62 protein-coding genes and 1 pseudogene (2 of these 63 cut by a window edge) are annotated in these 57,671 nt (G+C 33.4%); 49 read left to right on the top strand and 14 right to left on the bottom strand.

All coding sequences use genetic code 11. The features are described 5' to 3' along the window. The 11 genes from AC4BC5_RS14010 to ahpF form a co-directional block, all read left to right on the top strand. Positions 1-1,246: the 3' portion of an FAD-dependent oxidoreductase gene (locus AC4BC5_RS14010; protein ID WP_490497561.1), read on the top strand. It extends 104 nt beyond the left edge of the window; only the last 1,246 of its 1,350 coding nucleotides appear in the window; the start codon falls outside the window, past its left edge; it ends in the stop codon at positions 1,244-1,246. A gap of 133 nt (positions 1,247-1,379) precedes the next feature. Then, positions 1,380-2,327 (top strand): ABC transporter permease, encoded by a 948-nt coding sequence (locus AC4BC5_RS14015; protein ID WP_490495975.1) that lies wholly within the window; start codon positions 1,380-1,382, stop codon positions 2,325-2,327. After that, a complete protein-coding gene (locus AC4BC5_RS14020; protein ID WP_490495976.1) occupies positions 2,324-3,283 on the top strand; it encodes an iron chelate uptake ABC transporter family permease subunit in 960 nt (319 codons plus the stop codon). Before AC4BC5_RS14015 ends, AC4BC5_RS14020 begins: the two co-directional genes overlap by 4 nt. Further along, positions 3,280-4,038 (top strand): iron ABC transporter ATP-binding protein, encoded by a 759-nt coding sequence (locus AC4BC5_RS14025; RefSeq protein WP_490495977.1) that lies wholly within the window; start codon positions 3,280-3,282, stop codon positions 4,036-4,038. Before AC4BC5_RS14020 ends, AC4BC5_RS14025 begins: the two co-directional genes overlap by 4 nt. A gap of 16 nt (positions 4,039-4,054) precedes the next feature. Continuing rightward, a complete protein-coding gene (locus AC4BC5_RS14030) occupies positions 4,055-5,032 on the top strand; it encodes a siderophore ABC transporter substrate-binding protein (protein ID WP_490495978.1) in 978 nt (325 codons plus the stop codon). 393 nt (positions 5,033-5,425) lie between these two features. Continuing rightward, positions 5,426-6,382 carry a ribosome small subunit-dependent GTPase A gene (gene rsgA, locus AC4BC5_RS14035; protein WP_490495979.1) on the top strand — a complete coding sequence of 319 codons (957 nt, stop codon included), beginning with the start codon at positions 5,426-5,428 and terminating at the stop codon, positions 6,380-6,382. 135 nt (positions 6,383-6,517) lie between these two features. Further along, a complete protein-coding gene (locus AC4BC5_RS14040; protein WP_490497562.1) occupies positions 6,518-7,171 on the top strand; it encodes a DNA alkylation repair protein in 654 nt (217 codons plus the stop codon). 405 nt (positions 7,172-7,576) lie between these two features. Next, complete coding sequence (locus tag AC4BC5_RS14045) at positions 7,577-7,921, top strand: PadR family transcriptional regulator (RefSeq protein WP_490495980.1); 345 nt, start codon at positions 7,577-7,579, stop codon at positions 7,919-7,921. Then, on the top strand, positions 7,908-8,870 hold the full coding sequence (locus AC4BC5_RS14050; RefSeq protein WP_490495981.1) for a permease prefix domain 1-containing protein: 963 nt from the start codon (positions 7,908-7,910) through the stop codon (positions 8,868-8,870). Before AC4BC5_RS14045 ends, AC4BC5_RS14050 begins: the two co-directional genes overlap by 14 nt. Before the next feature lie 306 nt (positions 8,871-9,176). Next, on the top strand, positions 9,177-9,737 hold the full coding sequence (ahpC, locus tag AC4BC5_RS14055; RefSeq protein ID WP_490495982.1) for an alkyl hydroperoxide reductase subunit C: 561 nt from the start codon (positions 9,177-9,179) through the stop codon (positions 9,735-9,737). 10 nt (positions 9,738-9,747) lie between these two features. Beyond that, entirely contained in the window at positions 9,748-11,280 is a 1,533-nt protein-coding gene (ahpF, locus tag AC4BC5_RS14060; protein ID WP_490495983.1) for an alkyl hydroperoxide reductase subunit F, read from the top strand. Positions 11,281-11,300: 20 nt separating this feature from the next. Here the strand turns inward: ahpF and AC4BC5_RS14065 are convergent, their stop codons facing one another. Beyond that, complete coding sequence (locus tag AC4BC5_RS14065; protein WP_490495984.1) at positions 11,301-12,998, bottom strand: hypothetical protein; 1,698 nt, start codon at positions 12,996-12,998, stop codon at positions 11,301-11,303. Positions 12,999-13,192: 194 nt separating this feature from the next. Between AC4BC5_RS14065 and AC4BC5_RS14070 the strand changes: the two genes are divergently transcribed. Together AC4BC5_RS14070 and AC4BC5_RS14075 are read left to right on the top strand one after the other, a co-directional pair. Continuing rightward, positions 13,193-14,215, top strand: coding sequence for a YibE/F family protein (locus AC4BC5_RS14070; RefSeq protein ID WP_490495985.1), 1,023 nt, complete (start codon positions 13,193-13,195; stop codon positions 14,213-14,215). Then, positions 14,216-14,977, top strand: a complete 762-nt coding sequence (locus tag AC4BC5_RS14075) for a YibE/F family protein (protein WP_490495986.1) — start codon at positions 14,216-14,218, stop codon at positions 14,975-14,977. 14 nt (positions 14,978-14,991) lie between these two features. Here AC4BC5_RS14075 and AC4BC5_RS14080 read toward each other — a convergent pair whose 3' ends face one another. Beyond that, positions 14,992-16,638 (bottom strand): PucR family transcriptional regulator, encoded by a 1,647-nt coding sequence (locus AC4BC5_RS14080; protein WP_490495987.1) that lies wholly within the window; start codon positions 16,636-16,638, stop codon positions 14,992-14,994. Positions 16,639-16,844: 206 nt separating this feature from the next. On the opposite strand from AC4BC5_RS14080, the gene fdrA reads away from it, so the two are divergent. From fdrA to AC4BC5_RS14160, 16 genes are all read left to right on the top strand, one after another. Further along, positions 16,845-18,386 (top strand): acyl-CoA synthetase FdrA, encoded by a 1,542-nt coding sequence (gene fdrA / locus AC4BC5_RS14085; protein ID WP_490495988.1) that lies wholly within the window; start codon positions 16,845-16,847, stop codon positions 18,384-18,386. 1 nt (position 18,387) lies between these two features. After that, positions 18,388-19,806 carry a YlbE family protein gene (locus tag AC4BC5_RS14090; RefSeq protein ID WP_490495989.1) on the top strand — a complete coding sequence of 473 codons (1,419 nt, stop codon included), beginning with the start codon at positions 18,388-18,390 and terminating at the stop codon, positions 19,804-19,806. A gap of 15 nt (positions 19,807-19,821) precedes the next feature. Continuing rightward, on the top strand, positions 19,822-20,964 hold the full coding sequence (locus tag AC4BC5_RS14095) for an ankyrin repeat domain-containing protein (RefSeq protein ID WP_490495990.1): 1,143 nt from the start codon (positions 19,822-19,824) through the stop codon (positions 20,962-20,964). Beyond that, entirely contained in the window at positions 20,957-22,405 is a 1,449-nt protein-coding gene (locus tag AC4BC5_RS14100) for a cytosine permease (protein WP_490495991.1), read from the top strand. The genes AC4BC5_RS14095 and AC4BC5_RS14100 overlap by 8 nt, the downstream gene beginning before the upstream one ends. Positions 22,406-22,426: 21 nt before the next feature. Further along, positions 22,427-22,879 carry a nucleoside deaminase gene (locus tag AC4BC5_RS14105; RefSeq protein WP_490495992.1) on the top strand — a complete coding sequence of 151 codons (453 nt, stop codon included), beginning with the start codon at positions 22,427-22,429 and terminating at the stop codon, positions 22,877-22,879. A gap of 300 nt (positions 22,880-23,179) precedes the next feature. After that, positions 23,180-25,060, top strand: coding sequence for an endonuclease MutS2 (locus AC4BC5_RS14110; RefSeq protein ID WP_490495993.1), 1,881 nt, complete (start codon positions 23,180-23,182; stop codon positions 25,058-25,060). A gap of 287 nt (positions 25,061-25,347) precedes the next feature. Further along, on the top strand, positions 25,348-26,805 hold the full coding sequence (gene abc-f, locus AC4BC5_RS14115) for a ribosomal protection-like ABC-F family protein (RefSeq protein ID WP_490495994.1): 1,458 nt from the start codon (positions 25,348-25,350) through the stop codon (positions 26,803-26,805). An 82-nt stretch (positions 26,806-26,887) separates the two neighbouring features. After that, positions 26,888-27,556, top strand: coding sequence for a hypothetical protein (locus tag AC4BC5_RS14120; RefSeq protein WP_490495995.1), 669 nt, complete (start codon positions 26,888-26,890; stop codon positions 27,554-27,556). Then, positions 27,556-28,416: a sce7725 family protein gene (locus tag AC4BC5_RS14125; protein WP_490495996.1), complete on the top strand. Its 861-nt coding sequence runs from the start codon at positions 27,556-27,558 to the stop codon at positions 28,414-28,416. The genes AC4BC5_RS14120 and AC4BC5_RS14125 overlap by 1 nt, the downstream gene beginning before the upstream one ends. Positions 28,417-28,420: 4 nt before the next feature. Continuing rightward, a complete protein-coding gene (locus AC4BC5_RS14130) occupies positions 28,421-29,089 on the top strand; it encodes a response regulator transcription factor (RefSeq protein ID WP_490495997.1) in 669 nt (222 codons plus the stop codon). 86 nt (positions 29,090-29,175) lie between these two features. Then, positions 29,176-30,087: an ATP-binding cassette domain-containing protein gene (locus AC4BC5_RS14135; RefSeq protein WP_490495998.1), complete on the top strand. Its 912-nt coding sequence runs from the start codon at positions 29,176-29,178 to the stop codon at positions 30,085-30,087. Further along, the gene (locus AC4BC5_RS14140; RefSeq protein ID WP_490495999.1) at positions 30,084-30,833 is read left to right on the top strand and encodes a hypothetical protein; all 750 of its coding nucleotides are present in this window, start codon (positions 30,084-30,086) and stop codon (positions 30,831-30,833) included. Before AC4BC5_RS14135 ends, AC4BC5_RS14140 begins: the two co-directional genes overlap by 4 nt. Before the next feature lie 14 nt (positions 30,834-30,847). Continuing rightward, entirely contained in the window at positions 30,848-31,744 is an 897-nt protein-coding gene (locus AC4BC5_RS14145; RefSeq protein ID WP_490497563.1) for a sensor histidine kinase, read from the top strand. 74 nt (positions 31,745-31,818) lie between these two features. Continuing rightward, positions 31,819-32,184 carry an SDR family oxidoreductase gene (locus AC4BC5_RS14150; protein ID WP_490496000.1) on the top strand — a complete coding sequence of 122 codons (366 nt, stop codon included), beginning with the start codon at positions 31,819-31,821 and terminating at the stop codon, positions 32,182-32,184. Continuing rightward, entirely contained in the window at positions 32,181-32,435 is a 255-nt protein-coding gene (locus AC4BC5_RS14155) for a hypothetical protein (protein ID WP_490496001.1), read from the top strand. Before AC4BC5_RS14150 ends, AC4BC5_RS14155 begins: the two co-directional genes overlap by 4 nt. Positions 32,436-32,460: 25 nt before the next feature. After that, complete coding sequence (locus tag AC4BC5_RS14160) at positions 32,461-33,720, top strand: MFS transporter (protein ID WP_490496002.1); 1,260 nt, start codon at positions 32,461-32,463, stop codon at positions 33,718-33,720. Between the two features lie 306 nt (positions 33,721-34,026). Here the strand turns inward: AC4BC5_RS14160 and AC4BC5_RS14165 are convergent, their stop codons facing one another. The 3 genes from AC4BC5_RS14165 to AC4BC5_RS14175 are packed head-to-tail and all read right to left on the bottom strand — an operon-like array spanning position 34,027 to position 36,258. Beyond that, positions 34,027-34,170 (bottom strand): HAD hydrolase family protein, encoded by a 144-nt coding sequence (locus tag AC4BC5_RS14165; protein WP_490496003.1) that lies wholly within the window; start codon positions 34,168-34,170, stop codon positions 34,027-34,029. 7 nt (positions 34,171-34,177) lie between these two features. Further along, a complete protein-coding gene (locus AC4BC5_RS14170) occupies positions 34,178-35,338 on the bottom strand; it encodes an MFS transporter (RefSeq protein WP_490496004.1) in 1,161 nt (386 codons plus the stop codon). Between the two features lie 11 nt (positions 35,339-35,349). Continuing rightward, positions 35,350-36,258: a helix-turn-helix domain-containing protein gene (locus tag AC4BC5_RS14175; RefSeq protein WP_490496005.1), complete on the bottom strand. Its 909-nt coding sequence runs from the start codon at positions 36,256-36,258 to the stop codon at positions 35,350-35,352. A 497-nt stretch (positions 36,259-36,755) separates the two neighbouring features. Here AC4BC5_RS14175 and AC4BC5_RS14180 point away from each other — a divergent pair, with 497 nt between their 5' ends. The 3 genes and pseudogenes from AC4BC5_RS14180 (at position 36,756) to AC4BC5_RS14190 (ending at position 38,345) form a co-directional block, all read left to right on the top strand. Continuing rightward, positions 36,756-36,980 carry a DUF2829 domain-containing protein gene (locus tag AC4BC5_RS14180; RefSeq protein ID WP_490496006.1) on the top strand — a complete coding sequence of 75 codons (225 nt, stop codon included), beginning with the start codon at positions 36,756-36,758 and terminating at the stop codon, positions 36,978-36,980. Beyond that, entirely contained in the window at positions 36,977-37,717 is a 741-nt protein-coding gene (locus AC4BC5_RS14185) for a 3-oxoacyl-ACP reductase (protein WP_490496007.1), read from the top strand. The genes AC4BC5_RS14180 and AC4BC5_RS14185 overlap by 4 nt, the downstream gene beginning before the upstream one ends. A gap of 121 nt (positions 37,718-37,838) precedes the next feature. Continuing rightward, positions 37,839-38,345 (top strand): annotated as a pseudogene (locus AC4BC5_RS14190) (QueT transporter family protein). 206 nt (positions 38,346-38,551) lie between these two features. On the opposite strand, the gene AC4BC5_RS14195 reads toward AC4BC5_RS14190, so the two are convergent. Further along, positions 38,552-39,553: an ROK family protein gene (locus AC4BC5_RS14195; RefSeq protein WP_490496008.1), complete on the bottom strand. Its 1,002-nt coding sequence runs from the start codon at positions 39,551-39,553 to the stop codon at positions 38,552-38,554. A gap of 154 nt (positions 39,554-39,707) precedes the next feature. Here AC4BC5_RS14195 and AC4BC5_RS14200 point away from each other — a divergent pair, with 154 nt between their 5' ends. The 9 genes from AC4BC5_RS14200 to AC4BC5_RS14240 all read left to right on the top strand — a co-directional run bounded on the left by AC4BC5_RS14200 (position 39,708) and on the right by AC4BC5_RS14240 (position 45,710). Further along, on the top strand, positions 39,708-40,511 hold the full coding sequence (locus tag AC4BC5_RS14200) for an HAD-IIB family hydrolase (protein WP_490496009.1): 804 nt from the start codon (positions 39,708-39,710) through the stop codon (positions 40,509-40,511). 368 nt (positions 40,512-40,879) lie between these two features. Continuing rightward, positions 40,880-41,047, top strand: a complete 168-nt coding sequence (locus tag AC4BC5_RS14205; protein ID WP_490496010.1) for a DUF6366 family protein — start codon at positions 40,880-40,882, stop codon at positions 41,045-41,047. A 17-nt stretch (positions 41,048-41,064) separates the two neighbouring features. Further along, a complete protein-coding gene (locus AC4BC5_RS14210; protein ID WP_490496011.1) occupies positions 41,065-41,283 on the top strand; it encodes a hypothetical protein in 219 nt (72 codons plus the stop codon). Positions 41,284-41,448: 165 nt separating this feature from the next. Then, positions 41,449-41,778: a type III secretion system protein PrgN gene (locus tag AC4BC5_RS14215; protein ID WP_490496012.1), complete on the top strand. Its 330-nt coding sequence runs from the start codon at positions 41,449-41,451 to the stop codon at positions 41,776-41,778. Positions 41,779-42,118: 340 nt separating this feature from the next. After that, positions 42,119-43,000, top strand: a complete 882-nt coding sequence (locus AC4BC5_RS14220) for a cation diffusion facilitator family transporter (RefSeq protein WP_490496013.1) — start codon at positions 42,119-42,121, stop codon at positions 42,998-43,000. A gap of 198 nt (positions 43,001-43,198) precedes the next feature. Beyond that, the gene (locus AC4BC5_RS14225) at positions 43,199-43,567 is read left to right on the top strand and encodes an ACT domain-containing protein (RefSeq protein WP_490496014.1); all 369 of its coding nucleotides are present in this window, start codon (positions 43,199-43,201) and stop codon (positions 43,565-43,567) included. A 13-nt stretch (positions 43,568-43,580) separates the two neighbouring features. Next, positions 43,581-44,372: a GNAT family N-acetyltransferase gene (locus AC4BC5_RS14230; protein WP_490496015.1), complete on the top strand. Its 792-nt coding sequence runs from the start codon at positions 43,581-43,583 to the stop codon at positions 44,370-44,372. Between the two features lie 40 nt (positions 44,373-44,412). Further along, on the top strand, positions 44,413-45,030 hold the full coding sequence (locus tag AC4BC5_RS14235; protein WP_490496016.1) for a histidine phosphatase family protein: 618 nt from the start codon (positions 44,413-44,415) through the stop codon (positions 45,028-45,030). A gap of 194 nt (positions 45,031-45,224) precedes the next feature. Continuing rightward, complete coding sequence (locus AC4BC5_RS14240) at positions 45,225-45,710, top strand: GNAT family N-acetyltransferase (RefSeq protein WP_490496017.1); 486 nt, start codon at positions 45,225-45,227, stop codon at positions 45,708-45,710. Positions 45,711-45,887: 177 nt separating this feature from the next. On the opposite strand, the gene AC4BC5_RS14245 is transcribed toward AC4BC5_RS14240, so the two are convergent. Further along, entirely contained in the window at positions 45,888-46,754 is an 867-nt protein-coding gene (locus AC4BC5_RS14245; protein ID WP_490496018.1) for a LysR family transcriptional regulator, read from the bottom strand. 129 nt (positions 46,755-46,883) lie between these two features. On the opposite strand from AC4BC5_RS14245, the gene AC4BC5_RS14250 reads away from it, so the two are divergent. Continuing rightward, the gene (locus AC4BC5_RS14250) at positions 46,884-47,423 is read left to right on the top strand and encodes a YbaK/EbsC family protein (RefSeq protein WP_490496019.1); all 540 of its coding nucleotides are present in this window, start codon (positions 46,884-46,886) and stop codon (positions 47,421-47,423) included. Between the two features lie 2 nt (positions 47,424-47,425). Beyond that, the gene (gene proB / locus AC4BC5_RS14255) at positions 47,426-48,217 is read left to right on the top strand and encodes a glutamate 5-kinase (protein ID WP_490496020.1); all 792 of its coding nucleotides are present in this window, start codon (positions 47,426-47,428) and stop codon (positions 48,215-48,217) included. Positions 48,218-48,444: 227 nt separating this feature from the next. Here the strand turns inward: proB and AC4BC5_RS14260 are convergent, their stop codons facing one another. Beyond that, positions 48,445-49,116 carry a Crp/Fnr family transcriptional regulator gene (locus AC4BC5_RS14260; RefSeq protein WP_490496021.1) on the bottom strand — a complete coding sequence of 224 codons (672 nt, stop codon included), beginning with the start codon at positions 49,114-49,116 and terminating at the stop codon, positions 48,445-48,447. Positions 49,117-49,222: 106 nt separating this feature from the next. Here AC4BC5_RS14260 and AC4BC5_RS14265 point away from each other — a divergent pair, with 106 nt between their 5' ends. Then, the gene (locus tag AC4BC5_RS14265) at positions 49,223-50,401 is read left to right on the top strand and encodes an adenosylhomocysteinase (protein ID WP_490496022.1); all 1,179 of its coding nucleotides are present in this window, start codon (positions 49,223-49,225) and stop codon (positions 50,399-50,401) included. Between the two features lie 261 nt (positions 50,402-50,662). On the opposite strand, the gene AC4BC5_RS14270 is transcribed toward AC4BC5_RS14265, so the two are convergent. Further along, positions 50,663-51,082 (bottom strand): MarR family winged helix-turn-helix transcriptional regulator, encoded by a 420-nt coding sequence (locus AC4BC5_RS14270; protein WP_490496023.1) that lies wholly within the window; start codon positions 51,080-51,082, stop codon positions 50,663-50,665. 81 nt (positions 51,083-51,163) lie between these two features. Between AC4BC5_RS14270 and AC4BC5_RS14275 the strand changes: the two genes are divergently transcribed. The 5 genes from AC4BC5_RS14275 to AC4BC5_RS14295 all read left to right on the top strand — a co-directional run bounded on the left by AC4BC5_RS14275 (position 51,164) and on the right by AC4BC5_RS14295 (position 54,069). Next, on the top strand, positions 51,164-51,598 hold the full coding sequence (locus AC4BC5_RS14275; protein WP_490496024.1) for a GNAT family N-acetyltransferase: 435 nt from the start codon (positions 51,164-51,166) through the stop codon (positions 51,596-51,598). 566 nt (positions 51,599-52,164) lie between these two features. Continuing rightward, positions 52,165-52,515, top strand: a complete 351-nt coding sequence (locus AC4BC5_RS14280) for a hypothetical protein (protein WP_490496025.1) — start codon at positions 52,165-52,167, stop codon at positions 52,513-52,515. A 462-nt stretch (positions 52,516-52,977) separates the two neighbouring features. Then, positions 52,978-53,361: a type II toxin-antitoxin system RelE/ParE family toxin gene (locus AC4BC5_RS14285; protein ID WP_490496026.1), complete on the top strand. Its 384-nt coding sequence runs from the start codon at positions 52,978-52,980 to the stop codon at positions 53,359-53,361. A 6-nt stretch (positions 53,362-53,367) separates the two neighbouring features. After that, positions 53,368-53,685, top strand: a complete 318-nt coding sequence (locus tag AC4BC5_RS14290) for a helix-turn-helix domain-containing protein (RefSeq protein ID WP_490496027.1) — start codon at positions 53,368-53,370, stop codon at positions 53,683-53,685. A 111-nt stretch (positions 53,686-53,796) separates the two neighbouring features. Then, on the top strand, positions 53,797-54,069 hold the full coding sequence (locus AC4BC5_RS14295) for a hypothetical protein (protein WP_490496028.1): 273 nt from the start codon (positions 53,797-53,799) through the stop codon (positions 54,067-54,069). Positions 54,070-54,837: 768 nt separating this feature from the next. Here AC4BC5_RS14295 and AC4BC5_RS14300 read toward each other — a convergent pair. The 5 genes from AC4BC5_RS14300 to menC form a co-directional block, all read right to left on the bottom strand. After that, complete coding sequence (locus tag AC4BC5_RS14300; RefSeq protein WP_490496029.1) at positions 54,838-55,389, bottom strand: tyrosine-type recombinase/integrase; 552 nt, start codon at positions 55,387-55,389, stop codon at positions 54,838-54,840. Between the two features lie 293 nt (positions 55,390-55,682). Beyond that, positions 55,683-56,210, bottom strand: coding sequence for a GNAT family N-acetyltransferase (locus AC4BC5_RS14305; protein ID WP_490496030.1), 528 nt, complete (start codon positions 56,208-56,210; stop codon positions 55,683-55,685). Next, positions 56,207-56,737, bottom strand: coding sequence for a nucleoside/nucleotide kinase family protein (locus AC4BC5_RS14310; protein WP_490496031.1), 531 nt, complete (start codon positions 56,735-56,737; stop codon positions 56,207-56,209). The genes AC4BC5_RS14305 and AC4BC5_RS14310 overlap by 4 nt, the downstream gene beginning before the upstream one ends. Before the next feature lie 217 nt (positions 56,738-56,954). Continuing rightward, on the bottom strand, positions 56,955-57,497 hold the full coding sequence (locus tag AC4BC5_RS14315) for a DUF1697 domain-containing protein (RefSeq protein ID WP_490496032.1): 543 nt from the start codon (positions 57,495-57,497) through the stop codon (positions 56,955-56,957). A gap of 24 nt (positions 57,498-57,521) precedes the next feature. Continuing rightward, positions 57,522-57,671 carry the 3' end of an o-succinylbenzoate synthase gene (gene menC / locus AC4BC5_RS14320; protein ID WP_490496033.1) on the bottom strand. The gene runs 960 nt beyond the window's last position, so only the last 150 of its 1,110 coding nucleotides appear in the window; its start codon lies beyond the right edge, outside the window — the gene reads right to left on this strand; it ends in the stop codon at positions 57,522-57,524.

Here is a 57,671-nt window from a genome sequence, read left to right on the forward strand (position 1 = left end):
AGGGTACATTGGAAGTAGTTTAAATCTTTATTTGGAAGGCTTTATTGATAAGTTAGAAGATGCACGGACAGTTACACCAAGTCAATTATTGGCAGAACAAATTAATGTCTTAATTAATAGTCGAGTAGTTGCTATTGATGAAAAAAATAAGTCAGTTGATTTTACAACCGATAATGGCAATATTCATTTAACGGATAAAGTGACTTATGACTATTTAATTTTAGCGATGGGGTCTAGTCAATATCATACTGATTTTTCATCAGAAACTGAAGCAACCATGACAAATTTTAAAACATTAACGCAATCAAAAACGGCTTTAGATACTTTAATGGATGCAAAAAAAGTTGCAATTATTGGTGCGGGATTAATCGGTTTTGAATTAGCAGAGTCATTGAGTAAATACAATAAAGAAATCTACTTAATTGATCGTATGGATAGCGTGTTATTTCGCTATTTTGATGAAGAAATTACTCATGAATTATTGCAAAAATTACCTAAGAATGTTCATATCTTATTGAATAGTGATGTTCGAGAAATTGCCATGACCGAGGAACAAGCTGTGACAGGAGTAATTTTAGCAAATGGGCAAATGGTTGAGGTGGAAGCTGCAGTCTATGCTATTAATCCTCGTCCGAATGTCGAATTAGTGACGGACATCTTAGATATTAATATGGATGGAACAATTGATACCAATGAATTTTTAGAGACTTCCAATCCGTTTATTTATGCGGTTGGCGATTTAGTTTCTGTTCATTTTAATCATTCTGCTATGCCGATTTATATCCCATTAGTTACTAATGCTTATCGTACAGGAATGATTGCCGCATCAAATATTTTATTAGAAGAAAAAATTCCATTTCCAAAAGTCCAACGAACGATTGTTAGTCAATTGTTCGACACCTATTTGGCAAGTTGTGGTATCAATGAAGAAGAGGCACCATATTATGGTTTAGATGTTGAGTCAGTGACTAAAACATTCAATAAAGAGGCATTGTTTCAATTAGATGATTGTTTTGAACTAACCATTAAGCTCGTATACGATGTGGAAACAAAACAGTTAATGGGGGGACAGCTAATGACCAACTCTAAACGAACGTTAGAAATTATTAATACATTATCAACGTTAGTTACTATGGAAACAACACTAAATCAACTGATAACAATGGATTTTTATTTTAATCCAAAACTATCTACCCCCTTACATTTTCTAAATGTCTTGGCTTTAGAAGGCGTCATAAAACGTTAAAAAGAGTAAAAGAATTGTTATTTCAGCAATTCTTTTATTTTTATATGAAAAAAGCATTGTAATTTTCTGCATTTTTTAATAAACTAAACAAGAGAATGATAATCGTTCTCAACTGAACAGTAAGGAGTTTGACATGAAGAAAGTTTGGTTATTTCTGAGTTTAATCCTTCTTGCTATTGTTTCGCTTTTTGTGGGAGTACATCAAGTGTCATTATCTGGATTACTCAATGGGGATGAGACACAATGGATGTTATTACTGAAAACACGAATTCCCCGAACAATCAGTTTGATTTTAGCAGGAGGAATGTTAAGTGTCTGCGGGAAAATTATGCAGCATTTAATGCAAAACCGATTTGTTTCTGCTGGAACAATTGGAATGATGGATAGTGCGCGGTTAGGTATTTTATTAGTCATGTTACTATTTCCGAACGGATCGATTTTGTTACGTGCGGGTGTAGCGTTCATCTTTGCTTACATAGGTGTTTTGCTATTTTTGAATTTAAGTCGAATTTTACCTAAAGGTGACCCAATGATTTTACCTTTAACAGGAGTCATGTTTGGAAATATTATTGGTGCAATTGCTTCTTTTTTTGCGTATCAATTTCAGTTAGTTCAAAATTTATCTTCTTGGTTACAAGGAAATTTTGCGACAGTCATGGAAGGTAGCTATGAATTAATTTACATAACCATACCAGTGTTTATAATTTTATATTTACTCGCCTATCAAATGACGATTGCCGGATTAGGCGAAGAACTCGCAACTAATCTAGGTATGAATTATCAATTGTTACAGTTTATCGTTTTTGCTTTAGTCGCATTGGGCAGCAGCTCAGTATTAATTATGGTCGGAAATATTCCTTTCTTAGGCGTAGTTATTCCGAACTTAGTTGCTTTATTCTATGGAGATCATTTAAAAAATACGATGAGTGTGACTGTTGTATTTGGGAGTGTTTTTCTATTGATTTGCGATATTTTATCACGTGTATTGATTGCTCCATATGAAATTCCTGTAAGCGTTGTTGTAGGAGTAATCGGTGGCGGACTTTTCTTATTCTTACTAATTAGGAGGAGAAAAGGATGAAAAAAAACCGTTTTGTGCTTAAAATTGGGGTATTATTTGCTTTGTGTGTACTGGTAGTCATCTTATTCTTAACATATAACACGTATGGGAATTGGGATTTTGCGTTGAAGTTAAGAGGAAAAAAAATCTTAGCGTTCATCTTTGTTGCTTTAGCAACATCAGTCAGCACGATTGCCTTTCAAACGATTACTAAAAATCAATTTTTAACTCCAGGGATTTTAGGGCTAGATAACTTGTACATTATGATTCAAACATTGTTGTTCTTCTTTGTAGGTGGCGTTAAAATCCTATCGCAGGAATCAATTTGGATGTTCATTACCAATGTCACTTTAATGACCATTTTAAGTGTGCTTTTTATTTCCTTTTTTATGGATAAAGTAACCGGAAACTTATTTTTACTTCTAATGGTCGGAATGATTTCTGGAACTTTATTTTCAAGTGTTAGCACATTTATTCAGGTATTAATGGATCCAAATGAATATGATTTATTACAAGGCCGTTTATTTGCGAGTTTCAGCAATGTGAATAGTAATCATTTGCTAGTAGCAGCTGGGATTATCCTCTTGTCAGTACTAGTCTTATGGTTAGTTTCTCCAGAACTGGATATTATGCATATTGGTAGAGACCATGCGGTGAATTTAGGGATTTCTGTTAACCGACTTCAAACTCTTTGCTTATTCTGCATTTCTTTACTGACTGGAACTGCAACAGCTTTAGTAGGACCGACAGTTTTTCTTGGTTTTATTGTTGCGACAATTAGTTATCGCTTGTTTGCAACGTATCAACACAAACAATTGTTTGTAGGAAGCTTTCTATTAGGTATTTTGTTATTAGTAGGTGGACAATTTTTAGTTGAACAGATTTTTCAATGGAGTACTACCATTAGTACGGTGATTCAATTTGTTGGTGGGCTATTCTTCTTAGGAAAAATTTTATCGGAAAGGAAAAAGGTATGATTCAAGCACAAGAAATTTCAAAAAAATACGATAATAAAATTGTATTACAAAATGTTGATCTCGAATTACCAAAGGGAAAGTTAATTGCTTTTATCGGACCTAATGGAGCAGGGAAAAGTACCTTTTTGTCACTTGTTAGTCGCTTGCAACCACAATCAAGTGGTGAAATTTTTCTGGATCGAGAAGAGGTTCGCAGCTGGAAATCGAAAGAGTTGGCAAAGAAGCTAGCTATTTTGAAGCAAAGTAATGCGATTCAATTAAATATTTCAGTTCGTGAGTTAGTGTCATTTGGCCGTTTTCCTTATAACCGAGGAAAGTTAACTACTGAAGATGAACGTATTATCGATCAAGCGATTGAACAGATGGAACTTCAGAAAATGGTAAATGAATCTATTCATTCATTATCAGGAGGACAGCTACAACGTGTTTATATCGCGATGATTTTGGCGCAAGATACAGAATATGTATTATTAGATGAGCCGTTAAATAATTTAGATATGAATCATGCAAATCAAATGATGCATTTGTTAAAGCGTTTAGTGTCAGAACAAAACAAAACAGTTTTGATTGTGTTGCATGATATTAACTTTGCAGCAGGTTTTGCTGACCATATTGTTGCAATGAAAAATGGGGAAGTTTTCGCTACCGGGGAAACAGAAATTATTATTCAACCTGAAGTATTAAATAAATTATATGGAATGAACATACGGATTTGTGAAATCGAAGGAAAACGATTTTGTATGTATTTTAGCTAATAGGAGGAATTTTTTTATGAAAAAGATTTTTAGTGGAATTCTTGTATTAACAGCGGCATTAACATTAGTAGCTTGTGGTAACACTGGGGGAGATACAGCGAAGTCATCAGAAACAGCAACATCTACATCCGCTGCTTCTTCAGAGGAAACAAAAACAGACGTCACAGTGACTGACTCAGATGGTGATGAAGTAACGGTACCTTTTAACCCAAGTAAAGTAGTCGTTTTTGACAATAGTGCGTTAGACACAATGGATGCATTAGGTGTGGGTGAATCAGTAATTGGAGCTGCAACAGATAGTATGCCTGATTATTTAGAAGCATATAAAGATGTTGAATCTGCTGGCGGTATTAAAGAACCTGATTTGGAAAAAATTAATCAATTACAACCAGACTTGATTATTATTTCTGGTCGTCAAGCAGACTATAAAAAAGATTTACAAGCAATTGCACCCACTGTTTATTTTAGTACAAATGGAGAAGATACTTGGGGTTCAATTCAAACAAACGTAAACACAATTGCACAAATTTTTGGCAAAGAAGCAGAAGCTGAAACAAAAATTGCTGAATTAACAGCTTCGATTGATGAAGTGAAAGCAGCCGCTGAAGCGTCTGGTGAAAAAGCATTGACAGTATTAGTTAATGAAGGAAGTCTTTCTGCTTATGGTTTAGGTTCTCGTTTTGGAATTGTGCATGATACATTTGGTTTTGCTCAAGCTGATGAAAATATTGAAGCTTCTACTCATGGTCAAAATGTATCTTACGAATACATTTTAGAAAAGAATCCAGATGTAATTTTTGTTGTTGACCGCACCAAAGCAATCGGAGGGGATACTTCCCAAAATAACGTAGCTGATAATGACTTAGTTAAAGAAACGAATGCTGGTAAAAATGGCAAAGTGATTGCTTTAGATCCACAAGTATGGTATCTATCTGGTTCTGGATTAGAATCTGTACAAATTATGTTAGATGATGTGAAAAAAGCAGTTGAATAAGAAAAAATAGGTCGGTGACTTAAGTAGCTTGACAGTAAAATATCCGAACAATAGAAGATTGCTCCTTGATTTGGCGTAACTCATACTATTTTGTTTGGATATTTTCGTCTGGTTTTCCTTGTGTCAAAGACCTGTTTTTATTGTTTTATGAAAACGATTTTAAAAACAATTGTATCTGACTAAAAGATATGTTACTCTACTATTATCAACTAGAGAGAAGGTGCGTGCAATGTTAAATACATTTAATCAATCGAAGCTAAATTGCAAACACTTTTTCTTAAACCAACAATAAGTCATTTATTCTATGTTTAAAATTAAGTACTCTATGATTTTGCATTTAGCGGGTCATAGAGTTTTTTATTTGCAATTAAACAAAGAATAGGTGGAGAATGAATGAAAAATCAATTACAGTGTGGTCGTATAATAGTGGTTTATGGCAATTATTATCGAGTACTTACAGAAAAAGAAGAAGTGTTAGCACAACTTTCTGGGAAATTGTTAGCACAAACAAAAAATGGAATAGATTTACCAACAGTTGGTGATTGGGTTGAATTTCAATTGCTAGATTATCAAAAAGGCATTATTCAACAAATAAAACCACGAAAATCAAAGTTTTCTAGAAAAATTGCGGGTAGTCAATCTGATGAGCAATTAATCGCAAGCAATATCGATTATTTATTTGTTGTAACTAGTTTGAATGATGATTTCAATTTACGGCGTTTAGAACGTTATTTCGCAGCTAAACAAATAAATGTTGAGATAGTTGTCGTATTAACGAAAGCTGATTGTTGTTCTAGTTTGGATGATTATTTAATTCCATTATATGAACTAACCACAAATATTATTGTTACAGGACTTGAGACTGATGAGGGGATTAAAAAGATTGCTGATTACCTAAAATTTGGGAAAACTGGAGCATTCGTCGGTTCTTCTGGTGTTGGGAAATCAACATTAGTCAATCGACTACTACAAATAGAAAAAATGACAGTTGCGGATATTCGTTTTGAAGACAGTAAAGGCCGCCATACCACCACTCACCGAGAGTTAATATCTCTACCAACAGGCGGCTATATCATTGATACTCCTGGAATGAGAGAATTTCAATTGTTTGAAGACAATGAATTAGATAGCACTTTTCAAGATATTATTGAGCTTTCAGCTGCTTGCCATTTTAATGATTGTCGTCATGAATCTGAAAAGGGTTGTGCCGTTAAAGCTGCGATTCAATCTGGGGAACTAACGGAGTCTCGATTGTTGAATTATATAAAATTACAGCGTGAACTTGCATTTCAAGAAAGACGTCGTAAGCAAAAAGAACGATTAAATAATAAGCGAAAAAATACCCGCTAACGGGGAATTAGCGGGAGGAGAAAAATGAAAAAGTGTTAGGTTTTTGGTATATATAGAATATAACCAGAAAATATGAAGAATTTGCGATGAAATTTAGGAAGGATGCAGAGTTTTTTATTAAGAAAAGAGGCTGAAATAATGTTTGAAACAATATTCAAGCAATTTTTAGATGCTGCAGATTCAAAAAAAGCTAAAAAAATGGCAGCATATATGCGAAATCAATTTGCTTTTTTAGGTATTTCTGCAACTGATCGTAAGTTAATTTGCAAAGAATTTTATAAAGAAAGTAAACAAAAAGAGATTGATTGGCACTTTGTTTTTGAATGTTGGGAATGCCCTTATCGTGAATTACAATATGTTGCGATTGGTTATTTGACTGTTCTCAAAAAAAGTTTAACTCCAAATGACATTTCATCGATTCAACAATTAGCTCAAACCAAATCTTGGTGGGACACAATTGATGGCTTAGATAAATTAATGGGCGAAATTTCAAAAAACTATCCAGAAACCAAGGCAGTTTTAATTCAATGGAGTACAGCTGAAGATTTTTGGTTGAGGCGGATAGCAATTGATCATCAGTTGCTACGTAAGCAAGAAACAGATACAGAACTATTACAAATTATTTTAGAAAATAATTTGAATCAAACTGAGTTTTTTATTAACAAGGCAATTGGTTGGAGTTTACGTGATTATTCAAAAGTAAATCCTGATTGGGTCAAAAACTTCATTAATGAACATTTGGAAGGATTATCTAAATTAAGTATCCGAGAAGCAAGTAAATATCTTTAGAAAAGATTATCGCATGTGAAAGATAATAATAAAATGCAGATGCCAGAAAAAATTTAAGAGGCATTTGCATTTTATTATTATTCAGGTAAATTTTTGATACCCTGGTCAGTAATACTCATAAATGTGTAATGAAACTTATCTTTTAGCATCAAACTATTATTGCATTCTTGATAATAATAAAAAAACACTCCCGCCAAAAAAAACTAAAGAACATTTATTTTCACCCAACAATAACTTGGCTATTTAACTCACAGACGATAAAATTAAATCGTGTCGGATACAAAATATAACAATGTCTACGACTTGCGACTGATATTTAGCTGATTTCTTAATTTTACTTTACCTGTCGTAGTAATCTAGTATATAATTACTATGACAGATGAAGTAATATAAAGGAGGGGTAAGATGATTACAAGCGATGGCATTCGTGGGTATAATGATGTGATTATTTTATCCATTCTAAAAGAAGGCGACTCTTACGGTTATGCAATTTCTAAACAAATTCGTGCGCGAACCAATGACTTATATGTTATTAAAGAAACGACTTTGTATTCTGCGTTTACTCGATTGGGAAAACAGGCATTGATTGAAGCTTATCCTGGAGAATTAACACATGGCAAGAAAAGAACGTATTATTGTATTACTGAAAAAGGAAGAGAATTTTTAGAATCGAAAAGATATGAATGGGAGCAAACGAAATTCGTAGTAGACGAGTTTTTAGAAGGGGGAACTGAAAATGAAAATTATTAAGGATTATTTAGATAGTTTATTCTTAACAGTACCAATTACACCAGAAACAAAAAAAGCCAAAGAAGATTTGCTAGCAATTATGGAAGATCACTACCATGAACTAATTGCGGAAGGGAAAAGTGAACACGAAGCAATTGGAGCAGTCATAAGTGAATTTGGCTCAATTGATGAAATTCTAGCAGAACTAGAGCTAGAACAAGCAGAAATGGATGAAACTTATGATGATGTGGAAGTAGTGACTTTAGATCAAGCATTTGATTTTTGGGCAGTAACTAGAAGATTCGCTTTTGAGTTATCTTTAGGTATTTTATTCCTAGCGTTAGCAATGTCGTCAATTATGTTTATAGGTTTCTCGCAATTTTTTGCATTTCTAGGTCTCGTTGGTTTTGCTGGTTTTATAGCGGTCGGCATTGGTTTTGTTATTTCGGGATCAATGAAATACGTTCGTGAAAAAGGAAAGTTAGATGATCGTCCTTTAGCGAGAGAAGTAAATAAAGAAGCATTCTTTCAAGTAGAAAACTACGATAAAAGTTTTCGAATGGGTTTATCATTAGGTATTGGCTTATGTATTTTGACGGTTCCTAGCATCTTCTTTTTTGCAAATATTTTTTACTCAGCAGAATTGGGAGTTAGTGCCTTCTTTGCTACAGGTGGTGTTGGAGCATTTTTAATTATTTATACAAGTATTGTCAGAAATGGGTTTAAAAAAATGACGAATGGGCAATACTTTGTATCTGATGAAGATCATCCTGGTCCACGAGCGATGAAACACTCCTATGGTTCAGCGGCACCATTGATTATTACCCTCAAAAAATTTTATTGGCCATTGGTTTTTATTTTCTATCTTTTTTGGTCAAATCTTGCAGGATGGGAAAGTAGCTGGATCATCTTTGTTATCGCAGGCATTTTTTATAGTCTTGTAAGTGAAACGCTAAAGAAACGTAAATAAGCCAGAACTGGAAATCAAATTGATTTCCAGTTTTTTTATATTCTAATTGAGAATTATATCTTTTAATTGAGAATAAAAGGCATATCTATTATCTATTTGTACATTTGTTATCAAAAGATAATTTATGAAAAAGTGTATGAAAGCTAAGTGTAATGGGAAAGATAAATGAGTGTTATCAGACTATTTGATTACAGATTAGAATTATTAAAAATAATTTAAGCAAAAGCATTGACCTTATTTCTGACTTTCTATATAGTTATTAATAGAGAGTATTCTCAAATAATTATTCTAATTGGAGGACATATTATGTCATTAATCGGAAAAGAAATCGTAGAGTTTAACGCAAATGCTTATCATAAAGGGGGATTTGTTGAAGTCTCATCAGAAGATTTTAAAGGAAAATGGAGTATTGTGTGTTTTTATCCAGCAGACTTCACATTTGTATGCCCAACTGAATTGGAAGATTTACAAGAACAATATGCAACTTTACAAAGTTTAGATGTTGAAGTTTACTCAGTTTCAACAGATACTCATTTTACTCATAAAGCTTGGCATGACCATTCAGATGCGATTGGTAAAATCGAATATATCATGATTGGTGATCCATCACATATTATTTCTAAAGGTTTTGATGTATTAGATGAGCAAGGTTTAGCTCAACGTGGTACATTCTTGATTGATCCAGACGGTATTGTACAAGCAGTTGAAATCAATGCAGACGGTATTGGTCGTGACGCAAGTAGCTTGATTGATAAAGTTCGTGCAGCGCAATATGTTCGTACACATCCAGGTGAGGTTTGTCCTGCAAAATGGAAAGAAGGAGCAGAAACGCTAAAACCTAGCCTAGATTTAGTAGGTAAAATTTAAGGAGGGTATTATGGCATTAGATAACGAAATTAAAGGTCAACTGGCACAATATCTAGAATTACTAGAATCCGATATTGTGTTTCAAGCAAGTTTGGGCAATGATGAAAATTCAATAAAAGTCAAAGAATTTTTAGAAGAAATTGCTGAAATGTCTCCAAAACTATCAATTGAAACAGCAACACTTTCACGGACACCTAGTTTTGCTCTAGCTCAACCAGGACAAGAAAGCCGTGTAGAATTTGCTGGTTTACCATTAGGTCATGAATTCACCTCATTTATTCTTGCTTTATTACAAGTAGCGGGACGTGCACCAAAAGTGGATGATGCCATTGCAAAACGTATTCAAGCAATTGATAAAAGTCTTCACTTTGAAACATATGTAAGCCTAACTTGTCATAACTGTCCTGACGTGGTTCAAGCATTGAATATTATGTCTGTATTGAATCCAAATATTTCACATACCATGATTGAAGGTGGCATGTTCCAAGAGGAAGTTGAAACGAAAAAAATCATGGCAGTTCCAACGGTTCTTTTAGATGGTGTTGAATTCGCGAGCGGTCGTATGACAATTGAACAATTAGTCGAATTAGCTGCTGGTCCAACAAGTGCGGATGAGTTTGCAGACAAAGACATATTTGATGTTTTGGTTGTCGGCGGTGGTCCTGCAGGAAATAGTTCAGCAATTTATGCTGCTCGTAAAGGAATCAACACAGGTATGGTTGTTGAAACTTACGGTGGACAAGTGATGGATACAGTAGGTATTGAAAACATGGTGGGTACTCCTTATACAGAAGGCCCACGTTTAATGGCTCAAGTTGAAGAACATGTAAATCAATACAATGTTGATATCATGAAAAATCAACGTGCTAAATCAATTCGTAAAAATGAATTAATTGAAGTTGAACTAGAAAATGGCGCTGTTCTTAAAGCGAAAGCGGCTATCTTATCAGTTGGTGCTGCTTGGAGAAATGTTAATGTACCTGGAGAAGAAGAGTTTCGGACCAAAGGGGTAACCAACTGTCCACATTGTGACGGTCCTTTATTTACAGGAAAAGATGTTGCTGTTATCGGTGGCGGAAATTCAGGCATTGAAGCGGCAATTGATTTAGCAGGTTTAGCAAAACATGTCTATGTTTTAGAATTTTTACCAGAATTAAAAGCTGACCAAGTGTTGCAAGATCGTGTGAACGCCTTATCGAATGTTACTGTAATTAAAAACGTTGCAACAAAAGAAATTACAGGTACAGATCAAGTCAATGGGATTTCATATCTTGATCGTGATACAAATGAAGAGCATCATATTGCATTAGAAGGTGTCTTTGTTCAAATTGGCTTGGTTCCTAATACTGCCTGGTTACGTGATTCTGAAGTGGCTTTAAATGAACGCGGTGAAATTGTTGTCGATAATCATGGGATGACAAGTTTAGAAGGCGTTTTTGCTGCAGGAGATTGTACAGACAGTATTTATAAACAAATTATTATATCAATGGGCGCTGGTGCTACTGCAGCTTTAGGTGCATTTGATTATTTAATTCGTCAATAATAAAAATGCGTGGAAAATCATCATGATTTTCCACGCATTTTTGTTTTAAAAAGAATATAAATGACAGCAAACCAGGAAATAATTGACAGAACAATTGGATAAATAATTTGTTGACTGCCTTTAAAGCTAACAACTAAACGATTTTTGCCAATTTGCTGTTTGACTGTAATAGAACCGATTTTGGTTAGTACAATATCTTTATCAGTCAACTGTTTGCCATTTAGAGAAAGTTCAGTTCGTGTGTATTTAATGATAGGAACTTGTACTTTTCCAACTTGAGTGGCATCCCATTCGACATAGAGTTTATGATTTTTTACATATTTTTTGAACTTATGGTTACTTGCTAAAATGTGTTGTTCATATTGACGGTAATTGTTTTTATGGTTTTGCTGATAAATTGGTAAATAATCAGGTGTTGATTTTTCAACTAATTTTAAAAGCGTTACGAAGTTTGAAGAATGGACAGCATTTTTCAATTCTTGTTTATCCTCTGTTTGAATAAATAAATGCTTTCTTCCAGTTTGTACCATACGTTTTTCGGCATTCCATTCATCTATCGGTAGTTGTGCTTTCAACATTACTTGACCAATACTAAGAGTTAAAATTGCCGTCAGCACAGCTATGCTAAAGAGACTCTCTTTCCAGTAGCTTTGAAAGGTATAACATGCTAATAAAATAAGAAAGATTGTGACGGGAACAAAAAAACGAAAGGGAAATTGAATTAAATCGACAATTAGTATCTCTTTTCCTTGCAACTTTTCCCAAGGAATAATATTAGTCGACAAAACTAAGAAAAATAGCATCACCCCAATACATAATCGCATGAATGGTGTATATTTTTTCCATAATAAAAAGCTAATAACCAGTTGTCCCAACAACAATATGGCTAAAAAAATGGGGGTTGTTAACCAATAACTCCCTTTACTAGTAATGGCACTGCGCTCCATATGCTGATTGATAAATGGATCAGCAATAGTATTACTACTATAAATCATATAAAAACTAGCCCAAGTAGCTAAGGTTAATAACAAGAAAATTCCAATTGAATAAGCTAATTTTTTAACCAAGAGGCCTTTTTCTGGACTTTTAATAAAAGCATAGAAGAAAAACGGGAGATAAATTAAAATTAGAATGAAACTACTAAAGACATGTGTTTGGAACATAAGTGCTGTTAACATGCCTAATTCTATCCAATTAAACTCTTTTTTTTCCGCCATATCAACTACTGGCAATAAACAAAATGGCAATATTGCCGCGCCCCAACTAGAAAAACCCTGACGCATTGTCCAATATTGAATTGAAAAGGTTGTTAAATAAAAAACAGCTCCAGCACATCTTAATGAAGCACGAATTTGGGCTTTATTCAAAAAGACATACATTGAAATTCCTGAGAGCATAAAAATCATTAAACGAGATAAAACCTGATAACCAAACCATGAGGGGCTAATTAACACTAGCAGACCTTGGATATAGGCAACTAATGGACCATAAAGTACATTGACAATACGTCCGGATTGCTGAAAACCATACATAGAGATGAAATGTTGGAAATTTCCTTCTTTGATTTGCATGGCTGCATCATAAAAACGATTATAGTGAAAAATAGCATCTGAACCAAGAACCATTCCTTTGGTAATCAACTGGGGGAGAATTAGCACTAAGGAAACCAGAAAAATAACAAGAATAGCTAGTCCATGTGTGTGAATCAATTTTTTCATATGAAAACCTTCAACTTTCCAATTATTTTTTTGTAAGTATAGCATGAAAAAAAATTGGAAACGAATGAAACGAGAAGAGTCCTACTCTTTTCTAGATAAATTCTAGGTCTATTGTAATGAAAATTTAAATATTTGAATGGTTGTTCTAATATATTTTTTGTTTTATTCTTAAAAATAGGGAGAAGGGGGCTAACATGAAGCGAAAAATAACTTTAGGAATTATAACTACTTTAATTTGTATTTTTTGTAGTCTATTCATTCAAAATTATAGTGGAAGATGGTACCAACAACCACTAGCCAAAATTCAAAAAATTGAAATAAAAGATAAGCAGCAACATATTCTAGCAGTTGTTGTTAATGGTAAAGATAAGGGGGAAAATATTCAGTTAGTTTCTCCTTATCAAGAAAATGAAATTGAAAGTATTCATTTGAAAAAAGGCAATCAAGTTTTTTACCAAGGCAATGAGGTGATAGAAAAAAAGCGAGATGGCTTTGTGTTTTTTATGGTCAGCTTATTATTATTAACGCTATTATTTATTGGTGGTAAGACTGGTTTAACAACATTTATTAGCGCTGGATTAAATAGCGGTGCACTTTTTTTCACAGTTTGGTTTTATCGAGAACATACAACTATTTCTTTGGTTCCGATGACAATGATTTATATGATTTTTTCGGTTGCCATTACGTTATTTCTAATTGATGGAATTAAAAAAAATAGCCTACAAAAATTTATAGCTACCGTTATTACTATTTTATCAGCTTTTGGTATTTGTTATTTTACAATGACGTTATTACATGATAAAGGTTTACGTTTTGAAGATATGGGCGTATTGACAAGACCGTATCGTCCAATTTATTTAGCAAGTTTATTAGTTGGGGCAATTGGGGCATCGTTAGATACGGTAGTCACTGTCATTGCAACGTTAGAAGAAATTGAATTTCGCAATAAAAAAGTGACGCTCAAGCAATTAATTCAATCGGGAAAAATAATTGGTAATGATATTAGTGGCACTATGATTAATGTGTTGATCTGCTCCTATTTTAGTAGCGCTATTCCTGTAATTTTATTATATTTGTTTAATGGCTGGTCGTTTACTCAAACTATCAATACGTTACTGTCGTTAGAAGCTGTCCGTGTATTATGTGGCGGGTTTGGCATTTTATTATCGATTCCAATCTCATTGTTCTTCTTTTCAATTGGAAGGAGGCGAAATTAAATGAATGTTTTAACTGTTTTGTTACTTTTGTTTATTTTCTTCATAGGAGTGATTATTGGAAAAGATTCTTTTTATGTCTTAAGTGGACTATTTATGAATTTAGTGCTATTTTTGTTATTTATTCTTTGTCTAAGTCATGGTTTTTCAGTGTATTTTATGAGTCTACTATACATTTTAGCAAATAGTCTAATAACCTTAGCATATGTAAATGGTTGGAATGAAAAGACCAAAGCGGCTTTTTATAGTATGTTGTTCTTTCTAATTATTTTAGGAGTCGCTTTTATTCCGTTCATTCAAAGTTTGGCTGTTCATGGTTTTCCAGCTCAAGAAATGGAAGAATTGTCAGTAATGAATTTAGATCTACCCATTCACTTCTCTGAACTAAGCGTAGCTGTCTTATTTATTGGCGTCTCTGGTGCGTTGATTGACGGTAGCATGGCCATCGCTAGTGCAACGGCAGAACTTTATCATCGGCGTGAAGAAAAAATTGATTTCAGCCATTTATTTCAGTCAAGCATGACTGTAGTGAAAAGTATCTTAAATTCGACAATCAATACCTTACTTTTTGCTTTCATTAGTAGTAGTTTTGCGTTGATTTTTTGGTACCAAGATTTAAAAGTTCCTTGGCAAGAAATGATTCACTCCAAAGCATTTGTTGACGAATTGGCAATTATCTTGTTGTCAGGTGTTGGCGTAGCTGTAGTTCTACCTTTTACAAGTATAGTAACTTGTTGGTATTTATTGAAACAAAAAAAGAGGTGATTCACCTCTTTTTTTTATGCTTGTGGGTATTGTTTGTGTAATTTTAATGCAAAAGCTAAGTTAAATGCAGCTGCTGAAGTAGCAAGTGAATATCCTAGTAAGCTTTCAATTTTTTCGATGCGATAAAGTAAAGTATTTCGATGGATAAACAATAAGCGAGAAGTTGCAGCCAAATTTTGCTGTTGTTGTAAATAAGTATCCAGCGTTTCAACTAAGTGGCTATCTGTTTCGCAGTCATAGATGAGTAACGGGGATAAATAATGTGTAATTAAGTGGTGCGCGTCATGTTGATCAATATGTCGATAAAGAAAGTTCTCTAAATAAAATTGTTTAGCAAAATATAAGTGATTCTGATTATTTGTTCGATAGCTAATCATTTGTTTTGCTTCTTGATAACTTTGATTTAACTCAGAGAGCTTTTGTGCAGAACCAATAAAAATATTCAATACGGTAGTGTTGGTTAGAAAAGAAAGCAAATATTGATGAAATTCAGTGAAAAATTTATGCTGTTGGGTTTCATTCGACATCACCTCATCACGATGTCCTACTAAACCAATCACTTGTTGGCCCTGCTTAAACACATGTAAATCAAAATGGAATGTTGTTTGATAGTGGTTTACAGCGTTTAAAATGGTTCTCATCAGCAAGTCTTCGTCATATTTTTGCTGTAATAAGTCATTGTTTTTATTCGGCATCTCAATGGAGAGAATGAAAACGACATACGCAAGTTCATAGTCGAATTCAATATCAAATGAACGTAATTCTTCAATTGTTTTTGTCCCAAACAATAATTCTCGGTAAAAATCACGAAGCACTTTATTATTGATACGTTCTTTTTCAGCTTGATGAACGATTTTTAGTGCAATGGCAATTGAAGCATTTTCTAATACAATGTAGTCTTTTTGAGAGAGAGGACGTTTGTTAGGCAATACAATGATATAGCCGTAGGTCACTTCGTTAAAAAAAATAGGTAATAAGACCCCATTAACACCATCTGTAAAAATAAAAGGGGTCGGATGTTTTAACTTAGAGACATTAGTTGGAATAGTTGAAAGTAAATTTTGATTAAAAAAAGCAGTCGATTTTTGTTGTCTTAGATAGGGATGAAAGACGCTTGCAGGACTGTTTGATAAAAGGCTCCAATCGACATTGGTGATAATAAGTGGATTCCCTAAAAAACCTTCTAATTTTTGTTTAAGATAATCAATACCTTCCCCTTGTAATCCGTATTCCATAAATTTCGAGTTAATATCCAATGCCATTTGAGCAGTCTCACTCGTTGAATCAGAAAGTAAATTCATTACTGTATTCATGATTTTTGAAAAAGCGACACCATAAGGAATTTCAATTAGTGGAATGGCTAATTCATCGCACAATTCGATTAATTTTTTTGGAAGAGGGTTTAAATAGATTTTTGGTTTAATGCAGACTGCTGCAATATTCAAACGATGAAAACTTTCCAAAAAATGAACTAACGCTTCGGGACTTTCTTTAAAAAAATAGCCAGAAGTTACAATTAGTTCACCAGGTGATAGCCAGTCTGTAGCCTTAGGATTGTCCAAAATATTTACACCAGTAATTTGGTTTGTAAGACCTGATTTTCCAGCTAAAAGCTTAAAATCTTCAAACATCGGCAATTTTAAAAAATCAGTGATGTCCATAAGTAGTGCACCTCCAAAGAGTATAGTTGTATATAGTATACAAATGAAGAACGGTATTTTCAATCAGATAGTACATATTAAAACGATTACATTAACATTAATATATAGATGTATCCTCATAAAATAAAACATTTTTAGTTAAAATAATTTATTTTATGATAATTGTACAAAATAAACAACCAGTTGTAAAAGTGAGGAGAATGTAAATGAAGAACTTAGTAGTAAAAGTATTAAAAAACCGCTACATCGATTCTGTGTCGCTGATGGCTTTATCTACAAAGGCGAATCAAATGGAACATGTTTCTCAAGTGATTGTGGCGATGGCGACAGACATGAATAAAGAAGTCATGCGTAACGCTGGTTTAACTAACGATGTAGTAGAAAATGCTCAAGCAAGTGATTTGGTCATTACCCTGCGGACAACAGGTGAAATTGATGAACAGGATATCTTAGCCAAAGTGGAAGAGCTACTAACTAAAAAAGAAAAAGTTGTAGCAACTAATAGCGCACGTGCATATCACACGATTCAAGAAGCTGTTCAAGAGGAAAAAGCCAATTTAGCGTTGATTTCAGTCAACGGGAATTACGCAACAAGAGAAGCACTACAAGCGTTGAATAATGATCTCAACGTCATGATGTTTAGTGACAACGTATCTGTTGCAGACGAAAAAATGCTAAAAGACTTAGCAAATGAAAAAGGGCGTTTAATGATGGGACCTGACTGTGGAACAGCAATTATTAATAATGTTGGTTTAGGCTTTGCAAATAATGTAAGAAAGGGGAATATCGGAATTATTGGAGCCTCTGGAACTGGTTCACAAGAAATATCTGTTCGGATTCATGAATTCGGTGGGGGTGTTTCACAATTATTAGGAACAGGAGGTCGCGATTTAAGTGTTGAGATTGGTGGTAAGATGATGTTAGCAAGTATTGAGCTCCTTGCACAAGATTCTGAAACTGAAGTGATTGTTCTAATCTCCAAACCACCTGCAAAAGAGGTACAAGAGAAGATTGTGGCTAAAGTTAAAACAATTAATAAGCCAGTCGTCATTTGGTTTGTAGGGGATATGCAACAGCGAGTAGATGGGAACATTTATTTTGAACCGATGTCTAAAAACGCTGCCTTAAAAGCCGTTGAACTAGCAGGTGTTCCTACATCTAATTTAAATATACATCCATTAAATATTTCTTTGATTGATGAAGTTCGACAAAAATTGTTACCTGAACAAAAATATATTCGTGGCTTATTTACAGGTGGAACTCTAGCAGCAGAGGCTTATTATATTACGAAACAAAAATACGAAAATGTTTATAGCAATATTGCAAAAAATCCGAAACATCAATTAAATCAAAACTCAAGTGATGGGCATATCTATATTGATTTTGGCGCTGATGAATATACAGATGGCAAACCACATCCAATGATTGATCCGAGTAATCGCATCAATCAATTTAGACAAGAAGCTCAAAATCCAAAAGTGGGTGTAATTTTACTTGATTTTGTTTTAGGTTATGGGGCACATCAAGATCCAGTTGGTGTCATGGCACAAGAAATCATTCAAGCAAAGCAACAAGCTAAAAAAGCAGGTCGTCATTTAGAGGTAGTTGGATATATACTAGGAACCGATCGTGATAGTCAAAATATTGAAGAACAATTAGCAAAACTGGAGCATACAGGGGCGATTTATGCTAGTAGTATGCAAAACGCCGCATTACTAGCTCGCGAATTTGTTGGAAAGGACGAATAACATGAACCCATTATTTACCGAAAAATTAACCGTTATTAATGTTGGTTTAGAGAAATTTACTGAAGATATTCAAGAGCAAGGCGGAACAAGTATTCAGTTAGACTGGGCACCACCTGGTTTAGGGAATATCGATGTTTTAAAAGCGTTAAAAATTCTTGAAAAACCTGAAAATTTAGAAAAAATTCAGCAGGCAAATCAACGAGTATTTGAAAGGATTACTTCATCAAGTATTTATTTAACTGGTTATGCCAAAGCAATTGACGTTGTACCTGGTATGAAGAAAAATATGATCTTACATGCAGGTCCACCGATTACTTGGGAAAAAATGAATGGACCAATGCAAGGGGCAGTTTTAGGAGCGATTGTATTTGAAGGTTTTGCTGAAAACTTAGTAGAAGCCCAAAGAGTTGCACAGTCAGGGGAAATTGAATTTAGCCCCTGTCATGAACACAACGCTGTAGGGTCAATGGCGGGTGTTACGTCGGCTTCCATGTATGTCCATATTGTTGAAAACAAAACTTATGGAAATGTTGCCTATACTAATTTAAGTGAGCAATTATCTAAAATTTTAAGAATGGGTGCAAATGATGCATCGGTAATCCAACGCTTAATCTGGATGCGTGACGTATTTGGTCCTATGTTGGCAGAAGCAATGACATATCTTGAAGATGGAATTGATTTACGATTACTTGTTTCACAAGCATTGCATATGGGAGACGAGTTGCACAATCGGAATGTTGCAGGAACGACACTGCTGATTCAGGCATTAACACCAGGGATTATTCAAACAGATTTTTCAGTTGTAGATCAAAAAGATGTATTTGAATTTGTCGCAAGCAGTGACTACTTCTCTGGACCAACATGGATGGCATTTTGTAAAGCGGCTTTAGATGCTGCTGTTGGTGCCGAAGCGTATAGCTCAATCGTAACAACAATGGCGCGAAATGGGACGGAATTTGGTATTCGTTTGGCAAGTACAGATCCTACAGAATGGTTTGTCGGACCTTCTCAAAAAGTTATTGGACCAATGTTTGCTGGATATACAGAAGCAGACTCAGGCTTAGATATCGGGGACAGTGCAATAACAGAAACATTTGGCTTAGGTGGTTTTTCAATGGCAGCAGCACCGGCAATTGTGGCTTTAGTGGGGGGGACTGTAAATGATGCAACAAATTACTCCTTATCAATGGGCGCCATTACGACTGGTGAAAATCCCAATGTTACCATTCCATCTCTCAACTTTATGGGAATTCCTACAGGGATTGATATTCTGAAAGTTATGCAAACAAATACGTTACCTGTGATTAATACAGCTATTGCTCACAAAGAGGCTGGAATCGGTATGATTGGTGCAGGAATTACTTACCCACCAGTGGAAGCTTTCCAAAAAGCCATTGTTAAGTTAAGTGAAAAATTTTAAGTGTGGTGGAATTAAATGACAAAAACAATTTTTGATAGAATAAAGCAAAAACAATTAAATGAAGTAATCGATGAATTAACAACCAAGCCAATTGATTTGACAATCGTAAATGAAGAAGGACAAACGCCCCTTCATTTAGCAGTAACAACTAATCAAGTAGCCATTGCGGCAGCGTTATTAAACAAGGGATTTAGTCCAAATAAAAAAGATAATACGCAGTTGTCGCCATTTATTGCAGCAGCAGCGAATGGTTTTTCTGAGATGTTTCAGTTACTGTTGTGTTACTCCCCTGATTTAACTCAAGTCAATCGTTTTGGTGGTTCTGCGTTACTGCCATCGAGTGAAAAAGGGTTCATTCGTGTTGTTCAACAAGCACTAGATGCTGGCGTTCCGGTCAACCATGTCAATCGTCTTGGCTGGACAGCTCTTTTGGAAGCTGTTGTATTGGGAGACGATGGTTTTCTTTATCGCGATATCATCGAAGAATTACTTACCTTCCAAGCGGATATTTTCATTAAAGACTTTTCTCAAAAAGATGCACGTGAGTACGCATTAGAAACAAAAAAACCAATGATTAATAAATTATTGAACTCGCAACTGACTCAAAACGCATTTACCGAAATAAAAGGATTGATTCGAACCAATCAGTATTATCACAGTATCCAAAAACTTCTTGAAATGACGGAATCGTTGGAACAATTGTATTATTTAGGTTTGAGTTATGAATGCTTAAATCAATCTGACGCTGCACGTTATTACTATGAAAAAGGTTTACAAGAAGATCCTCAATTTGCTTATTATTTGGCCAATCTTTCTAAAAAGGCAGGGAACCAAAAACAAGTACTCGCTTTCTTTGATAAAGGAGCACAAACAGGCAATCGTTCCTTTTTTATCTATCATAAATCAAATTACTTACGAGAAATTGGTCGCCATCAAGAAGCAATTCTAATTATGAATGAATTACTAGTACAAGAACCAACTCGGGTAGATTATTTATTCCATAAAGCGAACAGCCTCCGAAGTTTAGGTAAACACCAAGAAGCTTATGAGTCAATGATTCAAGCAGATGGATTACAACCAGCGAATCCATTATTTAAAGAACATGCTGCACAATCGAAAAAATTAATGGAAAAAAAGGAGGCCAACAACGATGGCTGAAAATCTTAGTATCAAGAACTCTGATCCATTTACTGAAGCAACAATTGATTTTACTACTGTAGCAGAAGAGTTACGCCCAAAGACACAGAAAGAACGTGATTGGGGAATTATGCAGTTTATGACTTTATGGATGGGCTCCGTTCACAATATTTTATCTTATATGACGGTTGCTGGATTTTTTATCCTTGGTTTAAACTCTAAACAAGTTTTGGCAGCAGTGATGACCTCAGCAGTGATTGTTTCATTCTTTTATGTTGTTAATGGGATTGCCTCAGCCAAATATGGTATTCCTTTTACCATGGTTTTACGATCAGTTTTTGGAGTAAAAGGTTCTGTCATTCCAGCCTTAGCTAGAGGACTAGTTGCTGGGGTTGTCTTTTTTGGAACGCAAAGTGTTGTTACTGCTCGTGCAATGGATGTCATTTTTAATCGGATTTTCCCTAATTATACATCTATTGGTGGTGATACTACGCTATTGGGTTTACCTATCTATACTGTTCTAAGTTTTGTTCTAGTATGGATAATGACAGTTGGCCTATTTATGGGTGGGACAAAAGTTATTGATAAATTAGGCACATATGCTTCTCCGATAGTTTATTTGTTCATTATTGGAGCTGCAGTGTGGGCAATTAGGATTGCTGGTGGGATTGAGAATGTTATGAATTATGCTCCTATTAATGCGCAATTTACTCCTGCTTTGTTTATTGCCTGTGTCAGTGCTTTAGTATCTAACTGGGCCGGTCCAATCGTTAATATGGGTGATTTCACTCAACGAGCAAAAGATTTAAAATCAATGATTGTTGGCTTACCCCTCGGTTTTATTTTTTCTTATATATTATTTGCTATCACATGTGTCAGTTTATTTGCAGGTACAGCGATTGCCTTTCCGCAAATGAAAAATTTTGATATCGTTATGGCAATTGATCAAATGAATAGCTCCCTTGCGGTAATTGTCTTAATTATGGCATTAAATTTAGGTGCCACAGCTTTTGTAGTATTTGGTAATTTATTCCCGGCAGGCTTACAGTTAACTTCTTTAGTTCCCAAATTGTTTACTGTGAAAACAGGTGGGATTTTGACAGCAATCATTGGTGTTCTGATTCTTCCCTGGAAAATAATTAATAATTTGTTCTTATTTTATAGTTTCATTGGTTCGATGTTTGGACCAATTGCAGGGATTATGTTGTCAGATTTCTTTATCAATAAAAAAGGCCAATTAAATTTGCAAGAAATCTATGCAGCTGATAATAGCCCACTAAGTGTTAAATATAACCGACGTGCAGTAGTCGTTTTAGCAATCAGTTTTACGCTTTCGATGGTAGGAGCCTTTTTCCCTAGTATTCATGTATTAAAGCTGATTAATGATTTTGCATTTTTTTCAGGATTAATTAGTTCGTTTATTTTATATACGTTGTTAACATTTATCAGTAAAAACAAATAAAATATGTAAGGAGCGAAAAAAATGGATAAATATTTTCAATTAGCGACCAAGGCAACTCTTGAAGGAATGAAGCAAGGTGATGGTGGGCCGTTTGGTGCGACAATTGTTCGAAATGGAGAAGTTGTAGCTGCTGTTGGTAATACGATGATGCGCGATACGGATCCTTCTGCACATGCTGAAATGGTTGCCGTGCGAGAAGCGTGCAAAAAGTTAAATACAATGGATTTATCAGATTGTGAAGTTTATGCAACATGCGAACCTTGCCCAATGTGCGTGGGCGTTATGATGTGGGCAAATATCAAAAAAGTTTATTACAGTAGCACGCATGAGGATGCTGCAAAATACGGGTTCTCTGATAGTCATCTACGGAATTATTTAGAAGGTAGCGATAAAACAGTTTTTAATATGGAAGAAATTGGTCATCGTGAAGACTGCGATTATTTATGGCAAGCATTTCAAGAATTAAACCCTTAAAATCTTTACAGAGTTTAACGGACTTGTTATAATTCAACTTGTAAAAACTCGTTTTCTGAAAGAGGGACTTTTTGTGAGTGTGCAAGGTATCTAATTAAGCAATTGAATACAAATAAACCAAAAATATGCTAGGTTTATTTGTTATGCCTAAAGATACCTATTGAATCAACGAATGATACGACAAGGTAATAGGGCTTCCTATTGCCTTTTTTTATGTTTTTTGCATAACGAATATTTGAAAACGAGTAGATCACTCTGTTTTTTTCAAGGTATCTTTTGATAGTAGAAAGGAATACTCACATGAATAAAACCTTATTTCAAGCAACAGAGTTTAATTTGATTAAAGAACAGATTGTTCAGCGCTGTATTAGTGACTATGCAAAAGAATTATTAGCTGGCAAAGAACCAGCTACCGATTATCAAACCGTTCAAAAACGTTTAACAGAAACCAATGAAGCGATGTTAATTTTAGCATCTGGCCAACATGTCCCTTTTATGGGGTTGAGCCAAATTAAACATTTGACGACTAAAATTGAAAAAGGTGCTATTTTAGAAGCCAGTGAACTAACAGAGTACGGTGATTTTTTACGCTCATTTCGTTTAATTACACGCTTTTTTGAAAAAAATCAGTACCAAACACCCTTGTTAAGAAGCTATACCAAAGACTTAACGGATTTTCATTACATCGTTGATGCTATTTATGAAGCTATCGCCGGTAATCGAGTAAAATCTGAAGCCTCACGTGAGTTAAAAAAGATTCGCGGAAAAATCATGAAACTAGAAAATGAACTTGAGAAAAAGTGTGCCAAAATCTTAAAACACGCAGTAGCTAATGGTTGGTTGCAAGACCGTATAGTTGTAAAAAAAGAAGACCGTTATACATTACCAATTAAAACAACTTTTCAATCTAAAATTGTTGGTGAAATTATTGAACGATCCAATCGTGGAACAACCGTATTTATTGAACCCGAAAGTTTGCGAAAATTAAATGACCAATTGATTTTAGCGAAAAGTGAAGAAACGGCAATTGTCTATCAGGTACTGGCTTCTTTAACTGGGGTGCTTGCTGAGGAAGCTAATATAATTAGCTATTGTATGGATATTATCGTGGAATTGGACAGCATTTTTGCAAAAGCAAAATACAGCCAAAGTATTGGTGGAAAACAAGTTACGATTAACGAAGAAGAGACACTGCGTTTTGATGGTGTCAAACATCCATTGTTGACGAATCCAGTACCTTTAAGTTTAGAAATTGGAACGATGCGTGGCTTAATTATCACTGGTCCTAATGCTGGTGGGAAAACCGTAGTCTTAAAAACCATTGCGTTAGTGTGTTTGCTGACTTATTTTGGTGTTTGTGTCAATCATAATGGTGGTTCATCGATTGGACTGTTTAAAAAGATTTTTATCGATATTGGCGACCAACAAAGTCTTGAAAATTCATTAAGCACATTTTCAGGACATATGAAAAATATTAGCGAAATTCTGCGTCACACGTCTAGGCAAACATTGATTTTACTTGATGAAATTGGCAGTGGCACGGAACCCAACGAAGGAGCAGCCTTAGCAATTGCAACGATGGAATCCATGTATCAACAAGGTGGAACAATTATAGCAACGACGCATTATGGTGAAATAAAAGATTTTGCGTTACAACATGAAGATTTTCAAACGGCAGCGATGGCATTCGATTCAGAAACATTGACTCCGCAATATCGCTTATTACTTAATCAAGTCGGTGAGAGTAACGCCTTTTGGATAGCTAAAAAAATGGCGATTGATTCTAACGTGCTAACGAAAGCAAAAAAATATCTGCACAATAAGGATTATGCGACAAAAAAAATCGTGTATCAACGAAAAGTAAGCGAAACAAGTAGTACGCAACTAGAGTTTCATAAAGGCGATCGGGTTTGGAGCAATGAACATGAGCAGTATGGATTGTTTTATGAGTACCAAGATGAATATTCTACTAAAATCTTTATTGAAAAACAGCTGATTTCTATTTCGCTTAAACGTTTGAAACTAGCTGTTCCAGCAAGCGAATTATACCCACAAGCTTATGATTTGGAACAATTATTTGTCGATTATCATGAACGGAAATTTAATCGAGATATTGATCGTGGCTCAAAAAAAGCACAAAAACAATTACGTAAACAAGCTGAACAAAGGCAAAAGCATTGATAAGAATAAAAAAACATGGTATTCTACTTTTATCAACCAAGTAAAGGGGAATGAAAAGTGACTGCATCTATGAGATTACGTTTTTTACTTTTGAATCGTTAATTTAATACAAATTCAAAAGTCTTGTAACGAAATTCATGGGTGAAGTGTGCACTTTTTTAAGTAGATACACATAGATAAAATGAACGTAGGGATAGTATAAGACTATCCCTTTTTTGTGCCATCTTTTAATTAAATAGAAAAGCTACATGGAATCCTTGTTCGTTACAACAGGAAGGATCAAAACCATGGAAGAACAAACTATTCAAATCAAAGACTTAGAGTTAATTTATTCAGGAAAAGAGATCTTAACCATTTCTGAATTAAACGTTTATATGAATGAAAAAATTGGTATTATCGGCGAAAATGGGTCTGGGAAGACAAGTTTAATGAAATTAATTGCGCATCAATTGATTCCTACCAAAGGAACAATTCAGACGAACATCGATTTTCAGTACTATGCTCAAATTGATGATGTGTTAGAAGAATCAATAACCGATTTAGACGGTGCCTTATTAAGTCGCTTTACCGTACCCACGACTGATGTCCGAAATTTAAGTGGAGGTGAGATGACGAAATATCGTTTAACGCAATTGCTTTCGACCTATCAATCAGGAATGTTATTGGATGAGCCAACAACTCACTTGGACCAGCGTGGAAAACAACAATTAATTGAAGAATTGCGTTATTATTATGGTACGTTGTTGTTTATTAGTCATGACCGTTTCTTTTTAAATGAATTGGCTGAAAAAATTTGGGAAATAAAGGATGGTAAAATTACAGAATACAAAGGAAATTATGATGCCTATCTGCAACAAAAAGAACATGCTAAAGTAAGTCAAGAACATGCGCACCAAGCATATCAAAAAGAAATGCAGCGATTAACAAAAGGCATTCAAGAGAAAAAACAAAAAGCTGAACAAGCCGGAAAAATTTCAGATAAAAAGAAAAAACAAAATGTTCGACCGGATCGACTATCTTCTTCAAAACAAAAAGATACTGTTCAAAAAAATCTTTATAAACAAGCTAAGGCTATGAAATCTCGCTTAGAACAATTAAAAGAAGTTCAAGGCTTGGAGCGAGAGACAAGTATTAAGTTTCCGAAACACGAGACAGCTGAAATTCACAATCCGTATCCGCTACGTATTGAAAAATTAACAGTAATTTATGATCAAAAACAGATTTTAAATGAAGTAGACTTTCAATTGCCTTTAGGAAAAAAGGTAGCTATCGTGGGACCAAATGGTGCCGGTAAGTCTACTTTATTACAAGCAATTTTAGATGGTCATTCAAGTATTATTTTATCACCAAAAATAAAAATAGAGACGTATCGTCAAATGGACTATCAATTGTCTAGCCAACGGTCGTTATTGCTTGAATTAATGACAGAAACAGATTGGCCAGAAAGTACTGTCCGTTCATTGCTACATCATTTAGGTTTTTCACAAGATGATGTATTAAAACCATTATCCGTATTAAGTGGCGGTGAAGCTACACGTGTTGCGATTGCTCAATTATTTACACGGCCATCCAATTTATTAATATTGGATGAACCTACAAATTTTATTGACTTAAAAACCATTCAAGCACTAGAAATGTTTCTAAAAGAATACAGAGGGACAGTACTCTTCACATCGCATGATCCGCATTTTGTTGAATTAGCAGATGAAATATGGGAACTCAAAGATGGGAAGTTAGTGCAATAAAAGCCGATTTTCTTTAAGTTTCGCTTGCAAAAAGTGAACATATGTTCTATTCTTTGCTTAACATACAATAAGGAGAACGATCATGAAAACACCATTAACCATTCAAATGGAAGAAAGTTTGTATTATTATTGTCGAGAAAATGGCGATATTGTAATTGAAGAAGTTACCATGCCTGAAGATCAAGGAATTGTTGACACACTAAGTTGTCGCCTAGATGTATCCAATCAGTTTGAATGGCGCTGTTATGAGCTAAAAGTTAGTAAAGCAGATTTTCGTTCAAAAGCAAAGTTATCGTTTGTCGGTCATTATAATTATTTTGTGCTACCTGAAAAATTGTATTTAGCGGTTCAAGAGGAGATTCCGCTTCAGATTGGTGTATTGGTTTACCATGCTTACATCAATGAAGAGATTGGGGTACCAGGCTACTTTACGACTGCTAGAAAACCGCAACGTCAAGGATTGCAAGTCAATGAACAAGAACTACTTTATCGCTTAATCGCCTCACAAGCAAGAGAAGTAGGTAAAGCGAAAAAAACAGCTCGTGGCTTGCGAGTATTTGGTACGGAACAATTATTTAAAGAGCTCAAACGCAGACAGCCAGAATACGATTTATTTGGCGGCGGCGTGAACTATTATGACCGTTTTATTGAAGAAACACAATCACAAGCAATAGAAGCTTTAAAAGAGGAACTAGAGGCGACACGTGCTGCGTATTTTGAACTTGAAAATCGCTGGTTGGAGGAAAAGTAATGTATTATCCTTATTTTCGTGGCAAACAATTTGATTTGATTGCCTTACGTACACTATTAGAAGAAAACCGTTTGTCAAAACAAATTCAGCCAATTATCGAACCAGTAAAAAAAACGACTGCTTTTACAAAATTAATAGAGACAAGTCAAAAAAATGTTCATCCTGTTTACATTATTCAAAATCCACAAGTGGGAGCTTTTGCTACTGAAAATGGCTTAGAGACATTGCGCCAACTGCCTAATGAAAAAGCTTATTTGCTGGATCAGCCACTAGAAACATTGGAAAATTCTTCAGATATGATTATAATCAATCAAGCAACAACTGCTCTAGCTAGTGAATGGACAAATTGTCAAGCGAAAGTACTAGTACCAGAAGAATTCCGTTTGCTACAGAGAGTTAAGGGGAAATTGATTTTATCAGAGGATGCCTTTACTCGTCTGCCAAGAACCCATTTTTATCAGGAACAAGCGGATGAACTTTTTTCAATTACTCATCAAACCTATCGGAAAAAAGGATTTATGGGCTTTAGTGACTTTTCAATAGATAGTCGAATTTATTATGAACATGGGTACCCAACACCGATTTTAAGTCTACATCTTGTCTATTTTTTAGGTGAACAGTTACGAATTCATCACTTTTTATCGCCAGAAGAGTTGCCTTCGCAAAAAGAAAAATTCTTAGCACTTATGGCTGAGGTTGATCAATGGATGGTAAAATTATGTGGCAACCGCAAAACAAAAGGACTAGAAATATTATTAGAACATGCAGCTAAAGAAAAGTTTCCAGGTATGGGGGTTATGAGAAAAGCAGCCGTGATGCATCACTTGGAATTGATGAGTCGCTATTTAGATGGGAGATAAATAAGTGGGAGCGAAAATTTTAATAGTAGAAGATGATAGTGAAATTAGTCGTTTATTACAAGTAATTGTAAATAAAATGACGTTTCAAGCAGTACCGGCATATTCAGGAACGGAAGCTTTGTTTCAGTTAGAAAAGCAAAATTTTGATTTAATTTTATTGGATCTAATGTTGCCTGGTTTATCCGGAGAGGAAGTGCTGGTAAAGATTCGTCAACACACAGAGGTTCCTGTATTAATTTTATCTGCTAAAACACACATTGAAGATAAAGTTAATTTATTAAACATGGGTGCCGATGATTATGTAACAAAACCATTTAATCAAGAAGAAGTAGCCGCTAGAATTGATGTTCAATTAAGAAAAAGAGTTATACAAAAATCAATCATATTAACGTGGAAAGCATTAATCCTAGATACAAATAAGCTTCAAGTTACATTAGAAAACCAAGTATTAACCCTAACTAATGCAGAATTTGATATTCTTCAGTTATTCATGAGTTATCCTGAGCAAGCTTTTTCTAAAAAGAAAATCTATGAATCTATTTGGAAGGGAACGTACATTGGTGATGACAATACTATAAGCGTTCATGTTTCTAATTTGCGTAAAAAAATGGCTAAAATTACTGCTGAAGAATATATTAAAACAATATGGGGAATTGGTTTTATGCTCGTTTAATTCTTTATGATTTCTTTATGATTTACTTAAAGTTTATTAATGATAAATTAGGTAAACTAAATTTATCAAAAACAAAGGAGTCAATTATGGAATCAATTATTCAAACCAATCACCTCACCAAGAAATTTCAACAAGAAGTTGCGCTGCAACCGTTAGATTTCACTCTATATGCAGGCGAAATTTGTGCCTTAATTGGAAAAAACGGTGCCGGAAAATCAACATTATTTAAAATGTTATCTGGTCAGTTAATACCTAGTGCGGGTGAAATGACTTTGTTCGGTCATTCTGGACAAGATTGTGAAACATCACGAAAAAGAATGGGATTTATTATTGAAACTCCTGTATTTTTTCCTGATTTTACTGCATACCAAAATTTAGAATATTTTCGAATCCAACGAGGAATTGTTGAAAAAGAACAGATTCAAACTGTGTTAGAAGTTGTTGATTTAGCCAAAGAGACGAAAAAAAATTTCAAGCAATATTCACTTGGAATGAAACAACGATTGGGTTTAGCTTTGTGTTTGTTGGGGAATCCTGATTGTTTGGTATTAGATGAGCCTATTAACGGCTTAGACGCGGAAGGCATTAAAGAAATTCGTGATTTATTATTTAAATTAAATCGCGAACGACAAATGACCATTTTAATTTCCAGTCATATTTTATCAGAATTGTCTTTGCTAGCAACGCGTTTTTTATTTATTAAAAATGGAAAAATCATTGAAGACATTAGTAGTCAAGAACTTCATGAAAAAAGTAAGAAGCAATTAAAAATCCAAACAGGAGAGTTATCTCAAGCTGTTCAAGTATTAGAGCGTCATTATCCAGATATTGAGTATCAAGTATTGCCTAATAATTATCTAGTGATAAAAAATCATGTCGATAATAGCCGTGAAATTAACCGGTTATTAGTTGAACATAATGTTTTTGCTGACGAGTTTCGTGTTGAAGTTTTAGCACTAGAAGATTATTTCTTGAACTTAGAGGAGGAAGTAAAATGATTGCTTATTTAAAGAGTGAGAACTATCGTATGATACACAAAAAGAATATTTATTTGATTAGTCTTGGAAGTGTTTTTTTGTTAATCGCAGCTGCCAGTCTATTATACTTTTTTGGTAAAACAGAAAGTACGTTTCCCTATGCTAATACCCAATTTTTCTATTCCAATGTTATTTCTGCAGGTGGCATAATTTTATTTGTTGCACTCTTGGTCAATTTAATCTTAACTGGTAATGATTGCTTAGTATTGAAGCAATCAATTGCATTTGGAATTTCACGGAAAAAAATATTTTTAGCTAAATTAAGTGTGACATTCATTTATTTTATTTTACTTTGTTTGATTGGTATTACAACAACAGTATTATTAGGAACATTTTTATTTTCTCAAGAGGCTCAAGTGCTAACAGCATATCTAATTGCTTTAGTAAATATGGCACCTTTGATTATTAGTGGATTTATATTAGCCCATGTTTTAATGATGTTAGGAGTTAAAGAAATCATCATTTGTGGTGTATTAATTTTCATTTATAGTTTATCAGATAGCTTGTTAACCTTTTTAGGTAATTACCTAGATTTTGTTAAGATTTTGACTGATTATGCACCTAGTACACTGTTAACGAATAATTTGTTTCAATTTATGAATTTAGAGCAATCGTTTAGTATTATTGCTTGGCTAGTTGGTGTGATCATTAGTAGTCTGGTATTATTTGTCGGCCTGAGACAATTCGACAAAAAAAGTATTGATTAGGAGTTAAAGCTTTGATGATATGGATAATTTTGGGGGCACTTCTTATTTTACTAGGAATTGTTGAGATGAAGCGTTATCTACAAAAACATGTTTTACGTGAACTAACAAAAGAATTAAAGCATATCTATGAAAATTTTGGTACAAATGAATTAGTTAAAATTCAGGTTCAATCAAAAGATGTTGTGGCAGTAGTCTCTTCTATCAATCAACTACTTTCGCAGCATAAGTTAGAGCAACAGCAATTCATCAAAAAAGAGCAAGAACTACGTAAAGAAATTACCAATCTCTCTCACGATTTACGAACCCCTTTAACGGCAATTAAAGGTTTTACTGAACTGTTACAGACAGATATATCGCCCAAAGAACGCCAAGAATATTTAGCAATCGTTGAACGTAAGGTAGCATTGCTAAGTAAACTAACCGACTCATTTTACGTTATTTCACAAATTGAATCTCAGGATTATCCAATAAAAAAAGAGCTAATTAACTTAAATCAGTTAGTGATTGAGCTCATGATGAGTTTTTTTGAAGAATTTGAGCAACAATCAATGATTATTTCTGTAGATGAATCGAAAGTACCATTGATTTACCTTGACGAGAGAGCAACTAGTCGAGTTGTCACCAATCTTATTCATAATGCAATTCGTTATGCACATAGTTATTTAAAAATCTTATTTGAGGAAGAAAATGACTATGTTCATGTGACTTTCATCAATGATGTTATTGATTTTGATAAAACAAAGGTGAATGCTATTTTTGATCGCTCTTTTAGTATGGATGCGAGTCGTACCAATGACCAAACAGGCTTAGGTTTGTATATCGTAAAAAAATTAATGGAGAAACAACAAGGAAAAGTATATGCGCAAATAAAAAATAGTGAATTTCATTTGACACTATCTTTCTTAAAATAGTTGACACTTCCTAGTTAGGAAGTGTCCTTTTAGCTTTGTTTTTGCTAATATAAAGATAAAAGGAGGAAAACAAGATGAAAAAATTAGTTGTTTTTGGTGGAAGTGGTTTCTTAGGTCGTGAAATCATCAAAATAGCTTGTAAGTATTATCATGTAACCAGCGTATCGCGTCATGGTCAACCAAATTCAGATGAAGAATGGCTGTCAGCTATTGAATGGGTTAAAGGGGATGTTTTTCAACCGAAAAGTTGGCGACATGTACTTAAAGAAGCGGATGTTGTGATTGACGCTATTGGCTTGTTGATTGAAAAACCTAAAGAAAAAGTGACGTATGAGCGTTTCAATATTGAACCAGCTAAATTAACTGCTGCTGAAGCACAAAAAATGAATGTCCCTCATTTTGTTTATATTTCAGCGAATCGTTTTACAACTCTTTTTTGAAACGATATTTCCATTCAAAAGCACAAGCAGAATCAATTGTTTTATCTTATTTTCCTCACGCCTTATTAGTTCGTCCAAGTTTTATGTATGGAAAACATCGCAAGTTGACTACCATACAGGCGAAGATTATTCATTTTGCCAAAAAAGTTCCGATAGTTTCACAACCAATCAAGCAACTGCGCCCTCAAAAAGTTGAAGAGGTAGCACAAGCAGTTGTGTTAAAAATAAGAGAAATGACAGATGGGGAATAGTTCTGTTGTTTAAAAGGAGTGTAACATGAAAGAAACTGAGTTTTCACTAGCGCATTGGCGCAGAAATTTTTATTTATTTTTAAGTGGTCAATTTTTATCAGGTATTACTAGTATGGTCGTTCAATATTCTATCATTTGGTATTTAACAGAAATGACTGGTTCGGCAACAGTTTTAAGCTTTGCAACTATTTTAGGAATGTTGCCGATGGTATTATTGAGCCCGTTTGTCGGCCCACTAATTGATAGATGGAATAAAAAAACATTATTGATTGTAACTGATGGCATTGTGGCAATTATTGCGTTAATTTTATCCTTAGTTGGAACTTTTTCTGCAGAATTTCCTTTATGGTTAGTATTTATTTCTCTATTGGTGCGCTCTATCGCACAAACCTTCCAAATGCCAACAATTCAATCTGTTTTACCTACAATGGTTCCTGAAGAAGAATTGACCAAGGTCAATGGACAACTAGGAATGGTACAATCAGCTAACTTTATTATTGCGCCTGCATTAGGTGCATTCCTATTTGCAGTTGTTCCCATGAATCAGTTGATATTATTGGATGTATTAGGGGCTATTTTGGGTATTGGATTGTTAATCTTTGTAGTGATCCCAAGAGTCGTCTCACAAGGAGAAAAAGTACATCTATTAACCGACACTAAGTTTGGTTTGCAACAGTTGATGTCTAATAAAGGACTGTGGTGGATTACTTTAATTGGTTCAGCATTCACTTTGATTTTTATGCCAGCTGCAAGTATGTATCCGTTAATGACGATGGAGTATTTTAATCGTTCAGTAGGAGATGCCGGTTTAATTGAAATGATTTATGCTATTGGAATGTTAGCTGGTGGAGCATTAATCGGGATTGCTGGGAACTGGAAAGATCGAATGAAACCTGTGTTATTAGCCTACGTTGTTATTGGTATTACAATTGGATTAAGTGGCATCTTACCAGCTACAAAGCAAGGATTTATTTTCTTCATCATCTTAAATGCCTTAGCAGGATTTGCTACGCCATATTTTAATACTTTGTTAATGGCAATGATCCAGCAAAGTTATGATCCAAAATATTTAGGCCGTGTTTTAGGAGTTCTGAATTCGTTAATGAGTATTACGGGTCCAGTTGGTTTGATTTTTGCGGGTCCCTTAGCAGATGAAATCGGTGTCGAAAAAATGTTTCTTTTAGCAGGGATTGGTACATTAATCTGTGGAATCATAACTTTTATCATTCCTGCTACACGTAATTATGACAAAGAATTACAAGCAAAATTAAATAAAAAAGCCTAAAAGTAGAATTATGTATGGACACTAGGTTCGAATATATTACTACAAAAACGGTTCACGAAAAATAACCAAGTTCTTGGTATAGAGCTTTTAATTGATTCAAAAAAATAAATAGACCCGAACTACATAACTTGGCGAGGCGCAAGTAAAGGTGTAGTTTGGGTCTATTTATGGTTTTAATCGAGATAAGGTTATTACTTTAGAATCGTTAGTAGCAGGAGCCTGATGTTTAGCTTACAGACGACTGTGTGTCATATGTCATAGTAAAACTATATTGTGTTAAAGTAAGTATTGCTAACTTTATTACTATTAGGAATTATCACTAGTCGCTATAATAAATTTGATTTTCTTTTTACGTATTTGATGATAAATCTGTTCAAAGCGTTGGACAGCATAGCGACTTGTTGTATCTAAAAAAGCTCCATCCATATCTACAACAGTTGCGTTCATCATTGTCATTTCACTCTTTTAATAGTTGATTTAAGCGTTCGGTACTAACAAGCATTAAGCAAGCGAAGAAGGCTAGGAAAAATGGATAAATGGCAAGAGATGTAACTGACGCTAACCAACCAAAAAATGGCGGGACAAAAGTTGTGCCAACATAAGCAAATGCCATTTGAATACCGATGACGGACTGTGAATACTCCTTACCAAAATTAGTAGGTGTCGCATGGATAATCGATGGATAAATCGGTGCACAACCGATACCAACGATAATTAATCCAGATAATGCCCAAAATGTTTGGCTACTTGGTAAAAGGATAAAAAGTAGACCAATTAGAATAATTCCTGTGCCTACGCGAATTAATTGTTTGTCGCCTAGACGGTCGGCAATAAATCCACAAATGAACCTACCGAAAGTAATCCCTAAAAAGAAAAAGGCAGCAAATCGAGCAGCAATATCTGGGTGGATATTTTTAGCGGTCACTAGAAAAGTACTAGCCCATAAACCCGTTGTTTGTTCAACGGCAGAATACGCAAAAAAAGCAATTAGAATAGCCCAGATTCCTTTGAGTTTTAATATTTCTCTAAAACTCAAAGCTTCTGTAACAGAATCACTAGTTTGAGTATCTTTTTGTCGTTTCCAAAGCGGTAAACTGAAGAATAAAACAGCAGTTAAAATTATCTGTAAGATACCAATTGTTCGATAACCGTTATTCCATGATTGTCCATTTGTTAAATAAAAACTCATGATATATGGGCTAATCGCTGCCCCGACACCCCAGAAGCAATGCAGCCAATTCATATGACGAGAAGTATAATGTAAGGCAACATAGTTATTTAATGCTGCATCCACAGCACCAGCACCTAAACCATAAGGGATTGCCCAAAAAACTAGTGCAATAAAATGGTTGGAAATAGAGAAACCAAACAGAGCAATTGCTGTTGTTAATACACTTAATGCAGTGACCAGACCTGCTCCAAATTTGCGTGTTAGTTTATCCGAAAATAGACTAGAAACAATTGTTCCTCCAGCAATAGTCATGGTAATGATACCAGCATAAGATACTGAAACATGTAATTCTTGATGCATGACTGGCCAGGCCGATCCGATTAGTGAATCAGGTAGACCTAAACTGATAAAAGCGATATAAATAATTGCAAGTAATAATGAATACATCTTGTTCTCCTTTAAAAGTAAGTGTTTAATTTATTATTTTTGCGGTAATACAAAGGGGTGACACCGTATAATTCCTTAAATTGTTTACCAAAATAACTTGCAGTAGAAAAACCACAATTTTTAGTAATTTCTTCAATCGATTTCGTGGTATTTTTTAGTAATTTACTGGCTTGAAATAACCGATATTCATTAATATATTCCATAGGTTTTTTATTAGTAAATTTTTTAAAGCAACGAAAGCATTCTGAACGACTAACTCCGATTTGTTTACATAATTCATTAATGGTAAACTTATTTGAATAATTTTGATAAATATAAGATAATATTGCTTTTGTCTCTTCTTCTTTTGAGCGAGAAGATGTTTGGATAATTGTATGTTGCGTATTGATATATTCTACAACTAATTTCCAGACTGTACTGGCTTGAGCAAATGCTTCTAATTCAAAATAAGGACTATCTGGTGTTAATGTTTGTCCTTTTTGAATGGTTTGAAGGAGCTTTTTTTGACAATCGCTTTTAGGTTCGAGATGGAAGCCTTGAATTGGACTTTCAATAATAGGTTGGAAGTATTTTTCAAATAATTGAGGAAAACCTTGTGTTAACAAGGTATGAGGGAATAAAAAGCCAAAAATTCGATTGTCATTCTCTTGATCATCAGCAATTGCCATATGTAAGACTCGGGCGTTAATAAAAAATCCGTCGCCTTGTCTTAATTTAAAATGAACACCATTAATAAAATAGTCAAAAGAACCTGATAATACATAACCAAACTCAAAGGAATCATGCCAATGACAATTTAAAGTATAATCTTTTAATTCGCTATAATTGTCCACCCAACAATCATATAAAAAGTCATTAACTGGATAATCAAATTGTTCTTCTAAACTCGAAGTTACAGGGATTTCACGATAATTTTGCATACGTCCTCCTTGATACTATTTTTATAATTATATACTAATTTAGCTATATAATATGATATAATAAACACTATAATAATATTTTCATTCCTATTAGTTGTCAATGGAAAAATAAAAGAATCACGAGAATAAACAAAGGCGGTGGATCGTATGAATAAAAAAATATATTTGACGTTAAAATGTTTCTACATCCTAATTTTAATTGCCGCAATTTTTGTTTTTGGTAGAGCAATATATCTAGGAAATAAACTCTATATTTTGGTTTTGATTGTTGTAATTTTGGGACTGACAAAAAATTTATGGTTATTTAAAAAGAATCTAACTAAATAAAATAATTAAAAGCACTAGGGGAGGTCTTCTTTTTAAACGAGTTTTAATTGGTTATTCAACCGTTATTAACGGGCTTGTGATACTTAATAAAAAACAGATGAGCTAGGAAACCAAGATGGTTTTCTAGCTCATTTTATGTTACAACTAGGAGAGAAGATGGAGGGATAATAATGACATTTGAAGAGATTTTACCAAAATTAAAACAAGGCAATAAAATTATTCGTGAGGGGTGGGGTGGCTTTGAACTATATGTCACACTTGTTTCAGATGGAGAATACGATAATTGTCCAGTCACACCGTATTTTTTAATTAAAACGTCAGATGAAGGTTTTTCTAGTTTTGCACCAACTGTTTGTGATATTTTGGCAGATGATTGGCAAGTTGTTGAAGTATGAATGAATTTCAAAATAAGGTCGTTTTTGTCACGGGTGCAGCTTCAGGGATTGGCTATGCGCAAGCTAACGCATTTTTAAAAGCTGGGAGTAGGGTCTTTGGGGTAGACATTCAAACTGATTTTAGCAATTTAACCGACTATGCTAACTTCGAATCATTTTCAGGTGATTTAAGTCAAGCGAACATTTGTCAAGAAGCAGTGGTAGCTTGTCAGAATTGTTTTGGAACTGTTGATATTCTTTTGAATACGGCAGGAATTTTAGACGAATATAAAACAATTGAGGAAACGAGTATTGAGTTATGGCAAAAGGTTTTAACGACTAATTTGACAAGTATGTTTGTGATTACTAAAGAAATTCTTCCACGAATGGTTGAAAAAGCTTCAGGAACAATTATTAATATGGCATCGGTTGCTAGTTTCGTTGGAGGTGGCGGTGGTATCGCTTATACGTCAGCTAAACATGCAGTGGCAGGTTTTACAAAACAATTGGCCTTAGATTATGCTGATAAAGGCTTGCACATTAATGGTATTGCTCCTGGTGCAATCCAAACACCTATGAATGCTGCAGATTTTGCTGGAGATGGTGCCATGGCGAAATGGGTAGCTGAAGAAACACCTATGAAACGCTGGGCACAAGCAGAAGAAGTTGCTAATGTAACGCTTTTTTTAGCAAGTGAGAAAAGTCGTTATATGCAGGGAACAATTTTACCAGTTGATGGCGGTTGGTTATTAAAATAAAAGTTTTGCTAATTAAGTATTTTTCGTTATCATAAAAAGTAGTGGTTTTCCATACTGCGACACTTCAATCCTTTGGTCGCAGCTTATTACCAAGGTAGGTCCTTGTAAAGGAGAAATCGATATGAATAAAGAAGAAATAGGTTCCAGTACGCAATGGACAACTCAGGAAATAACAAAGATGGCGCTAGTGATAAGTTTATATGTTGTCGTAACACTCGCGTTATCTGTTATTAGCTTTGGTGCTGTACAGATTCGCTTATCCGAGATGTTTAACTATTAGCCTTATATAATAAACGCTACCTTTGGGCGGTAACGTTGGGTGTTGCAATTGCCAATTTTTTTCACCAAACGGCTTATTGGATGTTGTTATTGGTAGTCTTTGCACATTTTTGGTACTGCTTGTAAATCACCATTTAATGCTACGTATTCAACACATGCAATATAAGATGCTTGTTACAGCAATTGTTTTCGCAGTATCCATGTTTACTGTAGCGGGGCAACTAACCCTTTTGTATGAGTTACCATTCTTCTATAATTGGCTAATTATAGGATTGGGAGAATTGCTTTCGATGACTGTTGGCGGTATTATTATTTATTTTATTGGAAAAAAGTCGATTTGACAAAATAATCATAAATGCGTATCTAAGTTTGAAGATACGCATTTTTTTGTTTTCTTCTAGTGTACTTAATGACACTACGTGAAGGAGATATTCTGATAAACACATGAATCTATCTAAGCTTTTCAGTTCAAAATCATATCTAACCAAAAAACCAACCCCAAAAAATATTAGATTTTTGGGGTTGGTACAGCATAACTTAAGTTCTTGCTTTTCATTATAGTTGATAGATAGTATTCGAGGTTACTAACCAAAGTAATCCATTTGTCAGTGCTGTTTGGAAATCATCAACAAAAAGAAATTTTGGTTGATTGATTTGTTTGTTTAAGGTGGCAGAATTTTGAACCGCTTGACGAATGGTTGCTTCTTCCACAGCATCGGCAGAAATGATGAAGGTATCGGGAGCAATTACGGCATTATAAATGGCTAAAATTTCTAACAAACTAGCTAATAGCTCCTCTGGGGTATGAGAAGGAGTTGTGTCGATAAGATGTGGCAGAAATTTGGCTTCACCGGCTAAATTATGTCCACCTTCAATAACTTCACCATTAGCATAAATTGTAATTCCTGGCATACTGTTTTCAGGATAAAAAATACCTACAATTGTTTCTTCCTTCCTTAATTTTTGTTGAATTGTTGTACCTACTGTTAATAAATGTGCATCATTTTGAATAACTAAAGGGATGGAAGAATGCTTCGCCCATTCTTTTTCAAATTCCCAATCATCAAATAAATTTTCCCAACTAGAAAGAACCGTTCCCTTATAGATTTTACCTGGAAAAGCTAAAGCAATTTTAGTCAAATCAAAGTCTAGTTGAACAAAGTAGGTGATCTTATCTATAAAATAGTCAATTGAATAATCCGAGAAATCAAAGGTTGCTTCAGATTTGATTTCTCCTGCTAGATTGACAATTTTTCCAACGATAGATAATGAGCGTTGGTTAGCTATTCTTTTTTCTTGAATACTAATTAATAGAAAGTAGCTCTTATTATAATTGAAGTGATAACAAATAGCCGGGCGACCCAATGGCGGTTGAACCATCTCTCCTTCGATTACAACTTGCTCTGCGACTAATTCTTTGACAAGTGTGTTAATTGTAACAACGCTTATTCCAGTTTCTTTAGCCATTTCAGCTTTTAACGCAGTTCCTTTTTGGAACAGAAAGGATTTTAACGTAGCTAAATTTTTATCTCTGATTAGATTTTTATTTTTAGACATAGATAGCCTCCAATTTAATTAAATCTATTAATTAATGATGATTTCAATATAATATACATTTCCTAAAAAGTAAAACGTTGACAGAAATCTGATTGACAAGTCTCTTTATAATTAATATACTTAATTAACAACTTTAATAAAAGGCGGGATAACTATGATTAAATTAATTATTACTGATTTAGATGGAACCTTTTTAAATAGCCAAGGAGATTTTGACAAAGACTACTATAAAAAAGTACAAAGACAAATGCATGAACAAGGTGTTTATTTCTCAGCTTGCACAGGCAAACAATGCGAGAGAGTGGAAGAATTATTTGGTGAAGAGACCAAAGATATTTGGATTTTAGGAGATAGTGCTACGCGGATTAAACATGAAGGTCAATATGTCTATGAATCATTATTACCCAATCAATTAGGACGTAAAATTATAGGTAAATTAGCAACAATTGCCTCAGATCATGTTATTATTGCTTGTACACCAACTGCGGCATTTATTCAAGACTCTGTTCCTGAAATTGAAGCAAAAAAAGTACGTAGTTCCTATACTGTTGTCAAAACCCTCGATGACTTACAAAAAATTGAAGAAGAATTTGTTAAAATAACTATCTATGACCCAAAACTACGCTGTTTTGAAAGCGTATTAGAGTTAGCTGAATTTAAAGAAGATGCTTATATTGTTGCTTCAGAAGCAGCTTGGATTGATATTTCAAATCATAATGTCCATAAGGGAACCACAGTAAAAGAATTACAAAATATCTTAAATGTAAGCGAAGATGAAACAATGGTGTTTGGAGATGGGTTAAACGATATTGAATTGATGGAAACAGCAACTTATAGTTTTGCTATGAGCAATGCTTTTGAAAAAACAAAAAAAGCAGCTGCATTTGTGACAAGCTCAAATGATGAAAATGGTGTTTTATCAACAATTGAAAAAATATTAGCTTTACAAACAAAATAAAACTCAAAACAAAAATACTTATAACCGAGCCGACCGCCAAACAGCAGACCTAAAAAATCTAACGTTTGGCGGTCATTATTGAATAGATTGGTAGGGTAAGTGGTACGACTAGAAAAATCCTATGTAACACGAGTCAAATAAAAGAATTAATAGCGTATATTTTAATAACGTACCGAATCTATTTTGATAACCAAGTAATTATGATAGAAGCTCAGAAATAGCTAATACCACTTTACGAAAAATTTGCTTTTGAAGTTATTGGCAAACCATTTATTTTTGAAGGTCCACCTATGTGGAAGTGAAATTAGAAAAGCTATGATATACTTATATTGTAAAGGGGCTAATTCTGGAAAGTGGTGGAAAAGGAAATGAAAAATAAAAAGCAAAACCCAATTTTTGACATAGGTGCTAATCTAACTCGTTTCATGACAGGAAACCACGGCGATCAATATCACGAAAACAGTTGGAAAGATACCCTAATTATGTTAAGTATCCTAATTATTGGCTACATTATTTATGTAACTTTTTTTAAATAAGAAGGGAGGAAATAGTGATGGAAGAATCTGTTTTTTTCAATAAAGGGAATGCAATTTCTTCAAATGTTGATTTAAAAAGTCTATACGAAACCGCCCAAATTGAAAAATATCGTGGAGTAACAGAAAAATTCGTTATAGTCCAAAAAAACAATTCATGCGAATACATTTTGTTTAATCAAATTGATTTCGATCAGCTAACAAATCGTGAGGAGTACCAAATTGTGGAGCATATCTAAATTACAAACTAAAAAGGAATGAGGCAGCTTAGCGATGACATCTCGTCGATAGTAACGTCTCATTCCTTTTTTTCTAAAAGTGGTGTTAAATAAAAAAGGGTGCTATCATAGGGATAGCTACTATTATTGCATGCACGATATACATAAAAAGGGGCGCACTCAAATATGACAATTAACACGTATGTATACCCACACCCAATCAATGTTTTTGTTATCCGGGATTTAGGACTCTCTTTAGACCGCTTATGTGAAATGTATGGCTTTAAACAATCCACAGTTGCTTCTTGGATTCACCGTGACCGTCGTATAGAATCATTGCCAGTATCCTTTATTTATGCCCTATCTTTAGCATCCAGTCGTAGTATGAATACTGTTTATAGTCGGTTATTAGCCTTGCAAGATGAGTATGATAAATTATTGGGACAAAAAAAGAAGTCAAAAGAACGCTTAGAAGATGTAGCAGAAGCGATTCCTTTACAAGATACAATGGAATAATTAGTAAAACTTCTCATTCTAAGCATAAAATGAGAAGTTTTTTAGCGTTATTTGATTGCATTGAAGCGATACTTTCCCAATTGCTCTAAGTATTTTACTAAGCTTGTTCAACTATTACGACAGAAATTATCAGTGTAAATATCAAACGGAACTAACTTGTAGTGAAAAAGGCTAGTGCTTGTTTCCAAAAAGTTATTTCTAAGGACTACTGACTCCTTTTTTCGGTGTACTGAAATTTTGTTTTTATGTACTGCCAAAAACATTACATTTCTCAAATGTTCGACTTTTTTCCATGAATTTTTTGTATGATAATAACACTCAAAGTAATGGAGGGATAATCATGCACAAAGAAAGACAACAAGACCTCAAAAAAGCCGAAACTGGTGCAATTCTAAGCATCATCGCATATATCACTGTGACAATTTTGAAGTTAATTGTCGGAAATTTTGCTAATTCTAAAGCACTAATTGCTGATGGCTTAAATAACTCAACAGATATTATCGCTTCAATCGTTGTATTCATTGGTTTACGGATTGCTCGCAAACCTGCAGATAAAGACCATACCTATGGACATTGGAAAGCTGAGAATGTTGCGAGTTTGATAACATCTTTTATTATGTTGCTTATTGGTTTAGAGGTTCTTTATTCATCTGTACAGGCTATTTTACAAAAAGAAATGCATAGTCCTGATAGTAGTGCGGCTATTGTCGGTTTAGTTTCTGCAGTGATAATGTACGGTGTTTATTTATATAATAAAAAATTATCTGAAGACGTACGTAGTTCTGCTTTATTAGCCGCCGCAAAAGATAATCGTAGTGATGCGTGGACTAGTATTGGAACATCCATTGCTATTTTTGCGGCTTCTTTCAATTTAGGGTGGTTGGATAGCTTAACTGCTGTGGTAGTTGCTTGCTTGATTCTAAAAACAGCCGTTGATATTTTTAGAGAAAGTGCGTTTTCTTTATCGGATGGCTTTGAGGAAGAATTGTTAGCAAAATATTCTAAGGCAGTCAAACAAGTTGCTGGAGTAGATGAATTAGTTTCCATCCGTGGTCGCTATTATGGGGCCAATATCTTTTTAGATATTGTGATTAAAGTGGATAGAAACCTAACTGTTGAAAAAAGTCATGCTATTGCAGATGAGATTGAAACAATCTTATATGAGAAATTTCATGTTTTTGATGCAGATATTCATATCGAACCATTTGAACAGATTAGTTGAAAGACTAACTGTTTTTCTACATAGGAGTTAGACGTGGCGAATGAAGAAGAATCATTATGTGTTGGATGCTGTTACATTCTATTATGGAAAATAACTGAATGCTTCGTCATTTTAAGCTATATTTGACAGCGTATAAACTGGGAAAGTAATTTACGATGGTCTATGATGTTTTTAAAACAAAAAAAGGAGTTGTTTATCTTGCTATTAACCGTATTACCAGAAGAATTTTCAATAATTCAAGTATCTAATTTATCCATGATTGATTTGTCAATTTCCCCACTTTTTATCGGAAAAACAACTGATGAAATTTCTGTTGTCTTACCAACTAAACAGATTACTATTGCTACATTAAATCGTGAAGACGACTGGAAAGCATTTAAAATTGATGGAATTTTAGATTTTAATTTAGTAGGAATCCTAGCTAAGTTAGCTACGATTTTAGCCAATCATGCAATTAGTATTTTTGCCATTTCAACATTTAACACCGATTATATTTTAGTTAAAGCAGCTGATTTTGAAAATGCTAAAAAGATTTTACTGCAACATGCTTATCAAATCCACGAATAAAGGAAGAATATATATGGACAATACCCAAATTATTTTACGGCAAACAATAAATGAACCACTTTATCAGGAAATTAAGCGACTAGAAACAGTTTGCCTTCAGAATGAGAATGTCGCTTCTTATAAACTAGAACTAGATTATAAATTAAAGAATAGTATTGCTGAGAAAAATAGTCAAAAAATCAATGAATTTTTATATTTTATAAATGGCAACTTAATTGGTTATCTTGGTATTTGTGACTTTGATAATGATGTATTAGAAGTTACTGGAATGGTTCATCCTAATTTTCGGAACCAAGGGATTTTTACTCAACTATACAATCTTGTTCAAGATGAATTTAATAAACGATCAGCAAAAGAATTATTGTTAATTTGCCACAAAGATTCAAAAGCTGGTATTACGTTTATCGAAAAAAAGCAGGCAGCATATCATCATTCTGAATATGATATGTATTTAGACACTCAGTCATTTATTCCTATGCCTAATTATCGCCTAAAAATGGAAGAAATAGATACTAAAGAACATCTTTTTAATGGGAAAATAGGAGATACAGCAATCGGTCAAGTTCGTATAGAAATGATTGCAGAATGCGGAGGAATTTACGCACTAGAAATATATCCTAGTTATCGTGGCCAAGGATATGGGCGTGAATTATTAACACAAACAATTGAGAAACTATTTATTTATGGGATGCAAAAAATATTTTTACAAGTGGATACTATTAATGAAAATGCGCTACATCTCTATCGCTCTTGTGGATTTATTGAAAAAAGCGTAATGAACTATTATTCACTTTCTAAAAAATAAGTGATTCCTATGTTAACTTACAAGCAAAAGAGGAGGAACCATGAAAACAATTATTACAATTCAACATACTGAATCTGTTCATCACACCAATGGAAGGATTGGTTCTTGGACAGATTGGGAATTGTCAGAAAAAGGGCATCAACAAGCGCAACGACTTGCAAACAGGCTTACCCCAACTATAGCTTCCCAAAGTTGGTGCATAGATAGCTCTGATTTAAAACGAGCACAACAAACTGCAACCTATCTTGCAAACAGTTTGGCAATAGATGTATCTTTGAGATCGGAATTACGTGAAAGAAACTTAGGTGAAGCTGTTGGAAAAACGGTTAAGTGGTTTCAAGAACGATTAACGCCAGAGAAAACAGTCTATGATCGTCTTATACCATCTGCAGAGTCTCGAAGTGAATTATGGGAACGTTTACGACCAATTGTTAATGAAATCAATGAATCTAACCAAGAGAATTTTATTATAGTTTCACATGGTGACTGTCTTAGTGTGTTCAATGCCTTATGGTTAGGACTTCAAGTAGAGGATTTAAATAAATTTGATTTATATGGTCAAGCTGGTGGCGTATCGTTTTTGTATGATGACGGCAGAAAAAAAGTCATTCGCAGATTAAGTGATATGTCATTTGTAACAGCGTTTATTGAGGATTAAAATAGGAAATCAATTTATATATGGCGATGTTGTCTTATAGAAGAGTTAGGTACGTAAAATTTTTTATAAAGAATAATTTTAGTCAAATCCAATGGATAGACTTTAAATGCAAAGTTTATTGATAGATGTTTTGCTATAATTCTTCTTTTTTTGGTACTATTATCTCATATCATGAAATTCATAGGAGTGAGAGAATGACTATTTTGTTTTCAACCTACCAACAAGAACAGTTGGAACAAATGACCGATATGTGGAATGCAGTATTATTGGATGGCGATGCTTTTCCTGGAGAAAACTACTATTCAAAAGCTAGTTTTGATAATTATTTAAAGGAACAATCTTTAGTAACTTGTGCCTGGGTGGAAGGGGAATTAGCAGGTTTCTTTATTGTTCACCCAAATAATATCGGACGTTGTGCACATGTGGCAAATGCAAGTTATGTAATAGGCAAAGATTTTCGAGGTAACGGCATTTTTAGTCCTATGGTTGCTCAATCGTTGCTTCAATCTAAAGAATTGGGCTTTTTGGGAATGCAATTTAATGCTGTTGTCGCTACAAACTATGCAGCAATTAAAACATATACTAAACATGGGTTTGAGATAATCGGTACGATTAGAAATGGCTTTCGTATGAAAGACAATCATTTTTCGAATATGTATGTCATGTATCGCGACCTATAAGAGAAAGTCTGCTCATTAGCAATTGTATATGCAGGAGTGACTAGTCATAAATCTATTTAAACGACTGAAAATTTTAGACTAGTCTCAATACAGCTAACTCGCATTCCCAGGCTTATAAGCCTAAGAATGCAAATTAGCTTAAAAGGAGTGTTCATCCCTGTTGAACACTCCTTTCTTTTATCTATAATCTATAAATTTAAGAAATTCTTTTGTTACTAAAGATAGTGTCTCTTCATTTTTATAAACAAGTCCAATTTTCCGATAAAATGGGATGTCTAAGGGTCTGGTAACAATGTCATAAGAAATCCTTTTTAAAATTAATTCTGGTAAAATACTGATACCTAGATTACTTTCTACCATTGACATTACTGCATAATCATCCCATGTACGAAATTGGATATTTGGTGTGAAATACAATTGTTCAAACAACTCCAAAATATCAGAGTTTTTTTCTTTTTCTAACAAAACAAATGGAAAATCTGAAAGTGCATTTAATGGAATTTTTTCGTATTTAGTTAAATAATGGTTTTTAGGTAATACAACTAGCAATTCGTCCTGTTCTATAAACCTTGTTTGAAAAGGACTGATAGTAGGTAATCGAAGAAAACCGAAATCAACACGACCTTCATTGATCCATCTTTCTATTTCTGTATAGTCCCCTAATAGTAGCTCAAATTCAACATTAGGATAGAACTTCTGAAATGCTTGAATCATTTTAGGAATCCGATGTGTTGCAACACTAGAAAAAGTGCCAATTCTTATAATACCAGTGTTCAAATCAGTTAATTCATCTATTCTTCTTTGTAATACTAAATACTCATTCACCAAATTTTGAATAAAAGGAAAGAGATACATTCCATCTGAAGTCAAACTAACACCACTTCGATTTCGTTCTAATAAATTAACACCGCTTTCTGCTTCTAAATCGTTAATCATGCGACTGATACCTGATTGCGAGTAATTTAAGGCATTTGCAGCTTTGGTGAAACTTTCTAGCTCTACGGTTTTAACAAGAGCCAGATATTTTTGTATATTCGTTTCCATTTATGTTGCTCCTTTCATTCAAAGTATCTGATTTTGGAATGATAATCATGACAAATATTTGTTTTTATCATTATGAAAACTATGATACGATGTTTTTGTTCAAAAGACAATACAAAGGGTGGGGTAGTTATGTTTTATGTTAGTGAAATATTTACAAATAAACCTAGTAAATTTAAAACAAGTTTGCAGAAAAAAGTTTATGGAAAACTAGAAGAATTAAAGATTGATTATCAACGGGTAGATACAGATGAGGCGATTACAATGGAAGAATGTCTTGTTATTAACGAAAAATTGAACATACATATGGTGAAAACATTATTTTTATGCAATCGTCAAAAAACAAAATTCTATCTCTTTATTACAACAGGGAATAAGTCATTCAACTCTAAAGATTTTAGTCGTTCTCTTGAGATTCCACGCGTTTCATTTGCACCAGAAGAACTGTTTGAGGATATGTTGCAGACTAAAATTGGGGCAGCAACTATCTATAGTGCTTTAATTGATAATGAAAATAAAATTCAGATTATTATCGACAAAGAGGTAGTTTTAGAAAAATATTACGGTTGCAGTGATGGGACAACTACAGGATATATGAAGGTAAAAACAGAAGATATTCTTCAGAAAATGTTACTGAACACAAAACATCAACCAACTATTATCGAGGTATAAATATGGGATTATATCAGAATAGAATTGTTGTCAAAGTAGGAACTTCAACTTTAACAAATGACTCCGGACAAAATAATTTAAAAATTTTTGATCATTTAGCACGTGTGCTTTCAGATATTCAGAATTTAGGGTATGAAGTTATTTTAGTGTCTTCAGGAGCAATTGCAGTAGGGTCTAATAAATTAAATTTAAAAACACGACCTAAAGAATTAAAATTCAAACAAGCTGCAGCTGCGGTAGGCCAGTGTAGCATTATGTTTTTTTATGATAAGTTTTTTGCTGATTATGATAAAACAATAGCTCAAATCCTATTAAACGCTGAGGATATAAAGGTAACAGAGAAAAAACAAAATTTAATGAATACTTTTGATACTTTATTAGATATGGGTATTATTCCGGTAGTTAATGAGAATGATTCTGTTAGTTACACAGAAATCCAATCAGAAGCACGATTATTCGGTGACAACGATATGTTATCTGCTGTGGTCGCAACTTTATGTAAAGCAAGCAAATTAATTATTCTTTCAGATATTGACGGACTTTATGATAAGGACCCTAGAGTTGATTCTTCTGCCAAGTTAATCAAACAAGTGGAAAAAATAGATGAAAGTATCCATCTATTAGCGGGCGGAGCAGGTTCAAGAAGAGGAACAGGTGGAATGATTACAAAACTCCAAGCAGCAAACCTAGCTACTAGTCATGGAATAGAGACTGTCATTACGAATGGAAATAAGCCTGATTCACTTTATGATATCGTCAATAACAAAATTGTCGGTACGATATTCAAGCCGTAAATGTGAAAAAAACACCAACTATTGCAAATGGTCGGTGTTTTTTAGTGTCCAACTGTCCAAGAGGATAATGATACATAAGGCATTAAAAGATTGAAGAGTTGGGATCTATCTATATGAGTATAGTAAAAAAAATAGAATATATTTCTATAGCTGATAGTATACTGATTTTGATGAACAACGAGCATTTAGAATAGTCTACAAGGAATTTAACTTGTGGAATATAAGGCTTATTGATTTGCTAATTTGTATAGTTCTTCTAAATTTTTAATGGCTATATGCTTTCTCTGCTTTTCAATGATTTTCTTCTCTTCAAATTCATATAGTAATCGCCTAATGTGTCTATCAGAAATCCCTAATAGTTCAGAAGTTTTTTGGACAGATAATGGGATTATATGATGTTGATGAAGTTCAAATTGTTCAGTAATATAACGTGCCAGTTTATTTTTTGCAGGCAAAAGAAGGGCTTTAGAATATTTATAAGAAGTATTCATTAACTTTTCAGTTAATTTCAAACACATAAAATTTAAAAAAGAAACATGCTTATTTAAATAGCTGTTAACGATTGTTGCCGGGATTTTTAATACAATTGTCTGTGGAGTAGCCACAACATTATGAAGAGAAAGTTTTTTATTACTATATAATTCTATATCTCCGAAAAATTCACCTTGTTCCATTGTATCGATGATTACTTTATCCCCATTTAAAGCATATGAAGTAACAAAGATTTTCCCTTTTAAAATAAAATACAATGCATTGAAAGGTTCATCTGAAGTAACAATTTGTTCTTTTTTAGAAAAATATAGGTACAGGGATTTTTCAAGAACGATTTCTGGAAACATATCTAAAAGAGTTAAGCTAGTTAGTATCTTTTTTGTATCTACAACTTCCTGATTATTCATAAGAGCTCCTTTTTTATATAAACGGACAAATGTCCTATTTATTATATCATGTTTGTTCAATAATAAAGCTGAATAAAAAATAAATTATATTGAGGGAGACAAAAAAATGAAATCAATTATTGACAATGTAAAATTATCAGAAACAGGGTGTAATCGTATGTTCTGGTTTCGGGAAAGGATGCCCATTCTTAAGAGAATGAATGACTTATTCAAAAAAGAAAAAACATTTGCCGGAAAGACAATTGCTATTTGTATGCATATTGAGCCTAAAACAGCTTATTGGATTGAAGGAATCTTAGGAGGTGGCGCAGAACATGTGTATTTAGTCGGTTGTGTAGGAACAACCAAAGCCGACACTGCTGCTTACTTAGCAACTTTGGAAAATATCACTGTATTCGGTAAAGAAAATGATGATTTAGAAGAACACAATAAGTATATCGAAAAAATTTTGTCCAATAAAATTGATATTTTCCTAGATAATGGGGCTAGTTTGATTTTAGCTTATGAAAAATTAAAACCAAATTGGAAACTTCTTGGGGCAAATGAAGAGACCCGATCAGGTAAACTGTTAATTGAAGAAGAGCAATTGCAACCTGAATATCCAATTATCGTTATTGACGATTCACCGGCCAAACAATTACTAGAAAATGCAATTGGTGTAGGGACTTCGGTTGTCGATGGTTTTATGAGAACGACTAGTTTGTTGGTAGGCGGAAAAAATATTTTAATAATAGGTTATGGTTTTTGTGGAACGGGCGTAGCAACTAAGTTTTCAGGACTTGGTGCAAAGACAATGGTCTACGATAATAATCCTCTAGCTCTTTTAAAAGCAAAAGTTGACGGTCATGCTGTTGGAACCTTAGAAGAACTGATTCCTCAAGCAGATGTGATTATTACGGTCACTGGAAGATTCAATGTTATTACAGAAAAACATATCCCACTTTTTAAAGATAAGGTCATTCTTGCAAATGCTGGGCACTATGGTTTGGAGATTAATACAAAAGCAATAAAGAATGAAAGTAATGAGATTGTTGTTGTAAAAAAAGGAATTGAAAAAATAAATTACGAAGAAAAATCTATATATTTACTTCACAATGCTGCACCTCTTAATTTAGCGGGCGGAGATGGGAATCCCATTGAAATAATGGATTTAGGGCTAGGTTTGCAATCTTACTCTGCTAGAAGAATTGCGTTAGACTCTACCTCGTTGTCTCATGGAACATTTCCTGTACCGCAAGATATAAGTATGCAGATTTGTAAGGAAATGCTCGCGGATCTAAGTTAAAATGAAGTATTCGTTCATACTTTTTTTGTTTCGAGAGGAGAGAAAGTTAATATTAATAGGGCAGTAATTCTTAGGAGTGAACTAAGAATTGCTGGTTATTGATGTCCTAGCGAATGAGTACAATCTCTAGAATAATTTTCGCTAACACAGGTATGTTGGCTAATTCTAAAATATTTTAGAATTAGCCAGATATCATTTGAGAGATACTTTTTTAAAACAGTTGCAAACGCAACTGTTTGTGGTAAAATAAACACGTACTTGTTAAGAAGTCGTGTTTATTTTTTGTAATAAAGCATTTAAAGTTTCTTTTTCAGTTGTTGTTAGATTTTTCAATCCATTTTTAATGACTTGCTGTTCTAAAGAACATAGAATTTTGTATAAACCTTTTGTTTTTTCTGTTGGAAATAATTGGTTGAATTTTTTATTTTCAGGATTAGTTTTTTTAATAATATAATTTTCTTTTTCAAGTTTTTTGATAGCTCTACTTAACGTAGTTTTATCAACTTGTATTAATTCAACTAATTCAGATTGCGAAAGTCCTTCATTTTCAGTAATGCGAATTAAATAGAGAAATAAATTGTTTTCTAATTGATAATCAGAGGCGAATTGATTCATGTCTGTTGTAGATTTTCGAGTAATTAGTCCTATTCTTCTATACAAGATTGTATCAGTATCATCCATTTAAAAAAACACTCCTTCTATACATTTATAGATACACCGACAGTTATATATTACATTATAAGCAAGAGAAGAGGAAATACTATGTGGAAAATTAAACAATTAGAAGAATTATCAAGTTCAGAACTTTTAGAAATTTTACGTCTTAGAGTTGACACTTTTGTAGTTGAGCAAAATAGAATCTATCATGAAGTAGATGATAAAGATAAAATTGCTTATCATGTTTTTTATCAAAATCCAACTACAAATTTAGTTGAAAGCTATGGCAGAGTATTTTTACAAAGTGATTATGTAACTTTCGGTAGAGTAGTGACTAAAAAAGAATCGCGAGGAACTGGTCAAGGCAATAAATTAATGAAACATATTTTAAAAGTTTGTAATGAGTATTTTTCCAATAAAGTAGTCGTAATAGAATCACAGGTACAAGTTAGTTCTTTTTACGAAAAGTTCGGATTTGAAAAAATGGGTGAACCCTTCATTTTTGAAAGTACACCACATATAGAAATGAAATTAGGGTAGTATAACAATGAATTTGTTAGGAGTCATTCTCTCGTTGATTTTAATTTTACTTGGGATTATTTTAGGAATTATACAAATTAAATCATTTAAAAAATAATTGCTTTTAAATCTTAGGTAATATTTTGATTGTTAATAAAACTCGTTGCTTTATCAAAAGATTCTGGAAAATACTGAAAAGGTTATGCTGATTATCATATGATAATTAAATAGGAAATTAAAGATCGTAACTATCACTGGGATTTTGATTATTTCGGATGAAATGAGTCGCCGTTTCGGACAATGAGAGCCAGCTATTTGTAGAATAGTATGCTTCTTGGTCAGTGGATGTATTGAACACACAACCTTAGATCAGATTGTGTTCAATCGATATCAAAAAGAATCGTTTACCATATTTGGTTCGCTTCAATGAGTTCAATTAATCCGCATTTTGAGAATTATATGTTGAGAGGAAATAAACCGTATATTAAAGTCTTTGCACAGAATATTGTTAAAAAGCAAAGAAGTTCTGAACCAACGAAGAGAGAGAAGCAAAACTTGCAAATAAAGAAAGTAAATAGGTGATTGTTTTGAAAAAGAAAATTATAGCTAGTTTATTTGGTGCTACGATACTTCTTAGTATTGTGGCACCTGTTGTTTTAATTACTTATGCAGATGAAGAAATTCCTGATCAAACTACAGAACCTGAAATTCCAAGTGAGTCCAGTTTTCCGATTGAAGAGATACCTGATACAGGGGAGACTGCTAATGAAGAGGAAAATTCAACAGAACATTCTGGAGAACTAGAAATACCTGAGAAACAACCGATTCTAATAGTATCGAAGAACCAACATTTCCAGATGAATCAACTTTTCCTGAAGATACAGAAGAGAGTCAGGATTCAAATCAGTCCACTGAAACGAGCGAATCAGAGGTTATAACTGAATCCACGGAAGAAAGTTCTACTAACAATGTAACAGAATCAGCGAAACCATCTAATTCTTATAAGGAAAAACTAGAATTAAATGTACAAAAGGAAATTGAGAATTCAAAAGCTAATTTAATAGAAGAAAAAAATACACTAGTAGCGGGAAACAAGAAGCAAGTTCCAAGAAATATGTCTGAAAAAAACAAACAGTTGCTTGGATTGCTAATCAGCCCGATGATATTTATATAAAAGCTTAAGATACAGAATATACCATTCAATGGGGTGATACATTATGGGCGATTTCTATAAAAGCAGAAACAACAATTGATAATCTAGCAAAGATAAATGAAATTCAAAATGTAGATTTGATTTTTGCTGGTGAAACTCTGAAATTAAAAGAATGATTAAATCATTTGACCATTACGCAACTTGCGTATATAATAAAAATATAGTTGAAACATAGATTGGAGAAACTATGGGAGATATAATTAAGTTTCACTATCCAGCTTCATTTATGAAAGCTTGGCAAAAATTAGGTTTGACAGATGAAGATCAAGACTACATGGAAAGACTTTTGCAAGAATTTGCTGACAATCAACAAACTCATGCTGGAAAACCATTTTTGGGAGATATGATTTCTGGAACTGGTGGTGCAATAAAATGGCGATTTTCACCTGAAAGTACTACTAAAGGAAAAAGCGGTTCAGAACGAGTAATTTATTTGATATTAACAGGAACTGATTACTTTTTTATTGATGTTTACGGAAAAAATCGAAAAGAAAGTTTAACAGAAAAAGAAAAGGCAGCGATAAAAGCATTTTCTAGGGCAACAAAAATGAGTTTCAAAAGAAAGGACTGATTATTTATGAGTGAGAGTACAGTACTTGATTCCATTAAAGATTTAACTGCATATATTAATGGAGAACCCAATACAGTTACCACTAGATCTTATAAGTTAAAAAAAGCACCTAATTATACTGGTGAAGATATTAAAACAATTAGAGAAAAAGTTGGAGTCTCAAGACCAGTGTTTGCTGGTATGCTTGATGTGTCAGTTCGTACCCTAGAAAGATGGGAAATTGATGGTGCAAAACCTAGTGGAAGTACCAATCGTTTAATTCAATTGCTAGATCAAAATCCAACTTTAATTGTAAATGAGATAGAAACAGCAAGCATGACTTAAAAATATTCAAAAATTGTTTACAAAAGCACTCAATGTCATTTTGGGTGCTTTTTTATGAGTTTAATTAGATTTTAATTATTTTTTTCCTTGTTAAAAACTTTAACAGGTATTTTGAAGCTAGATTCAGGGAAAATTTTGTATCAAGGAAATTCATGGCAACACCATAATTTACAACAAATCGGTGCAATTGAACACATGAAGTATTTATCTGAGTTGTTTGATTATGGTGTGTTTTCAGATTTTGAAGAAGCAATTGAACGTAAACGTATTGCTGAATTACTAGCAAAGTACATTTGGGTGTCTAAAGATGTTTGTACGTATTTATCAATTAGTTTAACAACCTTGGACAGTCTGATCAAACGAAAAACTAACTCCAATATTTAAGTTGACTGAACGTAATACACGGTTATTTTTTGTCAATGATGTGAAATTATTGAAGGTTGATTATGATGAATACTTGAAATTCCAAAAATAATCAAGAATATCACTCGCATAACAAATAATTTTGTGCTAATGTTCATTTGTAATTAAGATTTTGCGACATTGATAGTGGAAAAGGGCGACGCGATAGGTTTTTGTACGTGTACTTAAAATTCTATATTTTAGTTTACATAATATATATTATACAAAGTTACATTCAAAGTTTTAGCGGGCTAACATCACTCTAATTATCGCTGTAGACCCCCTCTTATAATTACATATATCCCTGATAATTTTGTTATTTTAATTTATAATTATAGAAAATGTAAATCAACCAATATTTTCGGGGAAATTCGTCAATTAAAAATCTTCATAAGTCTTTTAATGATTCGTTGCGATATTATCTTGTTTAAATTCCTAAACATTAAATAAATAGCTAAAATTTTTTTCTGATTATTAGTTGCTGGCGTTCAATTTCATTCAAATATCTTTGTTAAGTTTAGTCTTTATTGTTTGTCTTAATATGATTATAAAAAAGCAAACCACGCATGTAGTATTATTTTCTGTTACGTGCGTGGTTTGCTTTTAATTTTTCTACTTATGATTAGTTATTTTATTTAAATAGATCTAAATTTTCTATCAATATAAGTTGTGTTTAAAAAATATGATAAATTAGATTAGATAACAAAGAAAGTTTACATAATTAATATATGATAAACTGACAATCTGAGTTTAAAAGCCCAAATGAAACCCTTCTAAAGAATTACCTATCTCATCTGCATTAATACCGATATATTTTTTAGTAACACGCTCACTGCTATGGTTGAACAATTCCATTAAAGTCGCAACATCCCTAGTTTTTTTGTAATAGTGATAACCAAAAGTTTTTCTAAATGTATGAGTGCCAATGTCATTTCTATCCAAAGTATTTGCAACATTTTGAAATATTTTGTACACAGCATTGACTGTTAAGTGCCCTCCCTTTTTAGAGGGAAATAGAAATTCTTCGTCTTCACGATTATCAATGTATTTACCAATCAACTCTTGCATATTATCTAAGTATAGAATTTTTCTTTTACCTGTTTTTTGTTCAATGATTACTGGACGCGCAGAATAGCGAATTGTCTTTACTTTTAGTTTAACGATATCTGACATTCTTAAGCCAGTATTGATTCCCAACAAAAAAAGAAAAGAATCTCTCTCTGGGTTTGCTGTTCGTCTTAAACAAAATAAAAAATCATCAATTTCTATTTTTGTACGCAATGGTTCAACATTATACATCATGAAATACCTCCAAATCAACAATTCATTATTTCTATATTATATTAACATAATAAGGAATTAAAATAAATATTTTTAAAAAAACCAATAAAATCAAAGGTTCTTATTCATTAAAATCATACAAATAGTGAATTAGATTGCTAGTTAAAAATTAAAAGCAACAATTAAATAACGTGTGTTAGAAACGTATTCTAAGACTCTTTAAAAAAATGACCAACACCTTTCTCATCACACGTTCTCTTATTTAAAATTTTGCAGATTTGTATTTTATTTAAACAAAAATGTACTTGAAAGAATTATCTCTCAAGTACATTATTGTTAACCAGTTGTAATTGTAGTAAATATTCGTCAAAATATTTTTGATCGTTAAATAATGATTGAGGTTCCATTCCGTAGATGACAAATCCTAAGTTCTCATAAAAACGCCTTGCTTTAGAATTTTCCGACACAACACTCAAATTCAAAACAACTAGTCCTGGTATATTTTTAGCTTCTGCGATTAATTTTTCCATAACTGTCCTGGCAATCTTTTTATTACGATAGTCAGGGTCACAATACACCGCAACAATCTTTCCTTTATGTTTCGTTTTCTCTTTTGTCTCTCTGAAAAAAGCTGCTATACAAATAAGTTGATTATTATCAAAAGCGCCCATTGTGAATTGACTATCGGTAGTTTTTAGTCGATTGATGAAAACTTCTTCTGGCAAATCGCGCTCTTTTTGATAAGTTGATGCGAATGCTTCGGGAACTTCTTTTAAAGCTTTTAATCGGATATTGATAAATTGATTTAAATCCGTTAAGTCCAATTTTCTTACTGTTATCATGTTTTTTTCTCCAGTAAATCCAATACAATATTTATGTTCTCCTCGATAGAGATAGTTCCATCTAATATAATATCCGCTGTTTTAGAAACATACGCTTCATGATTTACGAAAATAGGTCTAGCAAAATTCAAATAAGTTGCAGCCCATTCTAAAATTTGTTCCTGTGTTTTATTAGAAAAATCACGTAAAATTTGTCTAGCAAAAGCAATGTCTAAAGGAGTCTGAATATAAAATGTCATATCAATATACGGCGCCAATACTTTATGACGATTACCAAACGGAAAATCAATTAACACAATTTTTATTTCATCTGGCAAATTAAAAAAAGCATCCATTAGTTGTTGAATATCATATTGATTAACTGCATCTTCTACAGGTGTATCGATTGGTGGTGCCGATGGTAAAGCATCAATACTATAATCATCAAATGAAATCACACTACTATTTTCTAGTTTTTCCGTTAACTTTTCAATGAATGTTGTCTTACCTCCAGCTGTGATACTACTAAAAACTAAAACTTTTTTCATGCTTTCCACTCCTTTTTAAAGCTATCAATCAATTATCTCAACAAAAAATGTTTTCGTCTAGAAAAATTAGATTTTGTCCACAGAGTTCATCTGCTTCACTTTTATTTCGTTCTTCTAAAAGCCTATAAAACTTCGAGTGAAAGCTGACAGCCTATTATTAACGAAGCTATCTATAAAAAAATAACATGATTTTTCATTTAATGAAAAATCATGTTATTTATATCAGAGTCTCAGCAATAGCTAAAACTTTGGACAAGGTATTATAATTGCGAGTTGTTGCTACAAGTTTCCATGATCTTTCCAGTGTAAGATTACTTAACTTACTCCGTGCTGCGCTTCCTGGAATATACATATACGCAGTATTTCCGCAGACTATTAACCGTTCGGAAGTCCCTTTAATTTTCTCTTGAACAATATGAATAGATTCTTTATCTGGACATTGACTAAGCATACTGAAAAAAGTACGCTTCAAGTCATCATCAGGAGTTTGAAAAGGATTATTCAACAAAATTTGTTTAATTTCAGCTGGTGTTCGTACAAGAATTCCTAAATCAGGACCGATATGTGTTAGGATTAGTCGGTGAATGTGTTCAGCTAATTCATTTGAATCTTTTTCAGTCGTAAGCATGATATTTCCTGTGTGTAAATAGGTTCGAGCATCTGGATAGCCATTCGTTTGAAGCAACTCTTGCAATTGTTTCATTGGAACTCTATTTTTACCTGAAGGCATCACACCACGTAAGAATACAAGTTTAATCATTACGTTTCCCTCTTCTCTCTAAGCTTATAAAGCTATTATACCTGAAGCATAGCTATAACGTTTGATATTTGTCCAATCCAAGTTTATACCAATGCCCACACTTTGAGGAACCACTAGCATCCCATTGTCTACTTTTGCTGGATCTAAAACAATATCATCATAATAATATCGATC

Source organism: Enterococcus sp. AMC2644, from assembly GCF_058216475.1.

Coding starts and splice junctions, on each gene's coding strand:
- AC4BC5_RS14125 (WP_490495996.1), top strand. CDS start 27,556: ATGTATTATCCTTATTTTCGTGGCAAACAATTTGATTTGATTGCCTTA.
- AC4BC5_RS14160 (WP_490496002.1), top strand. CDS start 32,461: ATGAAAGAAACTGAGTTTTCACTAGCGCATTGGCGCAGAAATTTTTAT.
- ahpF (WP_490495983.1), top strand. CDS start 9,748: ATGGCATTAGATAACGAAATTAAAGGTCAACTGGCACAATATCTAGAA.
- AC4BC5_RS14105 (WP_490495992.1), top strand. CDS start 22,427: ATGGATAAATATTTTCAATTAGCGACCAAGGCAACTCTTGAAGGAATG.
- ahpC (WP_490495982.1), top strand. CDS start 9,177: ATGTCATTAATCGGAAAAGAAATCGTAGAGTTTAACGCAAATGCTTAT.
- AC4BC5_RS14050 (WP_490495981.1), top strand. CDS start 7,908: ATGAAAATTATTAAGGATTATTTAGATAGTTTATTCTTAACAGTACCA.
- AC4BC5_RS14110 (WP_490495993.1), top strand. CDS start 23,180: ATGAATAAAACCTTATTTCAAGCAACAGAGTTTAATTTGATTAAAGAA.
- AC4BC5_RS14235 (WP_490496016.1), top strand. CDS start 44,413: ATGAAAACAATTATTACAATTCAACATACTGAATCTGTTCATCACACC.
- AC4BC5_RS14100 (WP_490495991.1), top strand. CDS start 20,957: ATGGCTGAAAATCTTAGTATCAAGAACTCTGATCCATTTACTGAAGCA.
- AC4BC5_RS14220 (WP_490496013.1), top strand. CDS start 42,119: ATGCACAAAGAAAGACAACAAGACCTCAAAAAAGCCGAAACTGGTGCA.
- AC4BC5_RS14170 (WP_490496004.1), bottom strand. CDS start 35,338: ATGTATTCATTATTACTTGCAATTATTTATATCGCTTTTATCAGTTTA.
- AC4BC5_RS14230 (WP_490496015.1), top strand. CDS start 43,581: ATGGACAATACCCAAATTATTTTACGGCAAACAATAAATGAACCACTT.
- AC4BC5_RS14075 (WP_490495986.1), top strand. CDS start 14,216: ATGAATGTTTTAACTGTTTTGTTACTTTTGTTTATTTTCTTCATAGGA.
- AC4BC5_RS14180 (WP_490496006.1), top strand. CDS start 36,756: ATGACATTTGAAGAGATTTTACCAAAATTAAAACAAGGCAATAAAATT.
- AC4BC5_RS14145 (WP_490497563.1), top strand. CDS start 30,848: ATGATATGGATAATTTTGGGGGCACTTCTTATTTTACTAGGAATTGTT.
- AC4BC5_RS14310 (WP_490496031.1), bottom strand. CDS start 56,737: ATGAAAAAAGTTTTAGTTTTTAGTAGTATCACAGCTGGAGGTAAGACA.
- AC4BC5_RS14210 (WP_490496011.1), top strand. CDS start 41,065: ATGGAAGAATCTGTTTTTTTCAATAAAGGGAATGCAATTTCTTCAAAT.
- AC4BC5_RS14200 (WP_490496009.1), top strand. CDS start 39,708: ATGATTAAATTAATTATTACTGATTTAGATGGAACCTTTTTAAATAGC.
- AC4BC5_RS14165 (WP_490496003.1), bottom strand. CDS start 34,170: ATGATGAACGCAACTGTTGTAGATATGGATGGAGCTTTTTTAGATACA.
- AC4BC5_RS14185 (WP_490496007.1), top strand. CDS start 36,977: ATGAATGAATTTCAAAATAAGGTCGTTTTTGTCACGGGTGCAGCTTCA.
- AC4BC5_RS14215 (WP_490496012.1), top strand. CDS start 41,449: ATGACAATTAACACGTATGTATACCCACACCCAATCAATGTTTTTGTT.
- proB (WP_490496020.1), top strand. CDS start 47,426: ATGGGATTATATCAGAATAGAATTGTTGTCAAAGTAGGAACTTCAACT.
- AC4BC5_RS14020 (WP_490495976.1), top strand. CDS start 2,324: ATGAAAAAAAACCGTTTTGTGCTTAAAATTGGGGTATTATTTGCTTTG.
- AC4BC5_RS14025 (WP_490495977.1), top strand. CDS start 3,280: ATGATTCAAGCACAAGAAATTTCAAAAAAATACGATAATAAAATTGTA.
- AC4BC5_RS14285 (WP_490496026.1), top strand. CDS start 52,978: ATGGGAGATATAATTAAGTTTCACTATCCAGCTTCATTTATGAAAGCT.
- AC4BC5_RS14240 (WP_490496017.1), top strand. CDS start 45,225: ATGACTATTTTGTTTTCAACCTACCAACAAGAACAGTTGGAACAAATG.
- AC4BC5_RS14305 (WP_490496030.1), bottom strand. CDS start 56,210: ATGATAACAGTAAGAAAATTGGACTTAACGGATTTAAATCAATTTATC.
- AC4BC5_RS14030 (WP_490495978.1), top strand. CDS start 4,055: ATGAAAAAGATTTTTAGTGGAATTCTTGTATTAACAGCGGCATTAACA.
- AC4BC5_RS14300 (WP_490496029.1), bottom strand. CDS start 55,389: ATGATGTATAATGTTGAACCATTGCGTACAAAAATAGAAATTGATGAT.
- abc-f (WP_490495994.1), top strand. CDS start 25,348: ATGGAAGAACAAACTATTCAAATCAAAGACTTAGAGTTAATTTATTCA.
- rsgA (WP_490495979.1), top strand. CDS start 5,426: ATGAAAAATCAATTACAGTGTGGTCGTATAATAGTGGTTTATGGCAAT.
- AC4BC5_RS14195 (WP_490496008.1), bottom strand. CDS start 39,553: ATGTCTAAAAATAAAAATCTAATCAGAGATAAAAATTTAGCTACGTTA.
- AC4BC5_RS14095 (WP_490495990.1), top strand. CDS start 19,822: ATGACAAAAACAATTTTTGATAGAATAAAGCAAAAACAATTAAATGAA.
- AC4BC5_RS14265 (WP_490496022.1), top strand. CDS start 49,223: ATGAAATCAATTATTGACAATGTAAAATTATCAGAAACAGGGTGTAAT.
- AC4BC5_RS14290 (WP_490496027.1), top strand. CDS start 53,368: ATGAGTGAGAGTACAGTACTTGATTCCATTAAAGATTTAACTGCATAT.
- AC4BC5_RS14090 (WP_490495989.1), top strand. CDS start 18,388: ATGAACCCATTATTTACCGAAAAATTAACCGTTATTAATGTTGGTTTA.
- AC4BC5_RS14175 (WP_490496005.1), bottom strand. CDS start 36,258: ATGCAAAATTATCGTGAAATCCCTGTAACTTCGAGTTTAGAAGAACAA.
- AC4BC5_RS14250 (WP_490496019.1), top strand. CDS start 46,884: ATGTTTTATGTTAGTGAAATATTTACAAATAAACCTAGTAAATTTAAA.
- AC4BC5_RS14260 (WP_490496021.1), bottom strand. CDS start 49,116: ATGAATAATCAGGAAGTTGTAGATACAAAAAAGATACTAACTAGCTTA.
- AC4BC5_RS14140 (WP_490495999.1), top strand. CDS start 30,084: ATGATTGCTTATTTAAAGAGTGAGAACTATCGTATGATACACAAAAAG.
- AC4BC5_RS14080 (WP_490495987.1), bottom strand. CDS start 16,638: ATGGACATCACTGATTTTTTAAAATTGCCGATGTTTGAAGATTTTAAG.
- AC4BC5_RS14275 (WP_490496024.1), top strand. CDS start 51,164: ATGTGGAAAATTAAACAATTAGAAGAATTATCAAGTTCAGAACTTTTA.
- AC4BC5_RS14015 (WP_490495975.1), top strand. CDS start 1,380: ATGAAGAAAGTTTGGTTATTTCTGAGTTTAATCCTTCTTGCTATTGTT.
- AC4BC5_RS14205 (WP_490496010.1), top strand. CDS start 40,880: ATGAAAAATAAAAAGCAAAACCCAATTTTTGACATAGGTGCTAATCTA.
- AC4BC5_RS14270 (WP_490496023.1), bottom strand. CDS start 51,082: ATGGATGATACTGATACAATCTTGTATAGAAGAATAGGACTAATTACT.
- AC4BC5_RS14120 (WP_490495995.1), top strand. CDS start 26,888: ATGAAAACACCATTAACCATTCAAATGGAAGAAAGTTTGTATTATTAT.
- AC4BC5_RS14045 (WP_490495980.1), top strand. CDS start 7,577: ATGATTACAAGCGATGGCATTCGTGGGTATAATGATGTGATTATTTTA.
- AC4BC5_RS14070 (WP_490495985.1), top strand. CDS start 13,193: ATGAAGCGAAAAATAACTTTAGGAATTATAACTACTTTAATTTGTATT.
- AC4BC5_RS14150 (WP_490496000.1), top strand. CDS start 31,819: ATGAAAAAATTAGTTGTTTTTGGTGGAAGTGGTTTCTTAGGTCGTGAA.
- AC4BC5_RS14315 (WP_490496032.1), bottom strand. CDS start 57,497: ATGATTAAACTTGTATTCTTACGTGGTGTGATGCCTTCAGGTAAAAAT.
- fdrA (WP_490495988.1), top strand. CDS start 16,845: ATGAAGAACTTAGTAGTAAAAGTATTAAAAAACCGCTACATCGATTCT.
- AC4BC5_RS14065 (WP_490495984.1), bottom strand. CDS start 12,998: ATGAAAAAATTGATTCACACACATGGACTAGCTATTCTTGTTATTTTT.
- AC4BC5_RS14245 (WP_490496018.1), bottom strand. CDS start 46,754: ATGGAAACGAATATACAAAAATATCTGGCTCTTGTTAAAACCGTAGAG.
- AC4BC5_RS14135 (WP_490495998.1), top strand. CDS start 29,176: ATGGAATCAATTATTCAAACCAATCACCTCACCAAGAAATTTCAACAA.